This is a genomic window from Pseudoalteromonas sp. MTN2-4 (assembly GCF_042848605.1).
GTDB lineage: Bacteria > Pseudomonadota > Gammaproteobacteria > Enterobacterales > Alteromonadaceae > Pseudoalteromonas.
In genome coordinates this window covers 1-57,671 of sequence record NZ_BTGK01000007.1, presented here as the reverse complement: position 1 = coordinate 57,671, position 57,671 = coordinate 1, and the positions used below count along the sequence as shown (strand labels likewise).

At 40.6% G+C, this 57,671-nt stretch carries 55 protein-coding genes and 1 pseudogene; 35 read left to right on the top strand and 21 right to left on the bottom strand.

The genetic code is table 11. From position 1 onward, the window contains the following. Window positions 1-34 precede the first annotated feature (34 nt). The 3 genes from ACGHEH_RS15735 (at window position 35) to ACGHEH_RS15725 (ending at window position 1,931) form a co-directional block, all read left to right on the top strand. On the top strand, window positions 35-643 hold the full coding sequence (locus ACGHEH_RS15735) for a glutathione S-transferase family protein (RefSeq protein WP_390447094.1): 609 nt from the start codon (window positions 35-37) through the stop codon (window positions 641-643). Between the two features lie 150 nt (window positions 644-793). Then, window positions 794-1,282, top strand: coding sequence for an RNA polymerase sigma factor (locus ACGHEH_RS15730; protein WP_390447091.1), 489 nt, complete (start codon window positions 794-796; stop codon window positions 1,280-1,282). Window positions 1,283-1,286: 4 nt separating this feature from the next. After that, a complete protein-coding gene (locus tag ACGHEH_RS15725; RefSeq protein WP_390447088.1) occupies window positions 1,287-1,931 on the top strand; it encodes a hypothetical protein in 645 nt (214 codons plus the stop codon). A gap of 63 nt (window positions 1,932-1,994) precedes the next feature. Here the strand turns inward: ACGHEH_RS15725 and ACGHEH_RS15720 are convergent, their stop codons facing one another. Both ACGHEH_RS15720 and ACGHEH_RS15715 read right to left on the bottom strand, forming a co-directional pair. Next, entirely contained in the window at window positions 1,995-3,116 is a 1,122-nt protein-coding gene (locus ACGHEH_RS15720; RefSeq protein ID WP_390447086.1) for a DUF4405 domain-containing protein, read from the bottom strand. Window positions 3,117-3,210: 94 nt separating this feature from the next. Then, entirely contained in the window at window positions 3,211-4,680 is a 1,470-nt protein-coding gene (locus ACGHEH_RS15715; protein WP_390447084.1) for a winged helix-turn-helix domain-containing protein, read from the bottom strand. 141 nt (window positions 4,681-4,821) lie between these two features. Between ACGHEH_RS15715 and ACGHEH_RS15710 the strand changes: the two genes are divergently transcribed. Next, window positions 4,822-6,747, top strand: a complete 1,926-nt coding sequence (locus tag ACGHEH_RS15710; protein ID WP_390447082.1) for an alpha/beta hydrolase family protein — start codon at window positions 4,822-4,824, stop codon at window positions 6,745-6,747. Between the two features lie 63 nt (window positions 6,748-6,810). Here ACGHEH_RS15710 and ACGHEH_RS15705 read toward each other — a convergent pair. Together ACGHEH_RS15705 and ACGHEH_RS15700 are read right to left on the bottom strand one after the other, a co-directional pair. Beyond that, a pseudogene (locus tag ACGHEH_RS15705) lies at window positions 6,811-7,022 on the bottom strand (MmcQ/YjbR family DNA-binding protein); the annotation flags it as partial. A 151-nt stretch (window positions 7,023-7,173) separates the two neighbouring features. Beyond that, the gene (locus ACGHEH_RS15700) at window positions 7,174-7,473 is read right to left on the bottom strand and encodes a hypothetical protein (RefSeq protein WP_390447079.1); all 300 of its coding nucleotides are present in this window, start codon (window positions 7,471-7,473) and stop codon (window positions 7,174-7,176) included. Window positions 7,474-7,647: 174 nt separating this feature from the next. Here ACGHEH_RS15700 and ACGHEH_RS15695 point away from each other — a divergent pair, with 174 nt between their 5' ends. The 3 genes from ACGHEH_RS15695 (at window position 7,648) to ACGHEH_RS15685 (ending at window position 13,170) form a co-directional block, all read left to right on the top strand. Next, a complete protein-coding gene (locus tag ACGHEH_RS15695) occupies window positions 7,648-8,727 on the top strand; it encodes an efflux RND transporter periplasmic adaptor subunit (protein WP_390447076.1) in 1,080 nt (359 codons plus the stop codon). Beyond that, window positions 8,724-11,861, top strand: a complete 3,138-nt coding sequence (locus tag ACGHEH_RS15690; protein ID WP_390447074.1) for an efflux RND transporter permease subunit — start codon at window positions 8,724-8,726, stop codon at window positions 11,859-11,861. Before ACGHEH_RS15695 ends, ACGHEH_RS15690 begins: the two co-directional genes overlap by 4 nt. A 154-nt stretch (window positions 11,862-12,015) precedes the next feature. Then, the gene (locus tag ACGHEH_RS15685; protein WP_390447071.1) at window positions 12,016-13,170 is read left to right on the top strand and encodes a DUF418 domain-containing protein; all 1,155 of its coding nucleotides are present in this window, start codon (window positions 12,016-12,018) and stop codon (window positions 13,168-13,170) included. A gap of 89 nt (window positions 13,171-13,259) precedes the next feature. Here ACGHEH_RS15685 and ACGHEH_RS15680 read toward each other — a convergent pair whose 3' ends face one another. Both ACGHEH_RS15680 and ACGHEH_RS15675 read right to left on the bottom strand, forming a co-directional pair. After that, complete coding sequence (locus tag ACGHEH_RS15680) at window positions 13,260-13,688, bottom strand: GNAT family N-acetyltransferase (RefSeq protein WP_349287496.1); 429 nt, start codon at window positions 13,686-13,688, stop codon at window positions 13,260-13,262. Between the two features lie 6 nt (window positions 13,689-13,694). Then, window positions 13,695-14,306, bottom strand: coding sequence for a LysE family translocator (locus ACGHEH_RS15675; RefSeq protein ID WP_349287497.1), 612 nt, complete (start codon window positions 14,304-14,306; stop codon window positions 13,695-13,697). A gap of 99 nt (window positions 14,307-14,405) precedes the next feature. Here ACGHEH_RS15675 and ACGHEH_RS15670 point away from each other — a divergent pair, with 99 nt between their 5' ends. Next, window positions 14,406-15,797: a PLP-dependent aminotransferase family protein gene (locus ACGHEH_RS15670; RefSeq protein ID WP_349287498.1), complete on the top strand. Its 1,392-nt coding sequence runs from the start codon at window positions 14,406-14,408 to the stop codon at window positions 15,795-15,797. 255 nt (window positions 15,798-16,052) lie between these two features. Here ACGHEH_RS15670 and ACGHEH_RS15665 read toward each other — a convergent pair whose 3' ends face one another. Beyond that, the gene (locus tag ACGHEH_RS15665; protein WP_349287499.1) at window positions 16,053-16,409 is read right to left on the bottom strand and encodes a RidA family protein; all 357 of its coding nucleotides are present in this window, start codon (window positions 16,407-16,409) and stop codon (window positions 16,053-16,055) included. Window positions 16,410-16,493: 84 nt separating this feature from the next. Beyond that, window positions 16,494-17,567: a type 1 glutamine amidotransferase domain-containing protein gene (locus tag ACGHEH_RS15660; RefSeq protein WP_349287500.1), complete on the bottom strand. Its 1,074-nt coding sequence runs from the start codon at window positions 17,565-17,567 to the stop codon at window positions 16,494-16,496. Window positions 17,568-17,713: 146 nt separating this feature from the next. Here ACGHEH_RS15660 and ACGHEH_RS15655 point away from each other — a divergent pair, with 146 nt between their 5' ends. From ACGHEH_RS15655 to ACGHEH_RS15625, 7 genes are all read left to right on the top strand, one after another. Beyond that, window positions 17,714-18,400, top strand: coding sequence for a response regulator transcription factor (locus ACGHEH_RS15655; RefSeq protein ID WP_349287501.1), 687 nt, complete (start codon window positions 17,714-17,716; stop codon window positions 18,398-18,400). Next, window positions 18,400-19,635 (top strand): sensor histidine kinase, encoded by a 1,236-nt coding sequence (locus ACGHEH_RS15650; protein ID WP_390447067.1) that lies wholly within the window; start codon window positions 18,400-18,402, stop codon window positions 19,633-19,635. The genes ACGHEH_RS15655 and ACGHEH_RS15650 overlap by 1 nt, the downstream gene beginning before the upstream one ends. Window positions 19,636-19,720: 85 nt before the next feature. Further along, entirely contained in the window at window positions 19,721-20,638 is a 918-nt protein-coding gene (locus tag ACGHEH_RS15645; RefSeq protein ID WP_390447064.1) for a tetratricopeptide repeat protein, read from the top strand. Window positions 20,639-20,745: 107 nt separating this feature from the next. After that, on the top strand, window positions 20,746-20,880 hold the full coding sequence (locus ACGHEH_RS15640) for a hypothetical protein (RefSeq protein ID WP_349287504.1): 135 nt from the start codon (window positions 20,746-20,748) through the stop codon (window positions 20,878-20,880). A 690-nt stretch (window positions 20,881-21,570) separates the two neighbouring features. Continuing rightward, window positions 21,571-21,846 carry a sensor histidine kinase gene (locus ACGHEH_RS15635; RefSeq protein WP_390447061.1) on the top strand — a complete coding sequence of 92 codons (276 nt, stop codon included), beginning with the start codon at window positions 21,571-21,573 and terminating at the stop codon, window positions 21,844-21,846. Window positions 21,847-22,209: 363 nt separating this feature from the next. Then, window positions 22,210-23,130 (top strand): tetratricopeptide repeat protein, encoded by a 921-nt coding sequence (locus ACGHEH_RS15630; protein WP_390447060.1) that lies wholly within the window; start codon window positions 22,210-22,212, stop codon window positions 23,128-23,130. 96 nt (window positions 23,131-23,226) lie between these two features. After that, window positions 23,227-24,258: an NAD(P)-binding domain-containing protein gene (locus ACGHEH_RS15625; RefSeq protein ID WP_390447057.1), complete on the top strand. Its 1,032-nt coding sequence runs from the start codon at window positions 23,227-23,229 to the stop codon at window positions 24,256-24,258. Window positions 24,259-24,357: 99 nt separating this feature from the next. On the opposite strand, the gene ACGHEH_RS15620 is transcribed toward ACGHEH_RS15625, so the two are convergent. From ACGHEH_RS15620 to ACGHEH_RS15595, 6 genes are all read right to left on the bottom strand, one after another. Further along, window positions 24,358-26,205, bottom strand: a complete 1,848-nt coding sequence (locus tag ACGHEH_RS15620) for a DEAD/DEAH box helicase (RefSeq protein ID WP_390447054.1) — start codon at window positions 26,203-26,205, stop codon at window positions 24,358-24,360. Between the two features lie 193 nt (window positions 26,206-26,398). Then, window positions 26,399-26,665: a GrxA family glutaredoxin gene (locus ACGHEH_RS15615; RefSeq protein ID WP_390447052.1), complete on the bottom strand. Its 267-nt coding sequence runs from the start codon at window positions 26,663-26,665 to the stop codon at window positions 26,399-26,401. 153 nt (window positions 26,666-26,818) lie between these two features. Beyond that, window positions 26,819-27,097 carry a peptidylprolyl isomerase gene (locus ACGHEH_RS15610; RefSeq protein ID WP_390447049.1) on the bottom strand — a complete coding sequence of 93 codons (279 nt, stop codon included), beginning with the start codon at window positions 27,095-27,097 and terminating at the stop codon, window positions 26,819-26,821. Window positions 27,098-27,197: 100 nt separating this feature from the next. Next, the gene (locus ACGHEH_RS15605) at window positions 27,198-29,288 is read right to left on the bottom strand and encodes a TonB-dependent receptor plug domain-containing protein (RefSeq protein ID WP_390447046.1); all 2,091 of its coding nucleotides are present in this window, start codon (window positions 29,286-29,288) and stop codon (window positions 27,198-27,200) included. A gap of 150 nt (window positions 29,289-29,438) precedes the next feature. Then, entirely contained in the window at window positions 29,439-29,924 is a 486-nt protein-coding gene (locus ACGHEH_RS15600; RefSeq protein ID WP_390447043.1) for a TlpA family protein disulfide reductase, read from the bottom strand. Window positions 29,925-30,056: 132 nt separating this feature from the next. Then, complete coding sequence (locus tag ACGHEH_RS15595; protein WP_390447040.1) at window positions 30,057-31,766, bottom strand: lysophospholipid acyltransferase family protein; 1,710 nt, start codon at window positions 31,764-31,766, stop codon at window positions 30,057-30,059. A 179-nt stretch (window positions 31,767-31,945) separates the two neighbouring features. On the opposite strand from ACGHEH_RS15595, the gene ACGHEH_RS15590 reads away from it, so the two are divergent. Then, entirely contained in the window at window positions 31,946-32,866 is a 921-nt protein-coding gene (locus ACGHEH_RS15590; RefSeq protein WP_390447037.1) for a 2-hydroxyacid dehydrogenase, read from the top strand. A gap of 140 nt (window positions 32,867-33,006) precedes the next feature. Further along, the gene (locus tag ACGHEH_RS15585; RefSeq protein ID WP_171041687.1) at window positions 33,007-33,153 is read left to right on the top strand and encodes a hypothetical protein; all 147 of its coding nucleotides are present in this window, start codon (window positions 33,007-33,009) and stop codon (window positions 33,151-33,153) included. On the opposite strand, the gene smrA is transcribed toward ACGHEH_RS15585, so the two are convergent. From smrA to ACGHEH_RS15570, 3 genes are all read right to left on the bottom strand, one after another. Continuing rightward, a complete protein-coding gene (gene smrA / locus ACGHEH_RS15580; RefSeq protein WP_390447034.1) occupies window positions 33,143-33,724 on the bottom strand; it encodes a DNA endonuclease SmrA in 582 nt (193 codons plus the stop codon). The two genes, ACGHEH_RS15585 and smrA, sit on opposite strands and share 11 nt — an antisense overlap. Window positions 33,725-33,823: 99 nt before the next feature. Next, on the bottom strand, window positions 33,824-34,072 hold the full coding sequence (locus ACGHEH_RS15575; protein WP_058029111.1) for a hypothetical protein: 249 nt from the start codon (window positions 34,070-34,072) through the stop codon (window positions 33,824-33,826). Window positions 34,073-34,172: 100 nt separating this feature from the next. Next, window positions 34,173-34,634, bottom strand: coding sequence for a hypothetical protein (locus tag ACGHEH_RS15570; RefSeq protein ID WP_390447031.1), 462 nt, complete (start codon window positions 34,632-34,634; stop codon window positions 34,173-34,175). Between the two features lie 93 nt (window positions 34,635-34,727). Between ACGHEH_RS15570 and ACGHEH_RS15565 the strand changes: the two genes are divergently transcribed. Next, on the top strand, window positions 34,728-35,111 hold the full coding sequence (locus ACGHEH_RS15565) for a response regulator (RefSeq protein ID WP_058029113.1): 384 nt from the start codon (window positions 34,728-34,730) through the stop codon (window positions 35,109-35,111). A gap of 73 nt (window positions 35,112-35,184) precedes the next feature. Here ACGHEH_RS15565 and rpsT read toward each other — a convergent pair whose 3' ends face one another. After that, window positions 35,185-35,445 carry a 30S ribosomal protein S20 gene (gene rpsT, locus ACGHEH_RS15560; protein ID WP_058029114.1) on the bottom strand — a complete coding sequence of 87 codons (261 nt, stop codon included), beginning with the start codon at window positions 35,443-35,445 and terminating at the stop codon, window positions 35,185-35,187. Between the two features lie 355 nt (window positions 35,446-35,800). On the opposite strand from rpsT, the gene murJ reads away from it, so the two are divergent. The 13 genes from murJ to ACGHEH_RS15495 all read left to right on the top strand — a co-directional run bounded on the left by murJ (window position 35,801) and on the right by ACGHEH_RS15495 (window position 50,453). Next, the gene (murJ, locus tag ACGHEH_RS15555) at window positions 35,801-37,369 is read left to right on the top strand and encodes a murein biosynthesis integral membrane protein MurJ (protein ID WP_390447028.1); all 1,569 of its coding nucleotides are present in this window, start codon (window positions 35,801-35,803) and stop codon (window positions 37,367-37,369) included. A gap of 118 nt (window positions 37,370-37,487) precedes the next feature. Continuing rightward, a complete protein-coding gene (gene ribF / locus ACGHEH_RS15550) occupies window positions 37,488-38,414 on the top strand; it encodes a bifunctional riboflavin kinase/FAD synthetase (RefSeq protein ID WP_390447026.1) in 927 nt (308 codons plus the stop codon). Window positions 38,415-38,435: 21 nt separating this feature from the next. Next, a complete protein-coding gene (ileS, locus tag ACGHEH_RS15545; protein ID WP_390447023.1) occupies window positions 38,436-41,261 on the top strand; it encodes an isoleucine--tRNA ligase in 2,826 nt (941 codons plus the stop codon). A gap of 9 nt (window positions 41,262-41,270) precedes the next feature. Further along, complete coding sequence (lspA, locus tag ACGHEH_RS15540) at window positions 41,271-41,780, top strand: signal peptidase II (RefSeq protein ID WP_390447020.1); 510 nt, start codon at window positions 41,271-41,273, stop codon at window positions 41,778-41,780. Continuing rightward, a complete protein-coding gene (gene fkpB, locus ACGHEH_RS15535; protein ID WP_138483742.1) occupies window positions 41,777-42,217 on the top strand; it encodes an FKBP-type peptidyl-prolyl cis-trans isomerase in 441 nt (146 codons plus the stop codon). The genes lspA and fkpB overlap by 4 nt, the downstream gene beginning before the upstream one ends. Then, window positions 42,217-43,146 (top strand): 4-hydroxy-3-methylbut-2-enyl diphosphate reductase, encoded by a 930-nt coding sequence (gene ispH, locus ACGHEH_RS15530; RefSeq protein ID WP_390447017.1) that lies wholly within the window; start codon window positions 42,217-42,219, stop codon window positions 43,144-43,146. Before fkpB ends, ispH begins: the two co-directional genes overlap by 1 nt. Before the next feature lie 4 nt (window positions 43,147-43,150). Continuing rightward, on the top strand, window positions 43,151-44,176 hold the full coding sequence (locus tag ACGHEH_RS15525) for a sensor histidine kinase (protein ID WP_390447014.1): 1,026 nt from the start codon (window positions 43,151-43,153) through the stop codon (window positions 44,174-44,176). Next, entirely contained in the window at window positions 44,173-44,838 is a 666-nt protein-coding gene (locus ACGHEH_RS15520) for a LytR/AlgR family response regulator transcription factor (protein ID WP_390447012.1), read from the top strand. Before ACGHEH_RS15525 ends, ACGHEH_RS15520 begins: the two co-directional genes overlap by 4 nt. A gap of 99 nt (window positions 44,839-44,937) precedes the next feature. Continuing rightward, window positions 44,938-45,495, top strand: a complete 558-nt coding sequence (gene pilV / locus ACGHEH_RS15515; RefSeq protein ID WP_390447009.1) for a type IV pilus modification protein PilV — start codon at window positions 44,938-44,940, stop codon at window positions 45,493-45,495. 1 nt (window position 45,496) lies between these two features. Continuing rightward, window positions 45,497-46,486, top strand: coding sequence for a PilW family protein (locus ACGHEH_RS15510; RefSeq protein ID WP_390447006.1), 990 nt, complete (start codon window positions 45,497-45,499; stop codon window positions 46,484-46,486). Further along, window positions 46,474-46,953 carry a pilus assembly protein PilX gene (locus tag ACGHEH_RS15505; RefSeq protein WP_390447003.1) on the top strand — a complete coding sequence of 160 codons (480 nt, stop codon included), beginning with the start codon at window positions 46,474-46,476 and terminating at the stop codon, window positions 46,951-46,953. Before ACGHEH_RS15510 ends, ACGHEH_RS15505 begins: the two co-directional genes overlap by 13 nt. 1 nt (window position 46,954) lies before the next feature. After that, window positions 46,955-50,047, top strand: coding sequence for a PilC/PilY family type IV pilus protein (locus tag ACGHEH_RS15500; RefSeq protein WP_390447000.1), 3,093 nt, complete (start codon window positions 46,955-46,957; stop codon window positions 50,045-50,047). Beyond that, window positions 50,037-50,453: a type IV pilin protein gene (locus ACGHEH_RS15495; RefSeq protein ID WP_390447414.1), complete on the top strand. Its 417-nt coding sequence runs from the start codon at window positions 50,037-50,039 to the stop codon at window positions 50,451-50,453. Before ACGHEH_RS15500 ends, ACGHEH_RS15495 begins: the two co-directional genes overlap by 11 nt. Here ACGHEH_RS15495 and ACGHEH_RS15490 read toward each other — a convergent pair. Both ACGHEH_RS15490 and ACGHEH_RS15485 read right to left on the bottom strand, forming a co-directional pair. After that, a complete protein-coding gene (locus ACGHEH_RS15490) occupies window positions 50,450-50,989 on the bottom strand; it encodes a GspH/FimT family pseudopilin (RefSeq protein WP_390446997.1) in 540 nt (179 codons plus the stop codon). The genes ACGHEH_RS15495 and ACGHEH_RS15490 overlap by 4 nt on opposite strands. Window positions 50,990-51,059: 70 nt before the next feature. Continuing rightward, window positions 51,060-51,596: a GspH/FimT family pseudopilin gene (locus ACGHEH_RS15485; protein ID WP_390446995.1), complete on the bottom strand. Its 537-nt coding sequence runs from the start codon at window positions 51,594-51,596 to the stop codon at window positions 51,060-51,062. Window positions 51,597-51,737: 141 nt separating this feature from the next. On the opposite strand from ACGHEH_RS15485, the gene glnB reads away from it, so the two are divergent. Then, the gene (glnB, locus tag ACGHEH_RS15480) at window positions 51,738-52,076 is read left to right on the top strand and encodes a nitrogen regulatory protein P-II (RefSeq protein WP_130256575.1); all 339 of its coding nucleotides are present in this window, start codon (window positions 51,738-51,740) and stop codon (window positions 52,074-52,076) included. Window positions 52,077-52,131: 55 nt separating this feature from the next. Here the strand turns inward: glnB and ACGHEH_RS15475 are convergent, their stop codons facing one another. Beyond that, window positions 52,132-52,905 (bottom strand): outer membrane protein assembly factor BamD, encoded by a 774-nt coding sequence (locus tag ACGHEH_RS15475; protein ID WP_390446991.1) that lies wholly within the window; start codon window positions 52,903-52,905, stop codon window positions 52,132-52,134. A 123-nt stretch (window positions 52,906-53,028) separates the two neighbouring features. Between ACGHEH_RS15475 and rluD the strand changes: the two genes are divergently transcribed. The 3 genes from rluD (at window position 53,029) to clpB (ending at window position 57,407) form a co-directional block, all read left to right on the top strand. Further along, window positions 53,029-54,006: a 23S rRNA pseudouridine(1911/1915/1917) synthase RluD gene (rluD, locus tag ACGHEH_RS15470; RefSeq protein WP_390446988.1), complete on the top strand. Its 978-nt coding sequence runs from the start codon at window positions 53,029-53,031 to the stop codon at window positions 54,004-54,006. Window positions 54,007-54,009: 3 nt separating this feature from the next. Further along, on the top strand, window positions 54,010-54,744 hold the full coding sequence (gene pgeF, locus ACGHEH_RS15465) for a peptidoglycan editing factor PgeF (protein WP_390446985.1): 735 nt from the start codon (window positions 54,010-54,012) through the stop codon (window positions 54,742-54,744). A gap of 89 nt (window positions 54,745-54,833) precedes the next feature. Then, window positions 54,834-57,407 carry an ATP-dependent chaperone ClpB gene (clpB, locus tag ACGHEH_RS15460; protein ID WP_390446982.1) on the top strand — a complete coding sequence of 858 codons (2,574 nt, stop codon included), beginning with the start codon at window positions 54,834-54,836 and terminating at the stop codon, window positions 57,405-57,407. The last annotated feature ends 264 nt before the right edge of the window (window positions 57,408-57,671 follow it).

The following is a 57,671-nucleotide window of genomic DNA, read 5'->3' as shown; positions in this document are numbered from 1 at the left end:
CCTAAAGCTAAACGACTTATTAAAAGGATGAATTATGTATACCCTTTATCATTGCCCAATTACGTGCTCTACAGCCGTATTAATTACTTTAGAGATTATTGGTGTGGAGCATAATGTTGAGATCATCGATCTATTTCAGAATGAACAATTTAGTGAACATTTTTTAGCAGTAAACTCACTCGGTAAAGTACCGGTGTTAAAAACTGATGAGCATATTTTAACCCAAGGTGAAGCGATATTAATTCATTTATCGCAAAAACATCCTGAGGCTAATTTGATGCCAGACTTAGCAACCATAGAGGGCGCAGAGGCACTTAAGTGGTTAAATTTTGTGGCGTCAACGGTGCATGGGCATTTTTCACGTGTGTTTCAGCCAGAGCGTATTGCCAATGAACATGAGGTGGTTAAAGCCAATGCCGAAGAGGAGTTAGTGAAATTATTCGGGTTGATTGAAAAACAGCTTCAGCAACAGCCATTTTTAGCAGGCTGCTTACCAACATTTGCTGATTATTACCTCGCGGTGATATTAGGGTGGGATAGAATGTTGAGCTTCGATTTAGCTGAGCGTTTTCCTGAATTAAAAGATTATAAACAACGCTTACAGCAAGCGAAGACCAATTCACCGACATTATTATCACTCTAGCCCTTTTATAGCCAAGCCATCTGTTAGATTTAGTGGCTTGGCGACTTATTAGTGCGACAAAACCTTTCCTTCGAAAAAAATTTCCTACAAGCTGTAATAAATAACACCTGCTATCTACTAATTAGAAAAATACAAAATGGAACGAGGTGAATGGGAAGCGATTTTTATCAGCAATCAATACTGCCCTTTGCGGGGATCATTATCAAAATTTGTCGGGCATACACCCATAACCAAGAAGATTTTGAAGATTACTACCAAGAGGTGTGCCTGCAAATTTGGCGAAGTAGAGACAATTTTAATGCTGAGTCTAAATGGTCAACATGGATTTATAAGGTGGCTTTAAATGTTTGTTTGACCCATTTAAAACAGCGTAAAAAAGGCGAGCAGCAGTTTGTGTCTGATGCTTTACCTGATGAAGTACATGACGACGCCAAGGCATTTGGTTCTGATGATATTAACCTACTTTATAACGCCATTAAGCATTTGTCAGAGATAGATAGAGCAGTGATCCTGCTTTATTTAGAAGAGAAATCTTACGCTGAAATTGGCGAAATTATTGGTGCTAACACAAACAGTATTGGCGTACGCATTACGCGTATTAAAGAAAGATTAAATAAGTTTATAAAAGCGCAGGAGTGAACACATGAGTAAGTCTATTGAAGCAATGTGGAAACAAGGTTTTGTGACTGAGGGTGAGCTATCAGCACCAAAAGTGAACGACTTATATAATAGGAAGTCGCAAAATATCGTAGATAAACTGCAAAAGATGTTTGCAGTTAATATTAAAGCCATTGTGATTGGTGCTTTAGTCATGCTGGTGGTGATGAGTTTAATTGGAGCACCTTGGTTAGGCTTGTATATCTGTGTATTGCTAGCACCGCTTGTGCTGATAGCGAGAAAAGAGCTCACTAAATCGCATAACTTATCGAAAGGGCAGAGCAGTTTAGAGTATTTAGAGAGCTTTGATGCTTGGCTTAAAAACTCAATGGATACATATTCGAAGTACTACCGATTTTTTTATCCGCTGTTTTATATCGGTATGGTAACACAAGGGCTAGCGAGTAATGCGGGTAGTAAAGTGATGGCTTTGTTTTTGAAGCATTATCCGACAGAGTATGTATTGTTAGATATTCCAGGTTATGTTTGGGCGGTTATCACAGTGCTGTTTTTGTTGGTCGTGCGATATTCAGAAGCTTTGTATCGGTTAGACTTAGACATCATTTACGGTAGACAATTTAAAAAGCTGGAAGAATTAATCACAGATATGCGTGCTTTAAAAGCACAGTAGTAATGTGCCCAGCACCTTAAATATTATAACTGAAAAGCGCAGCCAGTTGGCTGCGCTTTTTTGTTATAGGGAATGAGAGATTAAGATCCTGTCAACTAACTCTAGTGCGGTGGTGAAGTTACTGAGATCAGCACGAACATCGCCATCTTTGCCTGAATGGTGACCGTGACCGATAAGCTGCATTTGTTGTAGTTTACTTGGCTGGTCAAAATCGACGATGGCTTGATAAATAAGCGAGGGTTGCGCAGTGTAGCCGTCGCCTGAATATACAGGATCATCAGGGAAGCGGTCACTACTGTAGTAAGTGTTGTAATCGAATGAATGGTTTATCTCAAATCGAATACGGTATTGACCTGTCAGTGAGGTCGGCAGCTGAATTGAATAAATGAAATTATCTGTCATGGTTGCACCACTAAAGCCGTCGACAACCAGTTTATTATCTGTTGGCAGGTAGAAGCCATTACTGGCTTGCACACCAAGTTGATGTAAAAACACAGGCAGCGATTCAGGGCGCATGCGAGTATCTTTTGATTTTGCATCTTCACCACCGGTTAAGGCCTCTCTACCAATTGCATTTTCGCCGATCAGTAAATGTTCATTAAATATTTGGTCAGGATTTACTTTCGATACTTTGTTGGTGAAGTTATTGGTGGCGATTTTTTCTGTGACGTAGAGCGGCTGAACAAACTTACCTTCTAAGGTTTCTAACCAAAACGCATATTGTGGCCACATAAAGTAAGGGCCTTTTTTCAGTTCTAAGGTAATTGTTTGTCCGCTCGCTTTTGCTGGGGTAATTACACGCTCGACATATTTTAGTTCTTTATCTTGGTCGGCTTTATCTGCGGCTTTTAGGGTTTGGCCCCAAGTGTAAACTTGCATTGCAGGTGGCAGGGCGAAAAATGGTGACGCCAACAAATAACCTACCAATAAAACGGCCAGTGGCATGGCAAAACTGACTTTGCCCGTATGCTTCTTTAGCGGATTTAAATAAGCGAAGAGGGGTTTTGAATTTTTAAATAAGTGCCATACGACGACTAAAATCATAGCCGTGCCTATTAAAGTATGAATAAGCGCAATGACAGCATCATGTTGCTGACTGTATAACAATACAGAGGTAACCAACATAACAATGAAGGCTAAAAACAGTAGGGTGCCGATAAATACTCGGGCATTAAAAAATGACATAGTGACTCCTTTTGAATTACCCCCTTATCGCTTAAGGAAGGCAATAAAAGCCACTAAAGCTTTCTAAAATTATCTAAGGTTATTGATTTTATTATTAATAATTTAGAGTATTTAAATACTTAAGCTGCTTTGTTAGCGCTCGACTTTTAGCTATTTGCTTGGCTGTGCTTAATGCGGTGTTGAACTCCTCGAGTCTGTTTTGTTTCTTGGCAAGCAAAGCAAGGCTTGCCCAAACACTGCTTTCGCCAACTGGGCAGCGTAAAACTTGATGATGTTTTTTTGCTTCGAGGTAATACGCTTTTGCTAATTCGTATTGACCTTGATGCTGTGCAATACGCGCCAACAGATCCTTCGAGTAGGCCATAAATAGCCAATCATTATTGCTCAGAGCTACTTGCAAAGCTTGCTCAACCCTTTGCTTAGCTAGCTCGTCATCTCCCTCAATAATGGCGTGAATGGCATTGAGATAATGCAAGCGGCTTAATTCATTTTTGTCATTGAGTTTTTGAGCGAGTGGAACAGCCAACATAAGGTGTTTTTTTACTGCAGGGTAATCTTTTAACTCAAAGAGTGTGTTGATTAAGAGCCGTTGCGCAGTCAGGTTTTCAGGATCATGTGCAATAATACTCTCAAGCAAAGGTTTTGCTGCTAGGTGGTTATCTTCAAGCTTTAGGTCAATGGCAACCCCCAACATCTCATGATTAAAATCGGCATGATAGTTGTTGGCTTGTAGGGAGCTTTCTTCACCTAATTGTTCTGCTACTTTATCGCTAAATTCATCAATTACATCTTGAATATTACGACCAAATAACACACCTTTCTGTTGCGTATTCTTATAATGCAGCGCATAACTTAGCTGATAGTCATGAGGTGATCCGGACAATTTTGACGAGACAACTAGTTCAGCACCAGAGACGGTAAATATTTGTCTAATATGCTCAGGTTGAACATTGCTCAAGGGCGCGCCTGCTCGCTCTAGCACTTCCAGCACATAATCGGTCTGTAATACACCATGCGCTTGATTATTGGGTAAACGCTGTATGACTTGGTCCATTAACCCTAAACGAACCCAGCTATGGTCGTTGCCTTCAATTTGATTTTGTGTTGGCAGTATGACGACAGAGCCAGTCACTGTATTTGGTTGAGATTGCTCAGGCTGTTTAAAAGTAGAGTAATGCAGCATAAATGCAAAGGTAATTAAAGCGAAGCAGATAATCACTTTAATAGTGTGTCGGTTGGACTTATATTTTGGGTCAGGGGTAGAAAGTTTAGAGACATCAGGTAACCACACATATCCTTGCTTGGGTATGGTTTTTATAACTTCTCCATTGATAAATATCTGTCTTAGTTCATTGATCGATTGAAATACAACTTGCTCGGCGACAACAGAGTCAGCCCACACAGTATCAAGAATGTGCTGTTTACTAACAGGTTTTCCTGCATTTTCTAGAAGCAATATCAATAATTGGCAAGTCTTCGGGCGAATAGTAATCCCTTCGCCGCCTATGCTTCGCAGCGTTAAAGCTTGAGGATTAATATAATAATCTAAAGTTTGATACTGCAATGCGTTGTCCGATTTTACTTTTTTAGCAAAGATACAGTAAAAGAACCGCGAAGTTAATCAAGTACATTATTGAGATAGGTACAACACTGGGTTAATATTTTTGGTGAATTCAATTAATAATAACAATGATTAGGGATGATTATGCTCAAGCATGCTTTATTTCTTACCTTTATAACAACGCTCTTTGGGGCTTCAGCCTCTGCGCAAACCTCACTTAAAAGTACATTACCAATAGAAGCGCATGCTAGTTTAGCGAATGCTTCTCAGATGAACTTATCGCCAAATGGAAATAAAGTAGCTTTTGTACAAAATGGCGAAGGCACGTTATTTCTAGTGGTTTTTGACTTAATAACGGGAAAAAAGCGTTTTATTTCCAAAACCGATAACTTATCAGTCACTCTGAATTGGTTCGATTGGCTTAATAATGATGTGTTATTGATGGGAGTTTCCTCTACTGTTTCTGAAAGGGGCATCCGTTACAATGTATCGAGATTACTAAAGTTTGACTTAAGAACTGATGATGAGACAAAAAATGTTATTCGCATAGGCCGCAGGTCGCATAACTCGCAATTTCAAGATAATGTCATCAGTATGTTACCTAACGATCCGGAGCACGTTTTATTATCAATTGATTTAGACACCCCAAACAAACCCAGTGTATTTAAAGTTAATGTACAAACGGGTAAGCGAAAACGTATTGAGCGCCCGAAAAAGAATATCGATGGGTGGATTGCTGATAGGCAAGGTAAAGTGCGTATTATGCGCCAAATTGACGATACGCTTGTTACCTATAGTTTGAAAGATCTTAATACTAACAAATGGAAAAAGTTATTTGAGTATGAGGTATTTTCTGCCAATAAAGTTACTTTGCTAGGGTTTGATAAAAATCCGAATATCTTATATTTCAAAGCCATTTATAAAGATAAAGATGCACTATTTAAAATGGATGTGACAGATCCAAAGCAAACACGTGAACTGGTTTATCATGACGAAAATTATGACGTTGATGGCTCATTGGTTTATTCAGAAGTAACTAATGAAGTAGTTGGTTTCTCGCACTCAGGTTTTGATGACTTAATGAAGTACTGGGACGAAGATCTTGATAAGCTTCAGCGCTCCATCAATAAAGCCATTCCAGACTCAACAAATGTGATAATAGATACAGATGTGACTGGGCAAGTTTATATTCTCTACACCACTTCAAGTGATCACCCCGGTGCGTATTTATTAGGTGACCGTAATAAAAGCTCACTAGAGTATATCATTTCAAAGTATCCTTTAATTGAAGGAGAACTTTATAATGGTAAGAACAATGTTGAATATATAGCACGAGATAAAACAAACATTGAAGGCTATTTAACTTTTCCAGCCGATTATGAAAAAGGCAAAGCTTACCCTGCCATTATATTGCCCCATGGGGGACCAATGGCTAGAGACTATGCGGGCTTTGACTATTGGTCAGAATTTTTTGCACACCATGGTTACTTAGTTTTTCAGCCAAACTTTAGAGGATCATCGGGTTATGGTTTCAGCTTTGAAAGTGCTGCAATTGGTGGCTGGGGTGAAGCTATGCAAGATGACCTGCAAGATGCTGCAAACTGGTTAGTAGCGCAAGGCTATACAAAGAAAGATAAAATGTGTATTGCAGGTGGTAGTTATGGCGGTTATGCATCATTAATGGCTTTGGTAAAACATCCGGATACTTTTCAGTGTGCAGCAAGTTTTGCTGGTGTCGCCGATCTAAACTATATCTATTACCAAGCAAGAAACTTCACGAATAAAGACATTGTTCGTAAGCAAATAGGCACAGATAGAGACAAGTTAGCAAGTGTGTCACCTATTAACTTTGCAGAGAAATTTACTAAGCCGGTATTACTAATACATGGTTCACAAGATAGCGTAGTATCTGTGAGACACAGTCGTGAGATGGCCGAAGAGCTTGAAGATGCAGATAAAGAGGTAAAATATATCGAGCTTGAAGATGGTAGCCACTACTTGGAGTATCAACCATATAGGATTAGAACGTTACAAGAAATGCTGGTTTTCTTTAATAAACATTTAATGTAACCCTAAATATCTTGAAGAAAAACCAGTATTGCTTTGGGTGTAATACTGGTTTTTATTATTGTTTTAAAGCTTCAGTAAAATTGACGTTTGTGCTTTCTTTGGCATTTTCTCGACCACTAACATAAACGAGTTATCTACCATACGCTCTATGTCACTTTTGCAATAGAACCGTCGAGTATGACGGTATTCCAAAGTCGTTTATTCATGTGATAGCCGGGTATCACGGCATCGAAAATATCTCTCAAAATATGTGCTTCATCGGGATTGCACTCAAGGGCGTGTTTACCTTTGAGGTATGAATTTTGTTCAAATCAAAGGCTTTCAATACGCGAAATGAGCTACGCAGCATATCGGGTTATGTAAGTGGCTAATGACAAAGTAGTGGAAGCTTTTGGTTGAACTCTACGATCAGCGCGAGTTGGACATTTATTCGGCGTTATCGGCTGACTTACATAGAATAACTATGCGGGGCAACCCTTGCCACGCAGCCTCTGCCAAGCCTAAATACCCAACTCGCAGCTGCAAAAACACACAGCAAAGGTCAACACGCCCTAAATTCATCCACCAATGTGGGTTTTCTTCAGTGCCTTTGCCCATTTTTCCCAGTGATAAAGTCGCGAACATTTTCCCTTTCACTTTATAGATATCGACCCCTTCACCAAAAGGTTGGCTAACGGTAGTTTCGGGCATTGAGATTAAATATTCATGTGCTTTAAGGTGATCCATCGTCTAGTGTTAACCCTTTAATAATATTAAATCAAAACTCAGTTCGTTTGGACATTAATTTGACATAATTGGTTGTAGGTTAATAGATAATAATTAGGGTCTTATCGCAAAATTGCTGAGTATCGGATAAGAATCAATTACATTACTGCTAATAATTATCATTTGAGGTTTGCTATGCGTTTTGTGCAGTTGTCGTTGCTTTGGTTTGTAACCATAGTGGCAGTCGGTTTTTATAGTGATTCGGCAAAAGCTGAGTCTATTGAAGTAGATGTGGTTTATCCTGAGCGAGTAGTTGATGCTGGGTTAACATTAACGGGATCGATCAGTGCAGTACATAATGCACAATTAGCGAGTCAGCAATCTGGTGTTGTGGCTAATATTCTAGCTGAAGCTGGTGATGTGGTCACACAAGGTCAGCTGTTACTCTCTTTAGACGATACCTTAGTGCAGTTGCAATTTGAACAAGCCAGTTCAGAGCTGAATATAGCTCAGGTGGCATTACAAGAAGCGCAGCGTTTACATCAAGAATTAACAGCACTGTCAAAACGTCAATTGGTCGCACAAACTTTATTGGCAGAGCGCAAAGCAAATATTACTAAAGCTGATGCAGAATTAAAAAATGCTAAGGCGAAGCTCGCACTTCAGCAAGAGCTTCTAAATCGTCACCATATTAAAGCGCCATTTGCAGGCGTGGTGACAGATCGTATGGTTGATGTAGGGGAGTGGATAGGTACTCAAAACCATGTATTTAATCTCATCTCAAGTGATAAGTTGCGTGTAGAGCTCGCTGTTCCTCAGAAGTATTATTCTCATTTATCACAAGCGATCCCGATTTATGCAAAGATCCAAAGTCAAAACAAAGCAGAAGGTATCATAAATAGTCAGGTTGAGCGCGTAGTTGCATCAGTCGATACTGTAAATCGGACATTCAAGGTATTTGTGTCATTACCAAAGCATAATACTTTTGTGGTGGGCAGCTCAGCACAAGTGACCATTCAATTACCAGCCATTGAAAATACGCAGGTTTGGTTACCTAAATCTGCGTTAAAGCGTCACCCTGATGGTGGCTATAGCATTTTTGCAGTGAATAACAATACAGCAGAGCGCGTATTTGTTGAGGTTACGCAGCAGCAAGCAGAGCGAGTAGCAGTCAAAGGGGCATCAGTCTCGCAGCAATACATCAAAGCAGGCGTTGAGTTACTGCAAAACGGTGTAAAAGTATCTGTGAAAAACAGTTCAGGTAACGCGTTATGATTGAAGGAGCTGTCAAACGCGGTGTACTTGTCACCGTGATCGTATTAATCAGTTGTATTTTAGGCTTGGTTGGCGCGTTAAATATACCCGTGCAGATGATCCCTGATTTAGAAGTACGCACTATCACAGTTCAAACAGGGTGGGCGGGCGCAACGCCTCAAGATGTTGAAAAAGAGATATTAATTGAACAAGAGCGTTATTTAAGAAGTCTACCAAACTTAAAACGCATGGTGTCTTATGCTCGAATGGGCAGTGCTGAAATTGAACTAGAATTTCCGTTTGGCGTTGATGCCAATGATGCGCTTATTCGGGTAAATAATGCTTTAAGTCAGGTTCCCAATTACCCCGAAAATGTCGATCAGCCAAGATTATTTTCGAGTTCTTTCTCGGGCAATGCGTTTATGTATTTTGTACTTAAACCACTGCCAGGGAACCCGCTCAATCTGGATGTTGATTTATTAAGAGATTTTGCAGAAGACTTTATTCGACCGCGAATGGAAAGCGTGTCAGGTGTATCTGAAGTGAGAGTGGGCGGTGGTGCGCAAAGACAAATTCAAATAAAGGTTGATGCAGAGCAACTTGCGCATCGTGGAATTAGTCTCAGTGAATTACGAAATGCGATTAGAAATCGTAATCGAGATGCATCGGCAGGTGATATTGAAAGTGGTACCAGCCGATACTTATTGCGTGTTGTCGGGCGTTTTGAGCAGTTGACCGAACTTGAAAACTTGATAATTCGCAGTCATAACAATGCTAATATTTATCTTAAAGATGTTGCAACAGTGACTTTAGATCACTTTGAAACTCGCAGTCTGTCTTATAATGTGGGGGAGCGTACATTAAGCCTATCGGTTCGCCGTGAAAGTGGCTCAAATGTTTTGGCGATTAAAGATGATATGTTGCCAATAATTGATGAATTAAATCAGCAACTGCTAAGACAAAACGGCCTAAGCCTAACGCTCATGAGTGATGATGTGCAGTATGTACGAAGCTCTCTCGAAAATGTGTGGTTTAACTTGATCCTTGGTGGCTTGCTGGCAACCTTGGTGATGTACTTCTTCTTACGTTCAGGGCGCGCTACCCTAATTGGCGTGTTGGGTATCCCTATTTGTACTATCGCCGCGTTTTTAGCTTTAATGAGCTTTGGTCGCACCATCAATGTGATTTCTTTGGCGGGTGTTGCATTTGCGATAGGTATGACGGTTGATAATACCATTGTGGTGCTTGAGTCAATATTTCAAGCCAAAAAGCAAGGGAAAGGCAAGCGCCAAGCCGCCATTAGCGGTGTAAAAGAAGTTTGGCCTGCAGTTTTGGCCTCAACGGCAACAACAGTACTGGTATTTGCCCCGATCTTGTTTGTCCAACAAGAAGCTGGTCAGTTGTATTCAGATATTGCCATTGCTATCTGTGGGGCAATTATTGCTTCTATGCTAGTGGCTATTTTTGTCGTTCCTGTCGCCTTGGCACGTCTTGACAAGCAAGTAGTTGCTAGCGAAAGCGCTAAGCACAGTAAGGTTTATGGTCAAGTTTGGTTGAAATGTGCGAGATTCTTTACTCAATCAAAACAGCGAGCGCGTATAGCCTCTGCATCATTCATTGTGTTGATTTTAAGTGCTGCTTATACCCTGATGCCAGCAGCCGAATATCTGCCTGAAGGGGAAGAGCCAAAAGCATTTTCTATGATGATAGCCCCACCTAATTACAACCTTTCTGAAATGGAGCGCATTGGTAGTGAGCTAAGAACGTATTTTGCAGACTACGTAAAAGCGGATGGTGCTGCTTTTGCAAATGGCGAGACAGATATGCCACCACTCGCTTATTATTCGATGTCTGTATCAATTGGTCGCATTTGGTTTTTAAGTGCACCAGTCGATCCTGCCCATATTAATGAGATGATGGATGCCATCACCACTAAGTTTAGAAGTTACGACGGCATGCGTGCGTTCTCAGCACGCGGTTCGATTATTTCCAGTAATGATGGTGGTACACGTGCAGTCGCGGTAGACATTGCAGGCAATGACATTGAAGACTTGTATCGTGCCGCAGAAGCCGTATACGATCAAGCAAATCAAGTATTTGATAATCCGCAGATTAATTCGAACCCAGGCTCGTTAACCCTTGATCAACCTCTGATAGAGATCCAACCTCGCTGGCATCGTTTGGCTGAACTGGGGATCAGTAGCCGAGACTTTGGTTATGCCGTCGCAGCCATGAGTGATGGGGCGTTTGTTGATGAGTTTATTTTAAATGACGACAAAGTGGATATTTTTTTATTTAGTGGCGCAGGTGCCAAACAAACCTTAGAACAGCTTGAGAGTATGCCAATTGTGACGCCACAAGATGAAGTCTTACCGCTGAATGCGCTGGCTGACTTGGTTGAAAGCAAAAATAGTAACTCAGTAAGACGCGTAGATGGTAACCGAACAGTGACGGTTTACATTATTCCACCAAGAGACGTAGCGTTAGAAGCAGCAGAAGAAAAGGTTCGCACCGAGCTACTGCCCACACTTTGGCAACAAGGCAAGATTGCCCAAGGCATTAAAGTCAGTATCAGCGGTGCTGCAGATCAGCTTGAAGCAACTAAAGTGTCGTTATCGGGCAACTTTTTGATTGCATTGATGTTGAGCTATTTACTCTTGGTGGCCATTTTTACTCATTGGCGTTACCCGTTATTTATTCTAGCGACTGTACCGCTAGGCATGGCGGGTGGCTTACTGGGTCTTGTGATGGTGAATGGCTTAAACTCAGGGCTTGCAAGTTTAGGTATGCAAACCTTTCATCAGCCGTTTGATATGATCACCATGTTAGGCTTCTTAATCTTGTTGGGCACCGTAGTGAACAACCCGATTTTAATTGTTGACCAAACGCGTCGCTTTATTGTCGATAATGGCTTACCTGTGGTTGAAGCTGTCAGAAAAGCAGTCGAAAAGCGTATTAAGCCCATCTTAATGTCTACAGCGACCACTATCTTTGGCTTAGCGCCTTTGGTGTTGATCCCGGGTGAAGGTACTGAGCTCTATCGTGGTGTGGGTATCATAGTGCTAAGCGGTATTTTGGTTTCGACCCTACTTAGCATTAGCTTTTTACCAGCATTTTTAGTTGCCATTCTTGATAACAAGCGCACAGGTAAATAGGGATCACATAACTGAGAAGTTAAGAAAGCGCCTGTGTTATATACGCAGGCGTTTATATTTATTTAATCATGACAATTCTTTACAACTTAGCTATGCCATTTTAGAAGCTAAACGATATGATGGTACAAAGTATATCTAATTTGTGAGGGAAAACATGCGAATCCAATCTATTGATGTTTTAAGGGGCATTGCCATATTAGGCATTTTGCTGATGAATATTTACTTTCATGGCATTATCACAGTGGGCTATGTACCTTTTGATATCACACCTCAAACAGATATGTGGGTTGATACCTTCAATGCTATTTTTGCCGATGGGCGATTTAGAACACTGTTCTGTATCTTATTTGGTGCGGGTTTAGCCATTCAAATGAAAAGTTGTGAAAAGAAAGGATTTAATTCTCAAGACTTCTTAAAATCACGACTTAACTGGTTGATAGTTTTTGGCTTTATCCATGGTGTGTTTATTTTTGGTGGCGACATCCTTTTATTCTATGCTGTATGTGGCTTGGTCATACTGAAAAATCTCACTCTACCAACACAAGAGCTTTTCAAAAAGGCGAGAAACTGGCTAATTATCGGCGCAGTATTAAGTACTGTGTTCACTATCTTGATCTTGCTGGCAGCGGAGTTTATTCCAAATTCATTTCGTGGTTCTGAAGATTTTATGCAGGCATATAATGAGTGGGTTGGTAATTATGGCTTCCAAGTCATCTCACAAGCGTCAGTCGTTGCCATGATCATTTTTTCCGCACCATTTTGGGTGTTTTGGCAAGCAGCAGGTTTAATGCTACTCGGCGTATATTTCTACCGCATTGGCTTTTTTAAGCGAGGCTTAAACGCGAAACAGTTTAAGTTGACACTGATTTTGGCTGCCGTTTTAACTTCCTTAGACATTGTGACTCGTTTTATTTATTTGGGTGTTGGCAATCAAGCAAGTTCGTTGCTGGCAAGCATCTCTGCAATTTTTATGTCAATTCTATATATTCATGGTGTGATCTATTTACTTAAAAACAACCACCGTTGGATAGAAATCTTCAAAGCACCGGGACGCATGGCGTTTACGCTTTACATTATGCAATCTGTTGTTTTAGCGGTTCTACTTCGTTGGGTTTTCCCTGAGGTTCACTTATCAGCGTCGATGATTGATTACTTGGCAATGGCTGTGGGGATGATCCTTTTCCAGCTTGTTTTTGCCAATTGGTATCTTAGTCAATTCAAACAAGGTCCGCTTGAAGCCTTGTGGCGAAAAGCGTATTTAGCAAGTTTTGCAAAGAAGCAAGCTAAGTTGCAGCCAGCAGAAAGTTAATTACATTAAATGGGCTGGCTTGGCAAAGGCTGGCCCATTATTTTGTTTCATTTAAACTTTGGTTAATACCAACCTTCAAAATAGACCTCTTAATTAAAAGGGTTGCAATAAATATCTGTTACATACTTCTCCATGGCAATTTCTGGGTTGGCTAATCCATTAAACCCAAATTGCTGATACAGACTATGGGCGTCTTTGGTGGCTAACGTAAAACGTCTTAACCCTTGCAGCTCAGGGTGTGTCATCACAGCATCAATTAGCTTCTTACCTAACCCTTGGCCGCGATAGGGCTCAAGTACAAACACATCTAATAAATTGGCAAAGGTAGCGTGATCAGTTACTACACGGCAAAAAGCCAACAATTGTTTGCCATCGACTAGCGCAAAACACAAAGAATGATCTATCGCCCTTTTTAGCCGCGTTTCGTCTATGCCTTTACTCCAATAGCTACGCTCTGACAAAAAACTAAAGACTTCTTTAAATTGTAATGGGGTCAATTGGTGAGCTAATTGCATCATCGCCTCCTATGCTATAAAGATTAGGGGTAAACAACCAAGTAATAGAACCGCCATGATCAGGTTAAATCGCTTCAGACTCTGAGGTGATTGTAAGTACTTGCTGATGTATTTACCTGTCGTCACCCAAAATAATGCGCAGCAGATTCCAACAATATTAAAAATGATTAAGCCCATAATGGCAGAGTACCAATACAGGTCGCCAGGTAAGGTCAGTGCACTACATACTGAGATGATCATGGTGAGTGATTTTGGATTAACGATTTGAAATAGCGCCGCTTGTTTAATACTCATCGGCTCGGCAAGCAGCGAATCTTGCTTCTTTAGCGTGCTAGTGCGAGCAATTTTTACCGCAAGATAAACGATATATAGCGATGCCACTACTTGCAAAGTGGCATGAAGTACAGGCAGAGCTAAGAACAAACTTCCTAAGCCAAATAGCATAATGATATGGATTGCGGTCATGCCGACGCGAATACCAATGACATGATTAAGTGAGCGCTTAACACCAAAGTTAGCACCAGAATAAGTCAGTAAGATATTGTTAGGTCCCGGTGTAAAAGCGGCGGCGAAACAAAATAAAATAAGGGCTGGTATTAAAGTAAGCAACTCGGCACTCATGGTAAAACGCTCCTAAGTATTGTATTGATACAATTAATTGTTTTGTACTTACCTTATTAATTGTCATAATGCTTAAAAAGCAGCAATGATTTTATTGTTATGAATACAATTTGGAAGCCAGATCAAGATAGGTTTAATACACTTTCACAAGCTCACCCAAAATACCGCGCTTTGGCGCAGTTAATCGAACAGGCGATTGCTGAAGAAGCACTGGTCTTTGGTGAGAAATTACCGCCACAACGTCAGCTCGCTGACTTTCTATCGATCACCCATGGTACGGTGACACGGGCCTATGCTTTGTTAGAGCAAAGGGCGGTGGTGACTGCTCGACTTGGCGCAGGAACTTTTGTTGCGGTCAAAGAGCAAGTCAGTGAATTTGCCTCTGAAACAGATTTTGCTTCAAGCATGCAGCCCATGATGGGGCAGCAGCAAGTGTTGGCTAAAGCCATGCAATCTTTGGCCAATGAGCCAGTAGAGTTAGAGCAGCTAATGACTTATAAACTCAACGGTTTGCCACATCATCAACGCTTTTTTAAAAGTTGGTTGCAGCAAAAAGGACTTGAGTGTGAGCAACATGAGGTAGTTTTTTGCCAAGGCGCACAGCAAGGGATTTACGCAAGTTTAGCGTCTGTGTGTCAGCCCAATGATTTTGTGGTGCATGAAAGCATTTGTTATCCCGGCTTTTATCATGCCTGTGACGCGCTTAATTTGAATACCTTAGGTATTGCGGTACAAGAGGATGGCTTAGATCTAGAAGCACTTGAGCAGGCGTGTAAAACTCACTCGGTAAAAGCCATTTACATTACCCCAAACTGCCAAAACCCGACGAATGTGCGTTATAGCGATGAAAAATTAAAGCAACTGTTAGCACTGAGTCGCCGCTACAATTTTTTTATTCTGGAAGATGATGTGAATTACTGCTTGCCGGGTAAGTGGCGTTTACCGCTTTGGCAGCAAGCACCTGATAGAGTGTTTTATATTGCGAGCTTTTCTAAGTACTTTGCAGGCGGCTTGCGAGCCGGCTATGTGCTTGCGCCGGTACTTTGGCAGCAAACCTTATTAAAACAAATTCACAGCCAATGTTGGGCGGTGTCTATGATGAACTTCGAGCTTTTGATGCGATCGTTAAAAAGCAAAGAGTTTACTTATAACCAAGATAAACTGGCAGAAGAAATTCGCTATCGTATTGCTACGCTCAAAGCCATTTTCGAAAAACATCAAATGACCGCGGTATTTGCAGGGCTAAATGTATTTATTCCGTTAGCAAGTGAATTGAACATGCATGCTTTGGCGGGGCAATTAAAAGCCAACAAAGTCGAAGTGCGTACATTAGACGTGTTTGAAAATCCTAAACAGCCGCCTGATCACACTTTAAATGGTTTACGCTTTACCCTTGGTGGGCCAAGTAGTCGCGCTGAATTTGATTTGGGCGTCAAACGCGTTGATGACGTATTTGAACAGCTGAAACGCCCATCAAATATTGTGATTTAAGTGAATTAACCTGAGCTTTGGATAATAAATCTATCTCCAGCGGCTACTCTCAGCGCTCACAGCGTTGAATTTACTTACAATAGGCCAGCTATTGATGCGTAAATTCGCCTTGTTATCGCTAAAAGTCTCCGGCTGCAGACTTGAAAAAGTAGTTATCATTTCAATATCAATACTTTAGTAAATCTCTTAACCAAAGCTCAGGTTAAATTAAATGAGCAAAAACAAAGTTTTTTGCTCATTTTAATGATTAACAGGTTAAGTGTTTTTAACCGCAGCAACCACTGATACTTCAACAAGTAACTCAGGGCGCGCCATCGCAGCTTCAACACATGCGCGAGCAGGAGCGTGGCCTTCAGGGACCCAAGCATCCCACACTTCATTCATCTCGGCGAAATATTGCATGTCTTTGATGTATACTGTAGCACTTAACATATGTTGGCGATCAGAGCCTGCTTCTAGAAGTAGGGCATCGACCTTGTCTAGCATGGTTTGCGTTTGCTCTTTAATACCTTGTGTGGCATCAGCACACACTTGGCCGCATAGATAAACTGTATTGTTGTGAACCACAATACGGCTCATACGTTGTTTTGTGTGTTTGCGCTCAATTGTCATGACAATTCTCTTTTATCGATTATTTTGATGCTGTAAGTGTACAAACTATTGCAGTAAAAAGCAGTCTATACGGCCAAAAAAAGGTTAAGTTAAGTTCTTCAACTGCTGTACGAAGACTAATAAGCTAACTCCTTCAATCACATCAAACTGCATAAATGCCATAAGAGAATGAATAAACACTAGATTTCGCATGTATGGTTGCTGTTTTTCTAGCAAGGATTTTGCAACGGCAAGGGCTTGCTCAGAGCCTTGCTGGTGATAAGTGTTTAAAATAGTGACGGCGTGTTCTTCCGCAGTGATCTCTCGCGCTTTTGGCGTGTAGCCTAACTGCTTAATCGTGGCTTCTGCCATGGCCCATACAGACCATGGATTTTGCCCTGTAATTAAGTTGCCGTCTATTTCAACATTATTGAGATACATTGTACCTTCGCTGAATTTAGCGCCTTGCTCTGTTAGTGTATCTTGTAGCAATTGACCAAAGACTTCAGGCGCATTAGGAATAAGCAATAATTCTTCATCGTTGGTAAAGGCAGTAATGGCTTTATTCGCAACGATATAGTCACCTTCTCTGTTTTTAGCGCCGATCAGAGCAGCAGGTCCATGGCAAACCGCGGCAATGGCCTTGTTATTATTATAAAAATGCTCAACAAGACGAGTGATATCTGGGTTATCAATAAAGTCGAACATGGTGCCTTTACCGCCGACAAAATACACGGCTTGATAGTCATCTGGGTTTACCTCACTGAGCTTAAAGGTGTGCTCAAGCTTTTTGCTTGCCGCTGCATCGTTTAAAAAGGCATAGTCGTATTGATTCATATCGTCGCCATCAAGCACTTGTGGTGGCTTGCCACCTTGTGGGCTGGCGATATCGACACTAAAACCATTGGCTTCAAACACATAATATGCTCGTGATAACTCAGTCAATTCATAGCCAACGGTTTTGCCTGTATTGCCTAGCTCACTGTGACTGGTAACCACCGTTAATATTTTGCCTCTGTGCTCAGGGATATTTTCTGTAATGTAAGGTAGATCTGCCTTTTGAGTGTTTTTGAAATCATGCTTAAAAGCGTCTCTGTCTATTAGGTTGTAAGCCCAGTACCCGGCTGTCACAAGAACTAAAACCACAGCCAATAAACTTAAAAGTATTTTCTTAACCATATCAATTGCTCCTTTAATAAGATGTAATGAGCTTATTGGCTTAGGTGTGAAAGCGATGTGAAAGTGAATTTCACATTACCTTCACGGTGTGGCATGGCATACTCGAGGTATCGTATTAGGTTGAAAAGAATAAGAATGGATAGGGTATGACATCTGCATTATCAATTTTAGTGGTCGAAGATGAAACTGATATTGCTGCCAACATAGGGGATTACTTGATGGCACAAGGTCATGAAGTTGATTTTGCTTATAGTGGCACGCAAGGGCTTGAATTGGCGATGAATAGCTATTTTGATGTCATCGTATTAGATGTCATGTTACCCGGCCTCGACGGCTTACAGGTTTGTCAGCAGTTGAGAACACAAAGTACCCGCCATATCCCCATTATTATGCTTACAGCACGCGACGCATTGGACGATAAACTAAGTGGTTTTAAACAGGGTGCTGACGATTATCTGACTAAACCCTTCGCGCTGGCAGAGCTTTTGGTGCGCATTGAAGCTTTATCAATGCGTCATCGGGTTGCGACAGATCATGTCCTCGAAATTGGCGAGTTGAAAATAAACCGCCAGACTCAAGCCGTTGAACGTGCGCAAAGTGTAATCCCCTTATCGAATTTACATTATCAAATCTTGCTGGCCATTGCAGAGTCTCACCCTAAACCTCTAAGTCGTAGCGACTTGATGACTAAGGTATGGGGGGCTGAGCCGCCAGAGTCAGACGCGCTTCGCTCACATATTTATCAAATTCGTAAGCAACTCGATAAGCCGTTTGCTTATGATATGTTGGCGACTTTACACGGTGTTGGATTTACTTTGAAGGTAGAAAGTTAATGTTTCGCACCATAAAAAGCCGTTTTGTTGCCTATTTTGGGTTATTTACCCTTATCAACTCAGGCCTGTTTGTCGGTATGAGTTTTATTTTTATGTTCACGGTAGAAGATGAATTTATCCACCGTGAAGTTATGGAGGAGCGGCATCGATTAGAGCAAAGTTACGAGGCAATAGGGCAGTACAGTTCACCCAGCAAAAGTTATTTTAGGGTTTATAACAACCAAGAAATATTGCCCGAAAAGATCCAGCGCTCTCTCGAACAGTATCCAAAAGAGAAAGAGATCTTTGGAGATAATGGCCTGCATTACCATATTGAGCGATTAAAGTTTGATGATGCGCTGTTGGTGTCAGAAGTGAGTCAGCTATTGGTTGTCAGAGGCTTTACGCAGCCAGCGCTTATTTTGTTAGGTATCTTAGCGGCAATCATGTTGCTGTTGAGTGCCTTATTGGCATACTTCTTCTCAAAACGCGCTTTAAAACCACTTACTGAGCTTAGCGAATTGCTTAACTCATGTGACCCAGAGCATCTTCCAAAAGGCTTTGCTGCACCATTTGCTAATAACGAACTTGGGGCGTTTGCTAATAGTTTAGAAAATGCCCTCAATGAAGTGTCTGAGTTTGTCGAGCGAGAACTTCAGTTTACCCGAGATGCCAGTCATGAGCTGAGAACGCCGATCACCAGTATTTTAGGTGCATGTGAGCTTCTACAGGCTGACAAGCAACTGACAGCGCAACAGCGGGGCGTATTTAAGCGTATTCACCATGCTGCTGAGAATATGCAAAAGACAGTAGAGAGTCTATTACTCGTTGCTCGTGGCGAAACACAACTCACTAAACAGCCGGTACTTGTTGAGCCGCTCATTGAGCAAAGTATTTTGAACTATGCTGAGCAAATCAGCGCAAAGCACCTCGAAATTGAGTGTGAGGTAGAGCCGGGTTCAACATTAAATACAGACCCGCAAAGCTTGCATATCATCATTGAAAACCTAGTGCAAAATGCGGTGCGTTATACCGAGCAAGGTAGTATAAAAATTCGTGCTCGAAATGCTGTTTTTGAAATAAAAGACAGTGGCTGTGGTTTTGATTTTCAACACGCAAGAAAACAAGGCGTAAGAGCTAAAAACAGTAGCGGCTTTGGTATAGGTTTGTCTTTGGTCGAGCGCTTATGTGGCATAAATGGTTTGAATTTGAAGGTTGATTCATCGCCTGAGGGTAGCATGATTACTTTGCGATAAACTGGTTCACTTTAGTGATTTAGTACTATGCGAAACTATTGTTGATTAATATACAATAAAATCTGTTTAGTTAAAATATAGCAACATGTTTAAATTACTCTTGTTAACTTTAGTTATTTTGCTTTCAAGTAATTCTGTAGCGTCTGAAACCTATAATGATCACACTGATTTCTGTGTAGAACTAAGAGACATTAAGTGTTTAACCTTCATCGATAACGAGCTGCAAGCTTTACCGATATATTCTGTAAACTGGTATAAGCTGATGACTTTCAAGTTAGATTATTATTACGATAAGACTGAGTTCAAAAAATTAGAATCACTCATTCTTCAATTGCTTCAAATAGAAAATCAACCTGAAAGCTTTAAGATCCAACTGTACTATTTTTACTCTAAGACCCTAATGTACTTTCGTAGGCCTGAAGAAGCCAAGAAATATGCTAATTATGTCATACAAAATATTGAGTCTCTCTATCATACTTTTGAAGACCCACTTCGTATGGTTGAAATTGCCAACATGGAGTATGTATTTGGAGATAAGCAAAAAGCATACAAGCTTTTGCTCGTTGCCGAAAACAAGTTTGGAGATAGAAATGATCCTGTCTTTCACCTCGAGCTTAATACGAATAAAGGGCATATTTTTTATCAATGGAAAAACTATCAACGCGCAGAGCGTTTTTACCGTAGAGCAGTAAATTGGATCAACAATACAGGCCATGATGATAAGTTAATGGTCGCATATTCTAATTTAGCCAGAGTTAACCAGTTTTTATTGAAATATGAAGAGGCTCTAACATATTACCAAAAAACTTATGCGCTATTGCAGCTTCAGCAGGACAATAATTTTATTAATGTAATTGCATTAAGGATTGCTGAAGTAAAGCTGAAAATGAAAGATATCGATGAGGCTATTGACTATTTTGAGCTCGTCGAGTTTGATGATTTATCACCTCATTATCATGAAAGTTATATTTCTTTGTTGAAGGCATTGAATGTTGAGCAATAAAGGTATTTAAGATGAAAATAGCCCTTTTCTCTTATGAGATAAATAGGGCTAACTTAATCAATAACTAGTTTATCTTTAGCGTTTGCTGAGTATATTTGGCTTACCAGATGTCATTAATATTTATGCGAAAAAGAGTTGTGGCAGAGTATGTACTAGTAATTGGCGAGCTGATAATCAACCGTCATACCCAAGTCGTTGAACGTTGGCAAAGTGTGACCCCTTTATCGAAATTACATTATTAAATCTTACAGGCAATTGCAGAGTCTCACTCAAAACCTTTAAGTTACAGCGACCTAATTACAAAGGTATTGTGTGCAGAGCAGCAAGAGTCAGGCGCGCTTGGCTCATATTTAGCAAATTCGTAAGCAACTCGATAAACTGTTTTCTTTTGATATGTCGGCGACTTTACATGGTGTTGGTTTTACTTTGAGGATAGAAAGTCGTTGAAGTTAGAAAGTTAATGTTTAGCACCACAAAAAGCTGTTTTGTTGCCTATTTGGGATTATTTACCTGAACAACCCAGGTCTGTTTGTCTGTTTGAGTTTTATTTTTATGTTCATGGTAGAAGATGAATTTATCCATCGCTAAGTTATGAAAGAGCGGCATAGATTAGAGCAAAGCTAAGAGGTATCGGGGCATTACAATTCACTAAGCAGGGGCAGTACAATTCACTAAGCAAAAGTTATTTTAGAGTTTATTAACATCATCAGGCACTACCCGAGAAGATCCACTACTCACTTGAGTAATATCCAAAAAAGAAGGAAGTTTTTGTTAACAATGGACAGCACTATCATATTGAGCGATTAAAGTTTAATGATGCTTTATTAGTGTCAGAAGTGAGTATGCTATTGGTATTAGAGGCTTTATGCAGCAAGCGCTAAATTGGGTGTGATTTAGAGCCTAGCTTTACGTTAAATACAGACCCGCAAAGCTTGCAGATCATCATTGAAAACCTAGTGCAAAATGCGGTGCGTTATACCGAGCAAGGTGGTATAAAAATTCGTGCTCGAAATGGTGTATTTGAAATAAAAGACAGTGGCTGTGGTTTTGATTTTCAACACGCTAAGCAACAAGGTGTAAAAGCGAAGAACAGCAGCGGCTTTGGCATAGGTTTGTCTTTGGTTGAGCGCTTATGTGGTGTAAATGGTTTGAGTTTGGCGGTTGACTCTTCCGCTGAGGGCAGTTGTATTATTCTAAAAAGTGGATAATCAAAATAAAACAGCCGCGATGTAATCGGAATTGAAGAGTCAAAGTCGAAATTCATCAACTCAAGAATTGTTTCAAACTATAAAATAAATCTACATCTGGGTCGTTTTAATCTTTCGATTTTAGCTTCCTCTTGTTTGGTGATGCGTCTCCCTCCTTTTTTATACTGTTAAGTACAAAAAACATATTTGCTTGAACTCCTTGTTCATTATAAAGGGTTGCCTTAATTTTGTTTCTTAGTTCTTTTGGTTTGTGTTTTTGTAATGACGTGTAAATGAATGAAATATTTAATAGTTTTTTCTTATCAGTTTTATAGTTTGCTTAGTCTAGACTAATGCTGTTGTGTTAGCAGATACGCTAAATTTATGATTGTTTTGTTGCTATTTTTTCTATTATTTTCTTCTACTGCAAATGCTTCAGAGCACTTTAGCGACCATGAGTCTTATTGCTTACAAGAAGGGGAGCAAGCTTGTTTAGCCTTGCTAAAAAGGCAGAGCGACTCTGTGCCTCTTTATTCTAAAGCTTGGTTTAAACTTATTTCTTATAAACTAGATTACTACTACGATAAGCGAGAGTTCAGAAAATTAGAACAAACAATTACTCCGCTTTTTGCAATAGAAAGTATGCCTGATGTTTTTGAGCTACAGCTTAATTATTACTACTCAAAAGCATTGGCTTATTTTGGTAAGAGAGAACAAGCCAAACATTATGCGAAATTGGCTATTTCTAAACTAGAGAAAATTTATCATGTCTTTGAAGATCCTATGCGTATGGTAGAAATTGCGAATCTTGAATATGTGTTTGGTGATAGACAAAAAGCGTATCAATTATTGTTATTGGCCGAAAACAAGTTTGGTAAACGAGGCGACCCTGTATTTCACCTTGAATTACATACTAACAAAGGACATATCTTCTTTACTTGGCAAAACTATGAGCGTGCTGCGAAATTTTACAAGCTCGCTTTAGATTGGATTAAAAACACAGAGCATGATGCAAAAAAAGTAGTGGCTTACTCTAATGTTGCCAGAACTTATCAATTGATGAAGAAACATGAGTTAGCGCTTGAGCATTTTAAACGCACAGAAGAGTTATTATTAGCGCAAAATAATCCTAGGTTTTTAGCGGTAATACTTATACGAACCGCTGAAGTTTATGAACAACTCAATGAGCTTGATAAACTGACGCAGCTTATGCCAAGAATAAACTTTAGTGATCTCTCTCAGGGTTATCATGAAACCTATAAGAGACTCGCTAAGTTAACAGCCTCGAAGACAAAATCTTCATAGATAGTCTCTTCACAGCTTATTAAATCGATAGCCAGTTTATTCAATCTTTAACGATGTAGACCTCTTAAGATAATCACTTCTTATTCTGGAGTGGTTATGAATTTACAAACGAATGTGTTAATTATCGGTGCAGGCCATATGGGTCTGGCGCTTGGAAGCCGTTTAAAAGTCTTAAACATTGATTATTTGATCCTTGATAAACACAAGTATGTTGGCGACCAGTGGAGGAAACGTTATCAGGGCTTAACCTTATTCACCCCTAATAAGTTAAATCGGCTCCCTGATTTTTATATCCCTCATTCTCAAGGAGATTATTTAACTAAAGATGAATTTGCTGATTATTTATCAGAGTTTGCCTTGCATCATCAGCTGGCAATTAAAACAAACTGTCATGTATTAAGAGTAACTCATGATGGAATAAATGGGTTTTCTGTTTTTACCGAGCATGGAGTGATTAAAGCGAAGCAAATTGTTTTAGCCACCGGCGCCTTTAATACGCCTGTGAAACTCTTTAACGAAGGTGCTCAATTTATCCAGTTAGATTTAGAGCAATTACAGAGAATGGACTTCAAAAATCAGCAAATATTAGTTGTGGGGGATGGTGCTTCTGGTCGGCAAATTGCGAAAAAGCTCAGTGATAAAAATAAGGTTTACCTAGCAAAAGGCAAAAAGCGCAATCTATTTCCTGAGCACATTTTGGGACTTAAAACGTTTTCATTTCTGGAGTGGCTTGGTCTTTTAAGGCTTCCTAAGAGCTTTAAAATCGCTCAGTTTTTAAAAAGTAGAGACCCTTTCCCAGATACGAATATCAATAATGAAGCACTTATAGCTTTGGGAGTTGATTTAAAATCCAGAGTCGTTTCAGTTGGTTATAATTGTGTCACTTTTGATAATGGAGAAAAACTCACGCCACATATGATGATTAACGCGGTTGGCTATAAAGATGACTTTAGCTTTATTGATATTCCTCAGTTATATAACGGCAATAGTGAGTTTGACATAAGCGCAGCTGAAACCTTGGGAATTTTTAAAATAGGGCAGCCTTGGCAACATAATCGAGCTAGTGGTTTAATCTGTGGAGCTGAGTTTGAAGTAGAAAATGTACTAAAAAAACTCAATTGCGCCTAGCGCGATTTAGTTTTCCCTTTCTTGACTAGTTACCTTCAAGTTTTTTTGCCTCAAAATAAAAAACCCGCAACATGTGCGGGTTTTTTCATAGCTGCGCGATTAAGCTGTGAAGCTTACTGGGCGACGCTCTTTGCGTTCACCACGCTCGCCATCACGACGAGGCTTACGGTCGCCACCGCGGTTATCACGGAAGCTACGCTTACCTTCACCACGGTTACCACGATCATTACGCTCACCACGGAAACCGCGCTCTTGACCACCACCAGCTTGATCAGCAGGGTGTGTACTCTTGGTCATGTTCATAGGACGCTTACAGATAAATACGTTCTTGAAATGGCCTAATACGTCAGCTGGCATATCTTTCGGAAGCTGAACGGTACTATGTTCGTTGAATAAACGAATGTCACCGATGAACTTGCTTGAGATATCAGCTTCATTCGCAATTGCACCAACGATGTTCTTAACTTGTACACCGTGATCACGACCAACATCAATACGGTATGTATCCATAGGTGTTTGGCTGCTGTTGCGATTGCCACGGTCACCGCGTTCACGACCACGACGCTCACCACCACGTTCATTACGCTGACCATCACGGCCACGGCGATCATCACGTTCACGACGTTCGCGCTTAATTTCTTCAACTTTTAACGGTGAAGATTCTTGTGCAAGCGCTAGTAACGCACCCGCTAAGTCTTCAGCGCTTAGTTCAAGCTTTTGAGCAAGATCTACAGCAACTTCATTGAAGAAAGTAATGTCTTTGTGCTCTAGTGCATTAGTAAGCTTAGCTTGTAATGCTGCGATACGTTTTTGCTCAACTGTTTTCGCATCTGGTAATTCAACTTCTGCAATCTCAGACTTAGTGTGACGCATGATGTTACGTAGTAAATAACGCTCATTGCCTTTCACGAATAAGATTGCTTTACCAGTACGACCAGCACGACCTGTACGACCAATACGGTGAACGTATGCTTCGCTGTCTTGCGGGATATCGTAGTTGATAACTAAGCTTAAACGCTCAACGTCAAGACCACGTGCTGCAACGTCAGTTGCGATTACGATGTCTACTAAGCCGCTTTTTAAACGATCAACTGTACGTTCACGTGCCTGTTGGTTCATGTCACCATTTAATGGTGCAGCAGAGAAACCTTCACGCTCAAGTAGTTCTGCAAGTTGTACAGTATCATTACGTGTACGTACAAATACGATTGCGCCATCGTAATCTTCAGCTTCTAGGAAGCGAACGATTGCTTTGTTCTTATGAACAGTAGAGCGCCAGAAAACTTGTTCAACTGTTGATACAGTTGAGTTACGTGCTGCGATTCGAACTTGCTCAGCGTTGTCTAAGTACTTAGTACAAATAGACTGAATTTGCTTAGGCATAGTTGCTGAGAACAAACAAGTTTGCTTGTTTTCAGGTGTTTGCTCCATGATGTTTTCAACATCTTCAATGAAGCCCATGCGAAGCATTTCGTCAGCTTCATCTAGAACTAGTGCACTAAGCTGCGATAAATCAATCGTTTTACGGTTGATGTGGTCGATAAGACGACCCGGTGTCGCAACAATAATTTGTGCACCGCGGCGTAAAGCACTTAGCTGGATGCCGTAGCTTTGACCACCGTAAAGCGCTAGTACTTCAACGCCTTTAGTGTATTTAGCATATTGTTCAAATGCTTCTGCTACCTGAATAGCAAGTTCGCGTGTTGGTGTTAACACCAAAATTTGTGGCTGCTTCGTAGCCGGGTCAATATTGTTTAATAGTGGTAATGCAAATGCTGCTGTTTTACCTGTACCCGTCTGCGCTAGTCCCAGTACGTCCTTTCTTTCTAGCAATAACGGTATACATTGAGCTTGGATCTCAGATGGTGTCTTATATCCTTGCTCTTCGACTGCTTTTAAAATTGCAGGTGAAAGATCTAAAGATTCAAACGTGACTGGTTCTGACATTAATGCGCCTCAACGAATTTAAAGAGGCGCGCATTGTATAGGAAAAGCCCAGCAATTGCTTGTATAAATTAGAACTAATTTATATGTGACTGATGTTGTGCGAAATTTAATCAGTTTGTTTTGTGTAAATTTACAGCAAAGTAACAATTTCAAGGCTTTTAGGGCTTTTTACTTTTCTGCAAAGAAGCCTTGTTTAATTATTATACAAACCTAAATTTGCTTTTGCATAGGCTTCAAAATCGGTAAATCCACCAATATGCGTTTGATCTAAGAAAATCTGTGGCACAGTCGGACAAGGTTTGCCTGCTGACTTTTCCAAATCTGCTTTACTCACACCTTCTTTGATGATGTCTACGTAGCGATAGTTAAAATCGTCACGCTCTGTTTTTAAGCGCTCTGCCAGCTCTTTTGCACGAACACAGAAAGGACACCCTTCACGACCAAAAATAACTGTAAACATATTGAATTCCTCGTTGATGATTTTGTTTAACTGCAACTAAGTTTAGAGGAATTTATAAGAAGTAAAAGTTGATTAATTGAATCGAAATCATCAATAAAAATGATGATAACGAAGCATCCAGCTTTGCTTCATTCACAGAGGGCTCATTGAGTGTTAGGTTCTATAAACGGTTTTGATGAGGTGATAGCCAAACTTAGTTTTTACAGGACCATGCACCTCAAACAATGGCTTTTTAAACACCACATCGTCAAATGCCTTAACCATATCGCCTTTGTTAAACTCACCCAGATCACCGCCACGCTTTTTAGAAGGGCAGGTAGAGTGCTGCTTGGCAAGCTTATTAAAATCTCCACCTTTTGCTAATTTAGCTTTTATGGCTGAACACTCTTTCTCGGTTCTTACTAGTATGTGGTATGCACAGGCTTTTGGCATGATAAAGGTTCTCTAGTGTCGTTTTATTTGCGCGGTTCATGCAGGGCTTACCAAGATATGGCAAGCCCTAGGTGGGTCGAAAACTAATTTAAAAGTGATATTAGAAAGTCACGCTAAACCCAATAGACGGGCGCATCTCAAAGTCATCGGTTTCTTCTTCTATATATAAGTCATTTACTGACTTCACTTTTTTGTAATCAAGGTCGATGCTGCTGACATTGTCTTGACCGTATGCGTTCATTAATTCCAGAATAAGCTTACCGTCTAGGCCAAACACGCGTGTTTTACGTTCAAATCGTATGTCGAGTCTGTGATAAAGATCGTGACGCTCTGAGAAAGGCTCGCCATAGACAGGTAAAAAGCGATTATCGAAGTCTGGGTTTTCTCTCACGCCAACAATAGGCGTATATGCTTGACCACTTCGTGCTGTAAAGTTAAAGCCGCCTTGCCAGATTTCATTAATTTCGTAGTTAAACACTGCATTGAACACAAATGGGGTATCGGCATAGTAGTCACGCGTGACATTACTTCTTAAATCCGTACGCTCACTTTTCGCATAACTAAATGCCAACCATCCATACCAGTTATCGGTTTTGTTTTTATTGATCAGAAAGTCTACACCATAAGCTCGACCCTCAACATCATTGGCGTATAAGTTATGTGCATCGGGGGCTGAGTCTTCAATCGCCAAAGGTAAATCTTCCATGGTTTTATAATAGGCTTCTACTGACCAAGACCACTCATTTTCAAGTTCTTGCGCAAATCCAAGCGTTGTATGGTTTGCTGATTGCGATTTTAGTTTTGGATTGCCGACCTCAGGTAAAATGTAGTCGATGTCTTGTTGACGGTTATACTGACCAAACTTAGCAGTTATAGTGCTTGAGTCAGATAAGTAATAGTTTAAAGCAAGGCGAGGCTGTACAAAGTTTTCATCAGTGAGTTTGTTATGCTGAAATTGCACGCCGGTTTCAGTTTGTAGCTTGTCGTTGATTTGCCAAACATGGGTAATACCAACAAACCCGCTATCTGCGCCAGCAGTTTGTTTACCGGTTATTCGTTCGCCTTTTTTCAGGTCACAATCAGGGTCTAACTCAGTACATAAATACTGAAAAGAGTCATACTTATATGTGGTTTCATTATCGAAGTAAGCAAAGTCAGTCACGATACGATGATGTGTATTTAACTTGTAGTTTAATTGGGCCTTGATTGTTGTTTGCTTTTCTGATTCTTCTTCGAAATATCCTTCCGTTAACGTGGCTCGTTTACCATATTCAAGTCGACCAGAATGATCTAACACTCCTAATCCGACTCTGAAATGATAGTTTTTATTGTAGTGATCCCATAAAACATTTTGACTGGTGAACTCTCGGATAAATCGTGCATCCCCCTGAAATTCAGGTGTCTTTTGCGCAAGTTCTGCACGCTCATTAAAGCCAGCCGCAGCTGAGTCTTCTGCACCAGTGAAATTAAAAGTTAGAGTATTATTGGCATTGATATCCCAAAGCCATTTACCTTGATAATCATGGTCATCGGGCGCATCATTGATTGTTACCCCCGTTAATTCGCCGTCATCATCTTCAAGTTCTTCTCCTTCTGAGAAAAATAGCGGCAAAGTACTTTTTCGAGCTGAAAAATAAAATGCGGTATTCTCTGTAGCTTGACCTTCAACAAATACACCGGCGTTAAACATTGAAAAATCTAAGGTGGTGGTAATAGGCTGATACTTAGGGTTACGTAATGTCACATCGAACACTGCGCCTGTGGCATTACTGTAACCTGCGCCATAACCGGCTGAGTATAGCTGGAAATCCTGAATAATATGACGATTGAAAATAGAGCTGCCAAAGTCATGGAATATGTAGCCTGCAGGCATAAAGTCCACTTCGAAAATATTATCACTGGGTGATGAGCCTCTAACTGCAGGTTCGCTCATTGAACCGCCTGCAGCGACAACGCCTGGTAGAGCATAAACGGCTCTTAGTGGATCGCCAAGTGCACCAGGCATTTCAATCAACTTTTCAGTGTCTTCGGTTATTTCACTGGTGATACTACTGCGTTTATAAAGTACTTCAATGTGCTCCATTTCTTTGTTCTGTGGCTTTTGCTCATCAGCATGAACAGAAAGTGAAATGGCTAAAAATAGCGGTGAAAACTTAAATAGGGAAGTTGAAAATGCGCCGAGCTTGTTCATTTGGGATCCTTGTTGCAAGCTGAGTTTGTATGAATTGGCGATTAGTTTAAGGAGATAAGTTGTAAGTGTGTTGCGGGTTTAGGTAATAAAGTGTAGCGGTACTTCTACACTTTATTACAAAAGTTTTCTTATTTATTAAGGTAAAGCAACTTATAAGCGGGCTCTTAAGCCCAATTCTGTCGAATACCCAACGGAACGTTCGGTTATTTTAAGGTTCTCATCAATCACATAGTATGTTGGATAGGCTTTGACTTTAAAATTGGCAGCAATTTGATGATTTCCTATAAGTACTGGCATACTGAGGTCTAAATCTTGTGTGAAGGCTTCAACTGCTTCTTTTGAATCATAATCCAGGGCAATGGCAACGGCATTGAGTTTTTGTCGTTCATGAAGCTTATCTAAATTTGGCATGCTGTATTTACAAATACTGCACCAAGGCGCAAAGAAGTACACAACGGTCTGTTGCCCAGCGAGTTCACTTAAACTGAGCTGTTTATGCTCATTTTCGAGTATGGGTAATGAGAAGTATGGCGCCGGTTGCTCACCATTATCAGCTAACATACCGAGTTCTTGGTATGCAGTGACTGCAATAAATATTACGGCAAAAACGGCTAATTGAAGTACTTTTTTGATCATCTTTGAAACGAATTGGATCCTTTATATTTTAATAGACCCGACGTTAACACCGAAAATTACAGATAGAAACTAAAAACATGTTTCTATCTGTTTCAATGGCCAAGATCCCGCATATTTCATTTTTACAGAATACTACTCACCTAAATAGCGTTTGGCCTTTTGAGGCTTTATTTTATCTAAATCAACCAACACGAGCCCATCAATACAGTTACTAAAATCGGGATCGACACTAAAACATAGGAAGTTCACGCCGCCGTCTTCGCACAACTCAGTATATTGCTTAAATAATGTTGGTATTTGAGCGTTCATATTGGCAAGGATATGCTTAAGCTCGCTGAAATCTTCTTTGATATTATTACCCAAAAATAGCTTTTTATAATTTTCTTGCTGAGCGCTATCTAAGCGGTATTTATGTTTAGCAATAGCATGTTCAGGTAAATGACCAAAATAGTGCTGGTAGTGATACACCAACATGGCTTTGGCTTCTTCAGGCAAGGCATTCGATAGGCTCACTGCACCAAATAAATAACGGTGCTCAGGGTAACGTTTAACAAATGCACCTATGCCATACCAAAGGTAATCAAGGCTTTTTCGCCCCCAGTATTTAGGTTGCACAAAGCTGCGGCCAAGCTCTAACCCATGCTCAAAGTATGGCTGCATTTTATCGCTGTAATCGACTAAGGTGTCGGTGTATAAACCTTCACGACCTTGGTGTTCAAGTACCTTTTTAGCACTGGCAAGCCGATAGGCGCCAACTAGCTCGAGATGATTTGGGTCCCATAAAATAAGGTGGGTGTAATGCATGTCATACTTGTCTATGTCACGACGTTTGCCAGTGCCTTCACCGACAGCTCTAAAAGCATGCTCACGTAATCGGCCTAACTCTCTAAAAATGACCGAGCTACCCGTGTAATGATAAAGGTAGATTTGCATACCATCTTGCGTTTCGCCAATACGTTCACAGGCTTCAAGGGCACTCTTCAAGGCTTTTTTACATTCCGGAGGCGCAACAGGTGTTTGTGTGGTGAGGGGCAGCGACTTTTTAGTACCAATGCGATATAGCTGTTTACGAATGAGCGACACCATCTCTTTGTCTTTTACATTGTTATGAAGATAAGACTCAGGCGGAATGCATGCACCGATTTCGAACTCTAAAAACTTTTGACGCTGCTTAAACATTTCTTTTACCAATAGCAAGCTAGCTAGAGGCTTGTAGATCATGGAAGTGCCGTAAAATAAAGGGCTATTTTTGGCTTTAATGTGAATTGGCAAAATAGGGCAGTTTGCTCGTTTTGCCATTCTTAAAAAGCCAGTATTCCACTTACAATCTTTGACGCCTGTGGGGCTTAATCGAGAAACTTCGCCAGCAGGAAAGATTAATAAAGCGCCACCTTGTTTGAGGTGCTTATGAATATTACTGAGCTCTTGCTTACGACTTGTGCCAGATAAATTATCAACAGGGAGTAATAAAGAGTGCATGGGGGTAAGCGACATCAGCATCCGATTCGCAACTACTTTTAAATCGCCTCGCACCTTGCTGATAAGTTTTACTAGAGCGAGTGCATCTAAAGAGCCGATAGGGTGGTTTGCGACTATTACAACTGAGCCTTCGCTGGGTATATGCTCAAGTTGCTTGGTGGTATAACGGGCATCAAACTCCAGTTCGTCTAGTACTTGCTCAACAAACTCTAATCCTTGTAAGTGCGGGTAGGTATCAGCAAATGCCACAAATTCTTGTTCATGAAGTAAATAGCCCAAGCCTTTTTTTACCAGTCCTTTTACTTTTGGGGACTTTTCTAGTTGGGGTAAATTTGCTTCGATAACCTTATCGACACTGATCATAGTAAATCTCAACTCTAAGTGTTTTTTGTAGATTAAAAACACTGTGTGACAAGGCTGTTGCAAATTTACGGTGCTTTTATGACAGCCGACATTGTTTTATGGTTTTAATGAAACCCTCGCTTGAGTCTAAGTTGCTTGGTTTATATGATGATCAATAAGTTGCTTTATTAGGTATAAAAATGTCAGTTTTAGTCTGTGTCATAGGTCGTAACAACGACAAACTCCTTGCTGAACTCAGCGCACAATTACCCAATGTTAAAATATATGAGTGGCCACACTGCGAAAATTTAGCAGAAATCGAATTTGTATTGGCTTGGAAAGCACCTGAAACGCTTTGGGCACAACTCCCTAATTTGCAAGTGGTACAGAGTTATGGTGCGGGAGTTGATGCAATTGACTTAAGTCTTATTCCTGAACATGTTCAAGTAACTCGGATTGTAGATACACAACTGGCAGAAGACATGGCTGAGTATGTCTTAGCGCATACGTTGGCGCACAAGCTTCGTATTAAAGAGTACCTAATAAAACAGCAACAAGGACAATGGAAGCCCAAACGAGCGCAAGCGACTCAGCATGTAGGCATTTTAGGTATGGGGGAGCTAGGGGTAAGTGTTGCAAACAAGCTGGTTTACAATAACTTTAAAGTCAATGGTTGGTCTCGCTCTGAAAAGCAATTAGCGCATATTACTCACTTTCATGGTGATGCTCAGCTACCTGATTTTCTTAAAGAGCTTGATGTATTGGTGTGTTTATTACCTCTAACGCGGCAGACAGAAGAGATTTTGAACTTAGATATGTTTAAGCAGTTACCAGATCATTGTTTGCTAATTAATGTTGCTAGAGGCAAACATTTAAATGAATCAGATTTATTAACAGCGCTTGATCAAGACGAACTTGCAGCAGCAGTATTAGATGTATTTATTGAAGAGCCATTACCTAAATCACATGCATTTTGGTCGCACCCCAAAATAATCATTACACCACATTGTGCGGCTTTGACTCAGCTCAAAACGGTTTGTGAACAAATTGCGGATAATGTCAAAGCACAGCAAGCAAATACACAATTAAGTAATCTAGTATGCAAACAAGAAGGGTATTAAAAGGTAGGAAATAAGTATTGGAAAGTGTTGAGCAGATTTATTCTCTCATTCCTTTCACTTACTGTATAAAAAAACACCTTGTGTGATTTTTATACTTTCAGTAGTTTAGATAAAAAAATAATAATAAACAGGGTAATACAATGCGTGACAGCCAAGGTGGAGTAAAATTTTCTTTCGTTTTTATCTCAGTTATTCTTTTGGCAATTTCTGCATGGTTTACTCAAGCGAAAGCGACAGAGCTACCAGAGTATGGTAACTGTGTCGCTCATGAAGAGATCAACGCTTAGCGTGTTGTTCTCGATTTTCTAGCTTTTTCTCATCACTTTTAGTTAGCAGCACATAGGTGGAGCCAGAGCCACCGTGACATTTTAACGCACTGTGAAACGCTAAAACGATCGGCATTTCTTGTAACCACTTATTAGTATAGCTTTTTAAAATGGCAGGGTGAGGTTTGCTGTTTAAACCAATACCATGTCTTATCAGCAAGACACGAATGCTTCTTTGCTGACAATCGGTAATAAAATCAAAGAGTGTTTTTCTGGCTTCACGAAATGTTTTGCCATGTAAGTCTAATGTGGCGTCGATTTGATATTTGCCTAAGCGTAGATTTTTAAACACACCATGTTGCACACCACTTTTCTTAAAGCTTAATAAATCGTGTGGATCAAGTAAGTCTACATATTCGGTGGAGAGGTAATTTGCATCGAACTCTAATTCTTGTTCTGCGGCTTTGCGCTTTTCAAGTTGACTTAGAGTCGGGGTGTTTTTTTTCTTTTTAAGCTCTATTTGATTGTTCTTGGCAAGTGGAGTGACATCACCCATTGAAGCCATAAACAATTCTTCATCTGTCATCGCCATACGTTACCTCAGCTGTAGCATTGAAGATATGGCGATGATTTTAGCCTAGCCTTAGGGAATTGGCTAGCAAGACAGTTTAAAGGCTAGGTTAATAATATGTTAGTCGGTATGACTTAATTTAAGTTGTCCGAATGTATACACTTTAAATAGATAAAATGTATTAATCATAATTAGACTTAAATTAGACACCACACTGGTACTCATCAGATCAAAACTAAACGATAAAAATAATAAGCTACAAGCGGCCAATGCGGCAACGCGTAAAGTAGTTAAGTGGTTGATAAAAAAGGCTCCAGCACCTAAAAGTAGAAGCACTATGTTTAGCAACAAGTCGAGCTCGTTTGGCATGGTCTGTTTGGGTTCCTGTGGTTGGTTAAAGGAACGCCATTATGGTGTTAGTTTGACCATGCTTCAAACGAGTATTTTTACAATTTTCAGATTAGTTTTTTTAATTCGAAATGAGCGCCTTTAAGGCACTAAAGAAACCTTCTTTTTTGATTATTTGATACTTCTGACAGGTATCAGGGTCGAGCTTATTTATACATAAATAGAGAGTATTTCTATCTAGTGCTGGCCTTGGGTGAAGCGATGAATCAAAGATGACCGGATCAAGACCCGGTAGTGCAGACCAATAGACACTGGTAGCAACGACCCCTAGTTTTTCATAGGTAATCAATTGCGGTTTAGGAAAAACAATAATTAATAAGGCAATAATGCCAAGTGTGGTCCAACGTTTGATGCCTTTTTGCTTTGGGGGATTATTGAGTTGAGTTTGGGCTAATTGTGCTTGTGCCATTGCGGCTGTTTGTTGTTGTGGAGAAAGACGTTTTTTCTTTTGACTACTTTGTCGCTTTTTTTGTTGTGGATTAACTTGTCCCAGTAAAGATTGCTTTTTTGATTGATTAGACATTCGTTTTGTAGCCTTTTATTTGCATGTCTCTATAATGATTCTATGATTTAATCATAGCCTAAATTTATTCGGCAGCATATGGAAAGGATGATTATGGATCAACAGATCTCAATACTTATAGTGGACGACGTGGGTACAGTTCGTAGTTTCTTACATCAAACATTGATGCACTTGGGCATAGACCATGTGAGAGAAGCCTCTACTGCGACACAATGTATTACCGCGTGCGAAGAACAACATTTCGATATTGTGTTTTTGGATATCGAATTACCTGACGGTGACGGCAAAGAGTTGATCGCTGAGATTAATAAAATTAACGAAAATATTAATGTTGTGATGGTATCTGCCCATTCAACGGTTGATAACGTTAAAGATGCGATTGAAAGAGGGGCAAAAGGGTTTGTGGTAAAACCGTTTTCGCCGAAGAAAATTGCAGCGATGCTGAAAAAGTTTTATCCAGAACTGGAGCTTTATTAAGAAAAGCATTTCTTCCTTTCTTAAAGGCAAAAAAAAACCGACTTAACAGTCGGTTTTTTCATTCAAAAACAAATTATAGTGCTTTAATTTTAGCAGCTAAACGGCTCTTATGACGAGCAGCTTTGTTTTTGTGGATAAGACCTTTAGTTGCGTAACGGTCTAAAACTGGAGTTACAGCAGCGAAAGCTACAGTTGCAGCTTCTTTGTCGCCAGCTTCAATAGCAGCTACAGTTTTCTTGAATAGAGTACGCATCATAGAACGACGGCTTGCGTTGTGCTTACGACGCTTTTCGCTAGTAATAGCGCGTTTTTTTGCAGACTTGATGTTAGCCAAGGTTTGCTCCTAACAATCTTAAAAATAAGCTTAATTTAAAGGCCGAGGAATATGCCTGTTTTATTCTCAAAAGTCAATAAAAAATGACCACCCAGCCTTTTCCATTTGGGTCATATTGGCCTGAATGTACTAAAACCATGGTTTTAAGTTGCACAGCGCTAGTTGCAACAGGCTCAGAATCAACAAAACCATAACACCTCATGATTTTGTGATTGTTGAGGGCGATTGTATCAAATCTATAACTCGACACCTAGTATTAAACGAAAGATATTTACAAATAGTCGTAGGATGACGTTCAAGGAAAGTATAAGTCTGTGGCATAATCAGCCAGTTATATGTTTTTAGGAGTCAATTTGTGGCAAAAGGGTTATTCAAATCAGGCATGATAGTCAGTGCCATGACGATGATTTCACGCGTCATGGGACTAGTCAGAGATGCTGTTGTTGCAAATTTACTTGGTGCGGGGCTTGCTGCAGATGTGTTTTTATTTGCGAACCGTATTCCAAACTTTTTAAGACGATTATTTGCAGAAGGTGCATTTGCTCAAGCATTTGTGCCAGTGCTATCCGAGATAAAAGAAAAGCATGGTGACGACAAAGTCAGATTGTTTGTTGCCCAAACCGCGGGTACTTTGGGAACCATTTTACTGATAGTGACCATTCTCGGTGTGATTGGCTCCCCTGTCATTGCAGCGTTATTTGGTACAGGTTGGTTTATTGACTGGTGGCAAGGAGGCGAAAATGCAGAGAAGTTTGAATTGGCGAGTGGTTTATTAAAACTTACTTTTCCATATTTGTTCTTTGTTAGCTTGGTGGCACTGAGCGGAGCTGTGCTAAATGTTTATAACCGCTTTGCCGCAGCGGCTTTTACGCCTGTTTTATTAAACATTTCTATTATTAGCTGCGCGATTATATTACATGATGCCTTTGATGTGAGTGCCTATGCGCTGGCTATTGGGGTATTCGTTGGTGGCGTAACGCAGTTGTTATTTCAAATTCCTTTCCTTTTACGTATCGGTATGGTGAATAAGCCTGTGTTTGCTTGGCGTTCACCTGAAGTGACTAAAGTCCGTAAGTTAATGTTACCCGCGATGTTTGGTGTTTCGATTTCGCAAATTAATTTGCTGTTAGATACCATCATAGCTTCGCTATTAGTGACGGGCTCCATTGCTTGGCTGTATTACTCAGACAGGCTGATTGAGTTCCCATTAGGCTTATTTGGTATTGGTATTGCAACTGTTATTTTGCCCGCATTATCTAAACTACATGCCACAGAAAGAACAGAAGATTTTCAGAGCACATTAGATTGGGGCGTACGTTTTGTTTTGTTTTTAGGTTTTCCGGCTATGGCGGGGTTGATGGTAATTAGCCCACTTATTATCTCTGTTTTATTTGATCATGGTGCTTTCTCTGAGGGTGAAGTCGATCACGTCAAGGCTGTGAGTATGGGTGTTGCCGCCTACTCGGTTGGTTTAGTCAGTTTTATGTTAATTAAGGTATTAGCACCAGGTTTTTATGCCCGACAAGATACTAAAACGCCGGTCAAGATCGGTATTATCACGCTTGTTTTGAACATGGTGTTTAACATCATGCTTGCCCCATTCATTGGCTATTTAGGGTTAGCCTTAGCAACTTCTTTTTCAGCAAGTTGTAATGCGTTTTTGCTTTATAAAAAGCTAAACCAGCAAGGTGTGTATCAGTTCTCTGCTTTTAGCCTATGGTTTGCGTTGAAATGTATTGTGAGCGCAATATTGATGGCAGTGCTGGTTTATTTTATTGCTCAGCAATACACATGGCAAAGCTGGAGTTTGATGGAACAAATTACATTACTTTGCGCTTTACTCGCTATGGCCATGGTAAGTTACTTCGGTGCCCTTTTTGCGTTTGGGGTACGATTGAAGACCATAAAAGAAGCCTCGGCTTAATACTTAACCTAAGGCAGAGTACTAGCCTTAGGTTAAGGGGATCTGATTATTCGCATTTTCAAGCAACTTGGGTATAATCTGGCACTTTGAATAAATTGGTGGTGAAGGCTTTTATTTCATGCAATTAATTAGAGGCATCCATAATATTAGAGCAGAACACGCAGGATGTGTGCTGACAATAGGTAATTTTGATGGTGTGCATCTAGGTCATGTTGCTGTTTTAAAAGGCTTAATGCAGGATGCTGAACAGTACGGATTACCCAGTACCGTGATGCTGTTTGAGCCGCAACCGCAAGAGTTTTTTGCCAAAGACAAAGCGCCAGCACGCTTAACACGACTAAGAGATAAACTTGCTCTACTAGATAAACTCGGCATCGACAAAGTGATTTGTGTAAAGTTTGGCAAAGAGTTTGCTGCAATGGATGCCGAACAGTTTGTTCGACAAGTGTTAATAAAAAAGTTAGGCGTGAAAGCACTCACAGTGGGTGATGACTTTAAGTTTGGCAAAAACCGCCAAGGCGATTTTGATATGCTGAGCGCAATTGGCGCTGAATTAAATATGCATGTCAAAAGCACTGCTAGCTTACGCCGTGATGATTGCCGTGTAAGTAGTACTTTAATAAGAGCGGCACTTGCGCAAGGTGATTTAGATTCGGCGCACCAGATGCTAGGCCACACTTATGCGATTTCAGGTCGTGTGATCCACGGCTGGAAAAAAGGCCGAGAGCTAGGGTTTAGAACCGCGAATATTGCACTAAAACGTCAAGTGATCCCTGTACAGGGGGTGTTTGCTGTTAAAGTTTATTTAGACAACCGCGTATTAAACGGGGTGGCAAACATTGGCACAAAGCCAACGTTAAATGGCACGAAAGCACTATTAGAAGTGCATATATTTGATTTTGATGAAAATGTTTACGGACGTTTTCTAAAAGTGGAGCTGGTTAAAAAGCTCCGAGATGAAAAAAAATTCGAGACATTGGCCCAGTTGACTGAGCAAATAGCAAGTGATGTGGCTGACGCACAACAATGTTTTACTATTAAGTAGCCGATACGGAAACTAGGATAAATGAGCGACTACAAACATACTTTGAACCTACCGGAAACTGAGTTTCCAATGCGCGGTAATCTTGCGCAACGCGAACCAAAAATGCTGAAAGCTTGGTACGAAGCTGACCTTTACGGCCAAATTCGTAACGCGAAAAAAGGTAAGAAGCCATTTATTTTGCATGATGGTCCTCCATACGCAAATGGCGATATTCACTTAGGTCACTCAGTTAATAAGATTTTAAAAGACATTATTATTAAGTCTAAAACGCTTTCTGATTTTGATGCACCTTATGTACCTGGTTGGGACTGTCATGGTCTACCTATTGAGCTACAAGTAGAGAAAAAAGTAGGCAAACCTGGTCATAAAGTATCTGCAGCTGAGTTCAGAGAGAAATGCCGTGCCTACGCTAAAAAGCAAGTCGAAGGGCAAAAGGCTGACTTCAAGCGTTTAGGTGTATTTGGTGACTGGGACAAACCTTACCTAACAATGAACTTCGACTTTGAAGCAAACGCAATTCGTGTTTTAGGTCGCATCATTAAAAATGGTCACTTACACAAAGGTGCTAAGCCGGTTCACTGGTGTACAGATTGTGGCTCGGCACTAGCTGAAGCTGAAGTTGAATACCAAGACAAGCAATCACCGGCGATTGATGTGCGTTTTGACTTTGTTGACCAACAAGCGGTTGTTGCAGCATTTGGCTTATCAGAAGGTCATGAAGGTAATGGCACAGTCGGTACAGTTATCTGGACTACAACGCCTTGGACACTACCTGCAAACCGTGCGGTTGCAGTTCACGAAAACCTAGAATACGCCCTTGTTCAAGTTGAAGACGAAGATAAAGTACAGCGTTTAATCCTTGGCTCTGAGCTTGTTAAAGATTGTATGGACCGTTTCGGTTTCAATCACTTCCATGTATTAGGTTATGTGAAAGGTGCTGCGTTAGATAATCTGCGTGTTGCGCACCCATTCTATGACTTTGACGTACCAGTAATTTTAGGTGAGCACGTTACAACTGACTCAGGTACGGGTATTGTTCACACCGCACCTGGTCACGGTCAAGAAGACTTCGTAGCAGGCCAGGCATACGGTCTAGAAGTCGCAAACCCAGTTGGCGCAAACGGTGTTTATCTGCCTGATACTGAATTATTTGCAGGTCAGCACGTGTTTAAAGCTAACGCGAGCGTGATTGAAGTGCTAACAGAAAAAGGCGCGTTAATGCATCACCATGCTCTTCAGCATAGCTACCCACATTGCTGGCGCCACAAAACGCCAATCATCTTCCGTGCGACACCACAATGGTTTGTAAGTATGGATCAAGCAGACTTACGTAAAGATTCACTAAGTGAGATCGAAAAAACGCAGTGGTTACCTGAGTGGGGCGAGAGCCGTATTGCAAACATGGTAGAAGGTCGCCCAGACTGGTGTATTTCGCGTCAGCGTACATGGGGTGTGCCAATCTCTTTATTCGTTGATAAAGACACTGGTGCATTACACCCAAATACTGAGAGCCTAATCGAAGACGTTGCAAAACTGGTTGAAGAAAAAGGCATTCAAGCTTGGTATGACTTAGACGCGGCTGATTTAATCGGTGCTGATGCCGAGCAGTATGTAAAAGTACAAGATACGCTAGACGTATGGTTCGATTCAGGTGTAACACACGCTTGTGTAGTTGATGCGCGTGAAGAGTTAACTGGTCCTGCAGATTTATACCTAGAAGGTTCTGACCAACATCGCGGTTGGTTTATGTCTTCTATGATGACTTCGGTAGCAATTAACGGTCATGCTCCATATAAGCAAGTACTAACCCATGGTTTCACTGTCGATGAAAACGGCCGCAAGATGTCAAAGTCTTTAGGTAACGTTATTTCTCCACAGAATGTTATGAATAAGTTAGGTGCTGACATTTTACGTCTATGGGTTGCATCAACAGATTACACGGCAGAAATGACAGTATCGGATGAAATCTTTAAGCGCTCAGCTGATCGTTACCGTCGTATTCGTAACACCAGCCGTTATCTACTTGCAAACTTAAGCGGTTTCAACCCAGCAACTGATTTAGTTGCCGTTGAAGATATGGTTGAGCTAGATCGCTGGATTGTTGCACGTGCCGCTGAGTTACAAAAAGAAATCATCAGTGCTTACGACAACTATCAGATGTTAGTTGTGACGCAAAAGCTAATGAACTTCTGTACCGGTGAGCTAGGTTCATTCTACCTAGACGTAATCAAAGACCGTCAATACACAGCTAAAGCTGACAGTCATGCTCGTCGCTCTTGTCAATCTGCGCTTTACCACATTGCAGAAGCAATGACGCGTTGGATGGCGCCAATCATGAGCTTTACAGCGCAAGAAATCTGGGATGTATTACCAGGTGAGCGCGGTGACTTTGTATTTACTGATGTGTGGTACGACGGCTTGGCAAATGTGACAGAAGGTCAGCTTGATAATACTTACTGGCAGCAAGTGCTTGAGGTACGTGATGCAGTTAACAAAGTATTAGAAGCTGCGCGGAAAGATGAAGTTATTGGTGCAACGCTACAAGCAGAGGTGACGCTATACACTGGTGGTGATTTAGCTGAGACACTGAATAAGATCGGTGACGAGCTACGCTTCGTACTATTGACGTCAAAAGCAAATGTTGAAGTAGTCAGTGCGAAACCTGAAGGCGCAGAGTCTTCAGATATTGATGGCTTATTCATTAAAGTCGCTTCAACGGATGCGAAAAAATGTGACCGCTGCTGGCACTACTGTGAAGATGTTGGTACACACGAAGGCCATGAAGAGATCTGTGGTCGTTGTGTGAGCAACGTTGACGGTGACGGCGAACAGCGTCAGTTTGCGTAGGAGCAACAAGTGACCGAAGTTAAACAAAAATCGGGTTTAATTTGGTTAGTACTGAGTCTACTGCTTTTTGCAGTAGACTACATAACCAAAGCTGTAGTCGTGGCAAATATGAAGCTCTATGAATCGATAGAGATTTTGCCAATTTTTAACTTCACTTACATGCACAACTATGGTGCTGCATTTAGTTTTTTGAGTGATGCAGGCGGTTGGCAACGCTGGTTCTTCAGCAGCATTGCGGTGCTGATCAGTTTATTACTGACTTATTGGCTGAAGAAGCTGCCAGCGAAAAACTGGGTATTATGTGGCGCTTACTCAATGGTCATTGGTGGTGCGATTGGCAACCTAGTTGACCGTTTAGTGCATGGTTATGTTGTAGATTTTCTACATTTTTATTATCAAGATTGGCACTATCCAGCATTCAATGTGGCTGATATCGCAATTGTATGTGGTGCGGGTCTACTTCTTTTAGATGCCTTCACTGGTGAAGGTGCAGATGGTTCTCAGGAGAAAAAAGCATGAGCGAACACGTCATTGGCGAAAAATCAGAAGTTCTCTTTCATTTTTCGATCAAGCTAGAAGACGGATCGGCAGCTGATTCAACAAAAGTACATAACAAACCTGCAAAGTTATTCATGGGCGATGGTAGCCTGACTGAAAACTTTGAAAAATGCCTTTTAGGTTTAAAAGCAGGTGAGAGTAAATCTTTTGACTTAGAACCTGAAGACGCCTTTGGTCAGCCAAACCCTGACAATATTTATTATGTAGAGCGCAGTAAATTTGGTCCAGATGCGCCAGCTGAAGTGGGTAGTATTATCGCTTTCACTCAGCCAGATGGCACCGAGCTACCAGGTCTTGTTCGTGAAGTTGCTGGTGACTCTGTGACAATCGATTTCAACCATCCTCTAGCAGGTCAAAAGGTGACGTTTGAAGTTGATATTTTAGAGGTAACTGGCTAATGGACATTTTGTTAGCAAACCCTCGTGGCTTTTGTGCAGGTGTTGATCGTGCTATTTCTATTGTAGAGCGTGCATTAGATATTTTTAATCCACCTATTTATGTGCGCCATGAAGTCGTACACAACAAGTATGTGGTTAATGGCTTAAAAGACCGCGGTGCTGTTTTTGTTGAAGAACTACACCAAGTACCTGATGACAGCATTGTTATCTTCAGTGCGCACGGTGTATCACAAACTGTACGAGCTGAAGCAAAACGTCGTGAGTTAAAAGTATTTGATGCTACATGTCCATTGGTTACTAAAGTGCATATGGAAGTAACACGTGCGAGTCGTCGAGGCACTGAGTGTGTGTTAATTGGTCACCAAGGTCATCCGGAAGTGGAAGGCACCATGGGTCAATACGACAACTCAAAAGGGGGGATCTACTTAGTAGAAACGCCTGAAGATGTTGCAGCGCTTGAAGTAAGAGACCCAAGCAACTTATTCTACTGCAGCCAAACGACTTTATCAGTTGATGACACTGCAGATGTAATTGATGCGTTACGTACTAAATTTCCTGAGATTGAGGGTCCACGTAAAGACGATATTTGTTATGCAACACAAAACCGTCAAGATGCTGTACGTGATCTTGCTGACAAAGCTGATGTGTTATTGGTCGTAGGCGCTAAAAACAGCTCAAACTCAAATCGCTTGCGCGAACTTGCAGAAAATATGGGTACGACAGCCTATTTAATTGATGATGCGAGTTGTGTTGATGCTGGCTGGTTTGAAAACATCAACTCAGTCGGTGTTACAGCGGGTGCATCTGCCCCTGAAGTGCTTGTTCAACAAGTTATCACGCGCTTGAAAGAGTTAGGCGGTAAAACTGTGGTCGAAAACCCTGGTATCGAAGAAAGCATTGTATTTGCGGTGCCTGCCGAGTTGAGATAACTTTATGGCAGCAAGGTTTAAATCGCCCGATTTAACATCTGCATTGCTGCCTATTATGGTGACTGAGCGTGGTGTACTTGCCATGCTCGTTACCTCACAATTACTAGCAACTATGTTAGCTTTTTCCCCGATGAGTCTTGGCTCAGCTTGGGAGCGTCTAGGCTTAATTAGTTTATTCATTCATCTTGTCAGTACAACGAGCTTGGCTGTTGTTTACGGCTTAAAAACGCAGCTATCAAAACTCAATTCCTCTTTAGAAATACTGACAATTTTAGTTATTTTTCAAATTAATACTTTAACTATAAGTTTATTGTCACAGCACTATATTGCAGGCCAAATTGATTGGACTATGGCAACTCAGCACTGTGTGCTTGGTTTAGGTATGCAACTGTTTTTCATTTACTTGATGAGCATTTATGCTGAACGAATAGAGACGATTAAAACGCTCTCAAAAGTGGAGTTAGACGCACTACATGCTCGAATAAGGCCGCACTTTTTAAATAACAGCCTGAATACCATTGCAGAGTTAACTCATGTCGATCCTAAAGCTGCGGAGCAAGCAACGTTAAACTTAGCGCGGTTATCTCAAGCTGCAATGCGTACTCAACAGTTAACCACCTTAGAAGATGAGATAAACTTATCAAAGCAATATTTGTCTATAGAGGTATGGCGTTTTAGTGATAAGTTTGATGTTGTATGGCAGATTGATTCTTGCAACTTGGCCAGTCAAGTGCCGGTGTTATCGCTTCAGCCTTTGCTTGAAAATGCGGTGAATTATGGTGTTGAACCGAGTGGTAAAAAAAGCCAAATTGAAGTGTTTATTTTGGATGTTGATGAGCAAATCGTTGTCAAGATAACTAATCCAATTACTCATCATGACTGCAATGGTCATTCAGGGCAGGGGATCGCCCTGTCGAATATCAAAGCTCGGATTGAGCTTCATTTTGGAAATAGTGCAAGTTTGCAAACGGCAATTGATCAGGATAAGTTCGTGGCAGAGTTACGTATTCCCATTGGAGCTAAAGCATGAAGTACATCATCGCTGATGACGAGCCTTTAGCAAGAGCAAGAATTATACGTTTGCTATCAGCCTGGCCACATTATGAGTGTGTTGCACAAGTAAGTTCTGGTGATGAGGTTGAGCCGGCTATAAAAGAACACTCAGTACAATTGCTGTTTCTTGATATCAATATGCCAGGGCTTGATGGTATTAAAACGGCTGAAATACTTAATCATAAATATCGTGACTTAAAAATAATCTTTGTTACCGCCCACAGTGCATTTGCTTTGCAAGCTTTTAATGTGTTTGCAGCCGGTTTTTTGGTTAAGCCCGTAAGTCAATTGGATTTGTTTTCACTTTTAGCGCGCTTATTTAAACCTCGCATTCAGTATCAAGTAGGAAATCAAACCCGTTGGGTTGATGTTGATGATGTGATAGTGGCTAAAGCGGAAGATAAGTTAACGCAGATCTACTTCCAAGATGGTGACGCAACAATTGATTTAAGCCTTAAAAAGCTACTGGCTCTTTACCCTGAGCATTTTGTACAAATTCACCGAAACACATTAGTGAAGGCAAAATCTATAAAGCAACTCGAACATACACATTCAGGAATTCTGGTTAGTTTAACTGACCATTCAGAAAAGTTAGCGGTAAGCCGCCGAGCTTATTCAGCAATAAAAAATCATTTATAGACCGTTTGTCAGAAATAAAAACCGCTTATCCTTTCAAAAATTGCTTCTAGTAAGCAACTCTTTAACAATGCATAAATCATAAACCGTTTTTGACTGTGTATGCCATTTATCAATCGAACACAATCAGGGTTCACCCTTCTTGAAGTACTAATCGCATTTATGGTGTTGAGCTTTGGATTATTAGGGGCTGTTGCTTTACAGGCGCAAGCCAAAAAAGCCAGTTTTGACTCTATGCAACGTGCAGCTGCAATTTCGCTGGGTGAAGATATTATGCAGCGTATCAGGTCAAATGATACTGCAGATATTGTGTCTTTGTACAAACAAACGTTCAGTAGTGACACAGATTTAAGCCCTCGAGATGATTGTTATACAGATGTATGTAGCGCACAGAATATTGCCAGAACTGACCTTGAAAACTGGAAGGCAGCGATTAGAGCAAGAGAAAATACAGGGTCTTTGGACGAAGCGACGGTCTGTATCAATATTACACCAGTAGCGAATACTGCAGGCATGGGCTTTGATGTGAGCGTCATTGTTTCGTGGCGAGGTAGGCAAGACTTTAAGGCATCCGATGCAACTAAGGCAATACAGTGCGGCAATGTCGATGACAGGCGTCGTTTAGTAAAACTAGATAGTTACTTATTGATCAGAGGATAAAATGAAGCAGAAAGGTTTCACTATTTTAGAATTTCTGATTTCTATGTTTATTGGCTTCTTAATTTTAGGTGGTGTCATTGCGACTTATGTGAGCATGAAAGCGACCACTCGAGATACGATGGCAATTGGTGAGTTGCAAGAAACAGGTCGCCTAACTTTATCTATTCTAAGAAGAGATATAGAGCAGATTGGATTTTGGGGCACATTTTATGAGGCTGAATTCTCAGTAGATAACACGGTAGGTGAATCAAACCCTGATCCTGATTGTTTTGGCGGGTTAAATAACGGCAGTTTTCCTGATACCACCCCGACAAACTTTAGACCTATATTCGCAGAAGTCTCTGATGGCAACGAAATGCTAGGCTGTATTGACGACTCGAAGGAAGACACGAATGTTATTCAGTTAAAGTTTCTTGAAGGGCGTCAGATGACACCTGAGACTATCACAAATACGAATCGATATTATTTCATTGCTGAGCAAGAAAAAGCACAATTTATAACCGGGGATGCTGCTAAAAACCCATTACCTACAGTAAACGCGACGTTATGGCCTTATAGCCATCATGTTTACTATATCAATGAGCAAACCTTAAAAATTAATAATAGAGATATAGTTGTGCCTGTTCTAATGCGTAAAAGATTAACTGAAAATGGTGGCTTAGTGACTGAGCCCATCATGGAAGGCATTGAAGATATGCGTATGGTGTTTGGTATAGACAGTGACTCAGATAATAAAGTTGATACCTACCGAAGTACTCAGGCTATGACCGCAGAACTCTGGGAAAACACCAACGGTATTTTAACGGTTCAAGTGTTTTTACTCGTCAGGTCCTTAGAGGCTGATGCCGATTTAGAGTTAAAAAGTCAGACTTATACACTCGGACTAGATGATGACAAGCGAGTTCATACTTTTACTGATAATTATAGGCGAACCGTTTTTACAACGACAATCCGTTTAAATAATGTGGGGTCTACAGCATGGCGAATGTAAAAAAGCAAAAAGGTGTTGTACTCATTACTGCCATGATAATGATAGTCGCAGTCACAGCAGTTGCTGTAACTTTAATGAGTAGCAGTAGTATCGATTTAAAAATCACCAATGCAGCACAAGAGCGTGCTGAAGCTGAAACTGAACTGATTGGTGAGATCCACAAACTCATAGTTGCAGAAGGGACCAGTACCAACAATCGATTTACACTCAAGCGCCAACAAATGCCTGATGATGGTATGGATATGAGTTCGTCCTCAACCCCTTCACATATGACGAGTACACTTAAAAATTTGAATAATGGCGAAATGGAATTGCATTGCCCAAGGCAGTTCGCTTATACAGATGGCTTAACCTGCAACTTAACGGAAATGGAGTCAACCATCACTTACGGTTCTAAGAATAAGCATACAATTACTGTGGTCATAGGGATTGGTCAAGAAATCATTAGTCACAATGAGGGCAGCTAAGATGAAACATAACGTATTTTTTTGCCTTATAGCTTTGATCATTGCCTTTACTACAAAAGCTGAAGATATAGAGCTTTTCGTTAAACATAATATCAATATTCAAGAAAAGCCTCGTGTAATGATTGTATTTGATACCTCAGGCAGTATGGCATTTTCGAGTCAGTATGGTACCAACTGTGGCTATGATTCTTATCGTAGAAGGTGGATACTTTGCCCGGATAATCGTTTAGGTGTTGCAAAAGATACCATAACAGACCTGATTGAAGATAAAGCGAATGAGAATGTAGATTTTGGCTTGATGCGATTTAACAGCGACAATGAAGGAGGGTATGTACTTTCTGGGATAGGTTCTAGCAAATCGGATATAAAAAATAAAATTAATACCCTAGAGGCCAATGGGGGGACTCCTTTGAGCGAAACTCTCTGGGAAGCGTATTTGTATTTAACTGGTGAGAAGAAAGGTTACGCTGATAACCAATCTATTGGAAGGGATCAAAATATAGAATTAGGTGATCAATACATCTCTCCTTTTACCCCAAAAGCTGGTGAGCAAAGGTGTAATAGCGCTGTGAATGTAATTTTAATGACCGATGGTGACCCCTCTGTTGATACGAGTTCGAATTCAAATATCTCTAAACTCTATAAAAATACATTCAAACAAGATACGCCTGTTATAGAGAACAGTTATATGCCGGCTTTGGCAGCAGCTATGCATGGCAGAGGCGGTAAAGATCCTGTCGAAGTCGATCTTTACCCGAATACATCTGATTTAAAAGACACAGCTTATGTATACACCATTGGTTTTGGTGAGGGAATGAGTGGTGCTGGTGAGAAAATTTTAAGAAAAACTGCCGCACTAGGAGGTGGTGATTACTATCAAGCGGACACTGCAGAAAAATTAAAAGATGACTTTAATAAAATCTTGGTTGCCATAAACCAACGAAGCTCGAGCTTTGTCTCTCCTTCAGTATCAATGAATAGTTCGGATCAGACACAAAGTGGTAACTCCCTTTATTACACTATGTTTTATCCTGAGAAACATACCCGCTGGCAAGGCAACTTAAAAAAACTACAGGTTAAAGATGGTGAAATCATTGACATGTCGAATAAGCCTGCACTTGATACGCAAGATGGCATCATCAGTAAAGATGCGACAACTTTTTGGTCTAAGCCAGGTTCGAATGACGGTAATAATATTGAGCAAGGTGGTGTAAATTATCAATTATCTAAGCAAACTTCTCGAAAACTATTTTCTGATTTCGGGGAGGGTGCACTGATAGATTTCAAATGGAATAAAGCGAAAAATAAAGTTGGGGCAAAAAACTTAAGAAAGCTATTTGGTGCAGAAAATAACACTGAAGCCAAGCAAATAATGAATTGGGCTTCAGGTAAAGACGTATTAAATGAAAACAGCGATTCAACTATAAGAAAAGACATTTTTGGCGATCCGCTTCACTCAAAACCGGTCACCATGGATTATGGTAACAATGATATTAGAGTCTTTGTTGGGACTAACTCCGGTGTTTTGCATGCCTTCAAAGATAATGGCAATACAGTAAATGAAAGTTGGGCGTTTTTACCTGGTCAGTTGCTTGATATTCATAAGCCACTAATGAATAAGCAGGATGGAACTAAGCTTTATGGTGTTGATGGTCCAATAACGGTATTCCATAAAGATATTAACCGAGACAGCATTGTTAATGGTTCAGATAAAGTATGGCTGTTTTTTGGACTCAGAAGAGGTGGAACCGCGTACTACGCCTTAGATATAACGAGTCCCGATACACCTAAAATGTTATGGGGGGCTCCTATAACACCAGAAAAAACAGGCTTTGAAGAGTTAGGCCAGTCATGGTCAAAGCCTTTCGTGACATACATTCGTTCTCAAGAAGAAAAGCCAGTGGTGATTTTTGGTGCAGGTTACGATACCAATAAAGACAATATTTCCAAAACCAATGATAGTAAGGGCCGAGGTTTATTCATTGTCGATGCAGAGAGTGGCAATTTAGTTTGGTCGTTGACACCGGGTGGACCAAGTATTAATACCGAACAAGCAAGTAAATTTAAAGGCCTCCATAGTATTGCGGCAGATGTTTCACTCATGGACTCGGATTACGATGGGTTTACAGATAGAATCTATGCAGCAGATACTGGCGGTAACATTTGGCGGGTTGATATGCCAAGAGATAAACCAAATGACACTGACAATCCTTGGACACACTTTAAATTTGCAGAGTTAGCAGGCTCAAAAGACAGAGATGATAGACGTTTCTTTTATCAACCATTAGTTGCTCGTACTTTCTTTAGTAAAGTCACCAAGACGATAACCAACAATGGCTCGTATACAACACGAAGAGAAGTGCCTTATGAAGCGATTATTATAGGCAGTGGTAATAGAGCAAGTCCACTTGAGAAAATAGTGAATAATCAGCTCTACGTGATACGTGATGAAAACACGGTAACACGCTCATACCAAGGTGATGAGATCCCAGATACGATTTACCATAGTCAGCTTATGCAAGTGAAAGATGAACCTTTCTACCAAGCAACGTCTAAACAAGCTTTTTATGAAAAAGAAGCAGAGTTAGGTGCGCTTAAAGGTTGGAAGTATCAACTTAGGGCCGGAGAGAAGTCGTTAGCAAAAGCAACTGTCGTGGGCGGTATTGCCTACTTTACTTCGTTTACGCCACACTTAGATACTACGATAGACCAATGTTCGGTAGGCAGTGGCGGTGGTTCTTTATATGCTTTACATTTACATTATGGGGCGCGTGTGTTCCAGAAGATCAGATATGACACTGAGAGAGAAGTCCCCAGTACACCGGTGATCCTTTACCATAAAGAATCAGAAACAGAAGGAGGTTATAAACGTAGCACTGGCCGTTTAAATATTGAATTAAAGAGTACTGATTCTACAGGAGGTAAAGGCCCTGATGGCAGTAAACCGAGTGAACCATTCTTAAGTGCAAAAGTAGCGGGTCCCTTACCAACACTCAATAGCGCGGGGCAGCCAACATTTTTGAGTAATGAAGTGCATGGTATTACGACAAAACAAATGTATATTTACAAACGAGAGGATCATGATGAAAAGTAATCATATAAAGGGTTTTACCTTGCTCGAAATGCTGATTGTTGTTGCGATAGCGGGCATCCTAGCCTCTGTCGCTTATCCTCAGTATACAGAATACGTCAAGAGAGCCGCGCGCTCAGATGCAATGGTATTACTATTAGATGCTGCCAATAAACAAGAGCAATATTATGCTGATAACAGAAGCTATGCAGATGATTTGAGCTTAATAAATGTCCCTTCGACGAGTGAAAATGGTTATTTTACCATTACAGTAGAGGTGCCAGACACAGGCACATCATTTACAATCACGGCGACAGCAGCTTCTGGTGCTGTGGCTGGTGATACTGCTTGTTCTACGTTTACCATTACTGATACAGGAGTTAAAGGCTCTACAGGCACAAGTGATACGGATGATTGCTGGGAGCGCTAAATGCGCTCCTTACACTTTCTAGTATCCCTCATTCTTGCTCTACCCGCATTATTAATACTCATTTCAAGTCCAGTAGGTTTGCCTTTGAGGTCAAATGCACAATAGACAAAAGTACCATTTGCTAACCCTTTTAGGCTGCCATCGGGCTTAAATGTAATGGCATGCCGTGGATATGATAATTCATCTTGGATATTAATACGGTCAATGACGTAGAGTACTTCTTCATCGGCATCAAGTACATGATTTCTATTGGTATCGACAAAGCTGGTTAATGATTCGTGCCAGAGGTCTTTATGGCACTTATTATGAACTAAGCCACAAAAGCTAATGTACTTATCGTGGGTTATGGCATAGTCTCGCGACAGAAATATTTGCCGTTTTATCTGTTTTAGGGCCACTTCAGGTCTATTCTTTTGTAAAACGCTATTGAAGGAAGGCACCGCCAAAAAAGTAAGAATAACGATTAAAGATAGGGTGACGAGTAACTCAATTAGAGTTAAACCTCGAGCGTGATTAAGTGAGTTTCTAGCTGCCATCCTTGCAACCTTAATAAGATTAAATTGTGTATATAAATGTAGAATAAAGTGTTAGTTTGTCAATGTTGTTTTATGAACAGTCGGTGCTGCTATCACCGTTGTATAGTGCAGTCCCACCGACAGTGAGTGTCAGCGCTTTGGCATGTTCAGTTTGATTTAAAGGACAATATATAAATTGACCAGCGTTTGTATTCACAACACGACCACTACTATCAAACCTTAAACGCGTATCTGGTGCTTTTAGGTTGTCATTTGCTATAAGCTTATCCATAACGCGAAGTAAGTCATCACTTGCGACTTCATATGTGCCATTATTATTTTTATCAATAAATGAAATGATCTGGTTATTCTTCCAGTTATTGATGCACGTGAGATTTTCGTTTGCAGCGAGTTTTTTCGCATCGACAGGGCACAAGATCACGATTTCATCGCTAGTTGTTGCTTTTGCTCGAGCAAATGTGATGTGTCTTTTCAATTCAAGCATAAAAGACTCTGCACGTGTTTTTTCATTTAAATCAGTATTACCAGCGAAAGACAAAGTCACTAATATAACTAATATCGCAATGGTGATGAGCAGTTCTAATAACGTGAAGCCACGGTGTTTCATATTGACGCCTAGAAAAGAGCAATTATTCAATTGTAGCATATTGCATTATGAAGCTTTTTCTCAACAGTTTGCAACGAGTTTGTTTGCTATGGATAGTGGGATTGTCTAAAATCGACTCACTCGCTAAGGAAATAAAACACCATGAAAAAAATAGAAGCAATAATTAAACCTTTTAAACTCGATGATGTTCGTGAGGCTTTGTCTGAAATAGGCATTACAGGTATGACAGTCTGTGAAGTGAAGGGCTTCGGTCGTCAAAAAGGCCATACAGAGCTATACCGTGGTGCGGAATATATGGTCGATTTTTTACCTAAAGTGAAACTAGACATTGTTTTAGCTGACGAAGACGTTGATAGAGCGATCGAAGTTATTCTTAAAACAGCGCAAACGGGTAAAATAGGTGACGGTAAAATCTTCGTGACTGAAGTTGAACGTGTTGTGCGTATCCGAACAGGTGAAGAAGACGAAGAAGCTATTTAATTATATGAAACAAAAACGGCGCTCATAGAGCGCCGTTTTTGTTTATCAATATAAGTTAATTCATTTGTCGCTGTTTCTCGTTTAACAAACGTGTCTGCTGTGCATGCTTGCTTAACTCATTAAGTCCAAGCTTTGCATAGCTTTTCTCCATTATCTCAAGTGCTGTGATTAGATAGCTACTTTGTGAAAAGTGTTCCACAATATACTTACCACGGTTAGCAGCGGCTAAAAAGGCTTCACGCTCAAAATAATATTCTGCGACTTTAATTTCGTAACGAGCCATTTTATTTAATAACCATACTAAGCGTTTTTTTGCTTCAGGTATATATGGGCTTTCTGGATAGCTATCTACAAGAGTTGAAAGGTCTTGGAAAGCCACACGGGTGCGACTTGCATCACGGTCAGCTCTATCTATACCGAAGTATTCTTGAAAGGCATTTTGATCTGCTTGAATATTTACCAAGCCACGCATGAAATACATGTAGTCTAAATTTTTATGATTTGGATTTAGACGAATAAAGCGGTCGATTGTTGCAAGCCCTTGGTCAGTGTTGCCTGTTTTGTAGTACGCAAAAACGAGATCCATTTGCACTTGCTGCGCATGAGGACCAAATGGGTAACGAGAATTTAATGCACCCAGTAACTCTATAGAGCGAGCATATAAACCTGAGTCTAAGGTTGTTTTAGCATCTTCGTATAGTGCTTGTGCTGATTTATTTGGCACACGTTCGATATCTTCTTGTTCTGGTGCAGAAGAACATGCCGCAAGACCTAGAAAAGAAGTGCTGACTAGGATGGCAAAGGCGCGTTTCCCTAATTTAGTTATCATTTTATTTTACTACCTTTGGTGTCTTCGGCTAGGCCAAGATGGCAAAACCGAGTAAACTATGCATTTAAGCGATTCTAACCCAGTCTAGCTAAGCTTGCACTGGTAATTTAGGTAAACTAACAGATGTCTGAGCAAATTTCTCTTCAAGCCGAAGTGCCAACTGAATTAGGCGGTAAACGTCTAGACCAAATTTTGGCGCAAATGTTCCCTGATTTTTCACGTTCAAGAATAAAAACTTGGATTTTAGATGAAAAAGTTACCGTCGATGGTGAGGTCTTATCGACGCCAAGAGAAAAGCTGTTAGGTGGGGAGTTAATTTCCATTGAGACGCAAATCGAAGCACCTCGCGAATACGAAGCACAAGACATTGACCTAAATATCGTTTATGAAGATGATGATATTCTTGTTATCAATAAGCCTATGGGGCTGGTTGTTCACCCTGGTGCAGGAAACCCCGATGGCACAGTATTAAATGCTTTATTACATCATCACCCAGATATCATTAATGTGCCTAGGGCGGGTATTGTGCATCGTCTAGATAAAGACACGACAGGTTTAATGGTTGTTGCAAAAACCATCCAAGCCCAAACACATCTTGTTAAAGCCCTACAAAAACGCGATAACTTTACCCGTGAATATGAAGCGATTTGTAATGGCACAATGACTGCCGGTGGCATGGTTGAAAAGCCAATAGGTCGTCATGCAACAAAACGCACGCATATGGCTATTCATGAAATGGGCAAACCTGCCGTAACGCATTACCGCGTTGCAGAAAAGTTCAGAGCGCACACACGTTTACGCTTAAGGCTAGAAACAGGTCGTACTCACCAAATTCGTGTACACATGGCTTATTTAACGCATCCGCTAGTAGGTGATCAATTATATGGCGGCCGCCCTCGGCCTCCTCGCAATGCAACACCAGAATTGTTTGCACAGCTAAGAGACTTTAAACGTCAGGCGCTGCATGCGATTAAATTGAGTATTGCGCACCCAATTACGGGAGAGCAAATGACTTGGGAAGTCCCTGTGCCTGAAGATATGCAGATTCTAACTCAGGCTCTACGCGATGATACAAAAGCTAATCCAGATTTAGTTTATTAGAATATGCAGTTAGTTGATTGGCCATTACATCAACTTGTAGGCACAATTCAAACTACACGTTTAGGTGGTAAATCAATACCACCTTATTCAAGTTTGAATTTAGGTTTTCATGTCGGTGATAACCATGAAACTGTTCTGGCCAATCATCAAATACTGAATGAGTTCTTACCAGCCCCAGCGTTTTGGTTAGACCAAGTACATAGTAGTGAAATCATTGAAGTGACTCATATAGTGACTGAGTTATCATTACAACAGAGGCCAAAAGCCGATGCGCTTTTTACTCGCTTAAAAAATCAACCTCTTGCGATAATGACGGCGGATTGCTTACCTATTTTATTAGCAAGCAAAGATGGTCAAGAGATTGCTGCTATCCATGGCGGTTGGCGTCCTTTAGCTGGCGGCATAATTTCTAAAACAATCGCAAAGTTTTCTACTCGAAAAAGCAACTTAGTTGCGTGGCTTGGGCCTGCAATTGGGCCATCGGCATTTGAAGTAGGGCAAGACGTGGTTGACGCTTTCACTTCTGTTAATTCATCCCACAAAGATGATTTCATTGAGCAAAAAAATAAAAAGTATCTAGCGAATATTTTTTCAATTGCCAAACGTCAGTTATCTGATTTGGGTATTGCACATATATACAGTGAGTATGAGTGCACTTACACCTTACATGAAAAATACTTTTCTTATCGTAGAGATGCCCAAACAGGGCGTTTAGCGACCTTGATTTGGCTCAAATAAATACAATTAAAATTTTACTCGAGCCTTGAACAATACCTGACTGATACCCATAAAGTAACTAAGTTATTTTTTAGAAAGAGTTAGGCATCATGCGTTTAGACAGATTTACAAGTAAATTCCAAGCCGCACTTTCTGATGCGCAATCACTGGCTTTAGGTCGTGACCATCAATTTATTATGCCAGTGCATTTAATGTATGCATTGCTACAACAAAATGGCTCAAGTGTAAGAGCTTTGCTCGCTCAAGCTGGGATCAGTGCCGACGAGCTAAATAACAAGCTAACCAAATCAATCGATAAAATCTTTAAGGTTTCAGGCATTGGTGGAGAAGTTCAGCTTCATAATGAACTTATCTCTCTTATTAATTTATGTGATAAATATGCGCAAAAACGCAAAGATGAATATATTTCGAGTGAGTTATTTGTCTTTGCTGCGTGCGAAGATAAAGGTGAGCTAGGGCAAATCTTAAGAGAACTACAGCTGACGCAGAAAAAAGTTGAGCAGGCAATTAAAGCCATTCGCGGTGGTCAAAAAGTTGATAACCCAAATGCTGAGGACACACGTCAATCACTTGAAAAATTCACCATTGATCTTACAGAGCGCGCAGAGCAGGGCAAACTTGACCCTGTGATTGGCCGTGATGAAGAAATCAGGCGCACAATCCAAGTACTTCAAAGACGTACCAAAAATAACCCCGTGCTAATTGGAGAGCCGGGCGTTGGTAAAACGGCTATTGTTGAAGGGTTGGCTCAGCGCATCATTAATGGTGAAGTACCAGAGGGTCTTAAAAACAAACGCGTACTCTCTCTTGATTTGGGCGCACTGGTTGCAGGTGCAAAATACCGTGGCGAATTTGAAGAGCGCCTAAAGTCGGTTCTTAATGAACTGGCAAAAGAAGAAGGGCAAGTGATCTTATTTATTGATGAAATTCACACTATGGTCGGTGCGGGTAAAACCGACGGTGCGATGGATGCGGGTAATATGTTAAAACCTGCTCTTGCTCGTGGTGAGTTACACTGTGTTGGTGCGACGACACTTGATGAATATCGACAATATATTGAAAAAGATGCGGCCTTAGAAAGACGTTTCCAAAAAGTATTTGTAAGCGAGCCAAGTGTTTCAGACACAATTGCAATTTTACGTGGTTTAAAAGAGCGCTACGAACTTCATCACTCAGTTGATATTACAGATCCTGCAATTGTTGCAGCAGCGAATCTTTCCCATCGTTATATTTCAGATAGACAACTTCCCGATAAGGCCATTGACTTAATTGATGAAGCTGGAAGTTCTATTCGCCTACAAATTGATTCTAAACCAGAGCAACTTGATAGATTAGAAAGAAAAATCATTCAGCTAAAACTTGAAGACAATGCACTGGCGAAAGAAAAAGACGAAGCAAGTCAAAAGCGTCGTACAGAAATGCAGAGTTTAATTTCAGAATTAGAGAGCGAATATAAAGAGCTTGATGAAGTGTGGAATGCCGAAAAAGCATCTTTACAGGGCACGCAAGTAATAAAAGGTGAGCTAGAGCAAGCGAGATTAGATCTTGAAGTGGCGCGTCGAGCAAGCGACTTGCAAAGAATGTCAGAGCTTCAATATGGTCGAATTCCTGAGCTAGAAAGAAAGTTAGATCTTGCATCTCAAGCTGAAATGCAAGAAATGAGTTTGTTGAAAAACCAGGTCGGTGAAGACGAAATTGCAGAAATCTTATCACGCTGGACAGGCATTCCTGTAGCTAAGATGCTGCAAGGTGAGCGTGAAAAGCTCCTACAAATGGAAGATGAGTTACACAATAAAGTGATAGGTCAAGACGAAGCGGTAAATGCGGTATCAAATGCCATCCGCCGTTCAAGAGCTGGCCTTTCTGATCCAAATCGTCCGATTGGCTCATTCCTATTCTTAGGCCCGACAGGTGTAGGTAAGACTGAGTTAACAAAAGCGCTTGCAAACTTTATGTTTGATACTGAAGAAGCCATGGTTCGTATTGATATGTCCGAATTTATGGAAAAGCATTCAGTTGCACGATTAGTCGGTGCCCCTCCTGGCTATGTAGGTTATGAAGAAGGCGGCTATTTAACCGAAGCGGTTAGACGTCGTCCATATTCAGTAGTGTTATTAGATGAGGTAGAAAAAGCACATCCAGATGTGTTTAATATATTGCTGCAAGTTTTAGATGATGGCCGTTTAACTGATGGTCAAGGCCGTACTGTTGATTTTAAAAACACGGTAATCACTATGACGTCAAACTTAGGATCTGACATTATCCAAGAGCAAACTGGTCAAAATGACTTTACATCGTTAAAAGAAAAGGTGATGGGTGTCCTTGCTACCCAGTTTAGGCCTGAGTTTATAAACCGCATCGATGAAACCGTCGTGTTCCATCCTTTAATCGATGAACATATTAAAGAGATCGCGAATATACAACTAGATAAATTGACTGCCAGATTATTTGAAAAAGGTTACCAGTTTGAATTGTTACCTGAAGCGTTAAATAAAATAGCTGCACATGGCTTTGACCCAGTGTTTGGTGCAAGACCACTTAAGCGTGCAATACAGCAATATGTCGAAAACCCATTATCGCAAAAACTATTGGCAGGCGAATTTCTCCTAGGTGATAAAATTAGAGTAACGGTAGATAACGACGTTATTACATTTACAAAGTAATAAGCAGACTAAACATTGGGCATTCATTTTATATGTGTGCCCAAATTTATTTCTTTTTCTTCCTTGCATTATCTTCCTTCTCGACAATACTTAAATTCCCCTGAATGATTAGGTGGTGGTTATATGACTTAAACATTTTAGTTTTACTTCGTTTTGATTTCTTTTTGTACAGAAAACATCTTAAAACAGACGTTTCGTTTAAAATATACGCGAACAGTTGGTTTTTTGCATTTTTCTTTAAAAAAGGCTTGCGTAATTTTCTGC

Bases quoted from the DNA above. Each gene is read 5' to 3' on its own strand.
- ACGHEH_RS15495 (WP_390447414.1), top strand. From the start codon at position 50,037: ATGAAAAGTAATCATATAAAGGGTTTTACCTTGCTCGAAATGCTGATT.
- ACGHEH_RS15510 (WP_390447006.1), top strand. From the start codon at position 45,497: ATGAAGCAGAAAGGTTTCACTATTTTAGAATTTCTGATTTCTATGTTT.
- ACGHEH_RS15725 (WP_390447088.1), top strand. From the start codon at position 1,287: ATGAGTAAGTCTATTGAAGCAATGTGGAAACAAGGTTTTGTGACTGAG.
- ACGHEH_RS15500 (WP_390447000.1), top strand. From the start codon at position 46,955: ATGAAACATAACGTATTTTTTTGCCTTATAGCTTTGATCATTGCCTTT.
- ACGHEH_RS15565 (WP_058029113.1), top strand. From the start codon at position 34,728: ATGGATCAACAGATCTCAATACTTATAGTGGACGACGTGGGTACAGTT.
- ACGHEH_RS15695 (WP_390447076.1), top strand. From the start codon at position 7,648: ATGCGTTTTGTGCAGTTGTCGTTGCTTTGGTTTGTAACCATAGTGGCA.
- ACGHEH_RS15625 (WP_390447057.1), top strand. From the start codon at position 23,227: ATGAATTTACAAACGAATGTGTTAATTATCGGTGCAGGCCATATGGGT.
- ACGHEH_RS15675 (WP_349287497.1), bottom strand. From the start codon at position 14,306: ATGAGTGCCGAGTTGCTTACTTTAATACCAGCCCTTATTTTATTTTGT.
- ACGHEH_RS15525 (WP_390447014.1), top strand. From the start codon at position 43,151: ATGGCAGCAAGGTTTAAATCGCCCGATTTAACATCTGCATTGCTGCCT.
- rluD (WP_390446988.1), top strand. From the start codon at position 53,029: ATGTCTGAGCAAATTTCTCTTCAAGCCGAAGTGCCAACTGAATTAGGC.
- ispH (WP_390447017.1), top strand. From the start codon at position 42,217: ATGGACATTTTGTTAGCAAACCCTCGTGGCTTTTGTGCAGGTGTTGAT.
- ACGHEH_RS15505 (WP_390447003.1), top strand. From the start codon at position 46,474: ATGGCGAATGTAAAAAAGCAAAAAGGTGTTGTACTCATTACTGCCATG.
- ACGHEH_RS15475 (WP_390446991.1), bottom strand. From the start codon at position 52,905: ATGATAACTAAATTAGGGAAACGCGCCTTTGCCATCCTAGTCAGCACT.
- pilV (WP_390447009.1), top strand. From the start codon at position 44,938: ATGCCATTTATCAATCGAACACAATCAGGGTTCACCCTTCTTGAAGTA.
- ACGHEH_RS15615 (WP_390447052.1), bottom strand. From the start codon at position 26,665: ATGTTTACAGTTATTTTTGGTCGTGAAGGGTGTCCTTTCTGTGTTCGT.
- ACGHEH_RS15660 (WP_349287500.1), bottom strand. From the start codon at position 17,567: ATGGTTAAGAAAATACTTTTAAGTTTATTGGCTGTGGTTTTAGTTCTT.
- ACGHEH_RS15680 (WP_349287496.1), bottom strand. From the start codon at position 13,688: ATGATGCAATTAGCTCACCAATTGACCCCATTACAATTTAAAGAAGTC.
- ACGHEH_RS15730 (WP_390447091.1), top strand. From the start codon at position 794: ATGGGAAGCGATTTTTATCAGCAATCAATACTGCCCTTTGCGGGGATC.
- smrA (WP_390447034.1), bottom strand. From the start codon at position 33,724: ATGGCGATGACAGATGAAGAATTGTTTATGGCTTCAATGGGTGATGTC.
- ACGHEH_RS15490 (WP_390446997.1), bottom strand. From the start codon at position 50,989: ATGGCAGCTAGAAACTCACTTAATCACGCTCGAGGTTTAACTCTAATT.
- ACGHEH_RS15630 (WP_390447060.1), top strand. From the start codon at position 22,210: ATGATTGTTTTGTTGCTATTTTTTCTATTATTTTCTTCTACTGCAAAT.
- ACGHEH_RS15620 (WP_390447054.1), bottom strand. From the start codon at position 26,205: ATGTCAGAACCAGTCACGTTTGAATCTTTAGATCTTTCACCTGCAATT.
- ACGHEH_RS15655 (WP_349287501.1), top strand. From the start codon at position 17,714: ATGACATCTGCATTATCAATTTTAGTGGTCGAAGATGAAACTGATATT.
- fkpB (WP_138483742.1), top strand. From the start codon at position 41,777: ATGAGCGAACACGTCATTGGCGAAAAATCAGAAGTTCTCTTTCATTTT.
- ACGHEH_RS15585 (WP_171041687.1), top strand. From the start codon at position 33,007: ATGCGTGACAGCCAAGGTGGAGTAAAATTTTCTTTCGTTTTTATCTCA.
- ACGHEH_RS15670 (WP_349287498.1), top strand. From the start codon at position 14,406: ATGAATACAATTTGGAAGCCAGATCAAGATAGGTTTAATACACTTTCA.
- ACGHEH_RS15610 (WP_390447049.1), bottom strand. From the start codon at position 27,097: ATGCCAAAAGCCTGTGCATACCACATACTAGTAAGAACCGAGAAAGAG.
- ACGHEH_RS15710 (WP_390447082.1), top strand. From the start codon at position 4,822: ATGCTCAAGCATGCTTTATTTCTTACCTTTATAACAACGCTCTTTGGG.
- ACGHEH_RS15600 (WP_390447043.1), bottom strand. From the start codon at position 29,924: ATGATCAAAAAAGTACTTCAATTAGCCGTTTTTGCCGTAATATTTATT.
- ACGHEH_RS15520 (WP_390447012.1), top strand. From the start codon at position 44,173: ATGAAGTACATCATCGCTGATGACGAGCCTTTAGCAAGAGCAAGAATT.
- clpB (WP_390446982.1), top strand. From the start codon at position 54,834: ATGCGTTTAGACAGATTTACAAGTAAATTCCAAGCCGCACTTTCTGAT.
- ACGHEH_RS15575 (WP_058029111.1), bottom strand. From the start codon at position 34,072: ATGCCAAACGAGCTCGACTTGTTGCTAAACATAGTGCTTCTACTTTTA.
- pgeF (WP_390446985.1), top strand. From the start codon at position 54,010: ATGCAGTTAGTTGATTGGCCATTACATCAACTTGTAGGCACAATTCAA.
- ACGHEH_RS15590 (WP_390447037.1), top strand. From the start codon at position 31,946: ATGTCAGTTTTAGTCTGTGTCATAGGTCGTAACAACGACAAACTCCTT.
- ACGHEH_RS15720 (WP_390447086.1), bottom strand. From the start codon at position 3,116: ATGTCATTTTTTAATGCCCGAGTATTTATCGGCACCCTACTGTTTTTA.
- ACGHEH_RS15650 (WP_390447067.1), top strand. From the start codon at position 18,400: ATGTTTCGCACCATAAAAAGCCGTTTTGTTGCCTATTTTGGGTTATTT.
- ACGHEH_RS15640 (WP_349287504.1), top strand. From the start codon at position 20,746: ATGTCATTAATATTTATGCGAAAAAGAGTTGTGGCAGAGTATGTACTA.
- ACGHEH_RS15485 (WP_390446995.1), bottom strand. From the start codon at position 51,596: ATGAAACACCGTGGCTTCACGTTATTAGAACTGCTCATCACCATTGCG.
- ileS (WP_390447023.1), top strand. From the start codon at position 38,436: ATGAGCGACTACAAACATACTTTGAACCTACCGGAAACTGAGTTTCCA.
- ribF (WP_390447026.1), top strand. From the start codon at position 37,488: ATGCAATTAATTAGAGGCATCCATAATATTAGAGCAGAACACGCAGGA.
- ACGHEH_RS15690 (WP_390447074.1), top strand. From the start codon at position 8,724: ATGATTGAAGGAGCTGTCAAACGCGGTGTACTTGTCACCGTGATCGTA.
- ACGHEH_RS15685 (WP_390447071.1), top strand. From the start codon at position 12,016: ATGCGAATCCAATCTATTGATGTTTTAAGGGGCATTGCCATATTAGGC.
- ACGHEH_RS15605 (WP_390447046.1), bottom strand. From the start codon at position 29,288: ATGAACAAGCTCGGCGCATTTTCAACTTCCCTATTTAAGTTTTCACCG.
- ACGHEH_RS15595 (WP_390447040.1), bottom strand. From the start codon at position 31,766: ATGATCAGTGTCGATAAGGTTATCGAAGCAAATTTACCCCAACTAGAA.
- ACGHEH_RS15645 (WP_390447064.1), top strand. From the start codon at position 19,721: ATGTTTAAATTACTCTTGTTAACTTTAGTTATTTTGCTTTCAAGTAAT.
- ACGHEH_RS15700 (WP_390447079.1), bottom strand. From the start codon at position 7,473: ATGGATCACCTTAAAGCACATGAATATTTAATCTCAATGCCCGAAACT.
- ACGHEH_RS15570 (WP_390447031.1), bottom strand. From the start codon at position 34,634: ATGTCTAATCAATCAAAAAAGCAATCTTTACTGGGACAAGTTAATCCA.
- glnB (WP_130256575.1), top strand. From the start codon at position 51,738: ATGAAAAAAATAGAAGCAATAATTAAACCTTTTAAACTCGATGATGTT.
- ACGHEH_RS15735 (WP_390447094.1), top strand. From the start codon at position 35: ATGTATACCCTTTATCATTGCCCAATTACGTGCTCTACAGCCGTATTA.
- ACGHEH_RS15665 (WP_349287499.1), bottom strand. From the start codon at position 16,409: ATGACAATTGAGCGCAAACACACAAAACAACGTATGAGCCGTATTGTG.